The following is a 57,671-nucleotide window of genomic DNA, read 5'->3' on the forward strand; positions in this document are numbered from 1 at the left end:
CAATCGCCGGTTCAATACCGACAATTGGCTGCATAATAAGGTGTTTTTTACTTGTCTCAAAAAGGTTAGTCAGTGCCCATGCTAGCAGCTTTTTCATTCACTTCACTTTCACTAATGTAGAAAGAGAATAAGTCATCTCGATTTCCTCCGCGGAGAGAGGCTTGCTGAACAAATAGCCTTGTCCGAATTGACATCCGCATTCCGCAAGAAGCAGCGATTGGCCTTCTTCTTCAATTCCTTCTGCAATGAGCTCCATATCCAGGTTACGTCCCATATCGATGATCGTCTGTATGATCGATTGTATAGGTGCATGGATCAACATCTCCGTTATAAAGGAGCGATCGATCTTCAAATAATCGATCGGTAAAAATCCAAGTTTGCTTAAAGACGAGTAGCCCGTCCCAAAGTCGTCGATTGCTAATTTCACACCAAGCGTCCGGATTTCTTCGATTATCCGCACTGACTCTGAATCATCTTGCATCATCGACTCGGTAATTTCCAAAATGAGCAGATGAGCAGGGAATTGTGTAATTTCCAGCACGTCTTTCACTAAATTCGGGAAATGTGGATTCCTGAACTGGCGGATGGAAACGTTCACCGCGAGACCTATCTGTTCATTGGCGCTGTGCCATCTTCTTACTTGTCTGCATGACGACTCCAATACCCGTGTGCCGATATCGTTGATCAACCCTGAACGTTCAGCAACGGGGATGAATTCTCCAGGCGGGACGAGACCTAACTCCGGATGCTCCCAGCGTACGAGTGCCTCGAAACTTTTAAGGCGGCCAGTGGATAGATCGACGACAGGTTGGTAGTGGACAATAAGCTGTTCGGTCTCGAGCGCATTTCTGAGGTCATTCTCAAGCATGAGCTGTTTCTTTTCGTACTCATCAGTGCCATTCGAGAAGATGTTGAAAGTTCCGCCACCCTGGTCCTTTGCCCGGTACATTGCCCGATCTGCATTTTTTAACAAAGTCACTTCGTCTGTACCGTGTTCGGGCATGTGACTGATTCCGATGCTTACTGACGAGTAGAGAAGTGTTCCATTTATGGAAAATGGCTGTTGGAACGCATCACACACCGCATCCGCAATTTCGGTAGACCTGCAATTCGGAAGCTCAGATAAGATAACAAACTCATCTCCTCCATGACGGAAAACTTGCGCTCCTAAAGGAATCGCCTGCTTCAGACGGATACTCACCAGCTTGATGAACTGGTCTCCCGATAAATGACCCATCGAATCATTGATGGTCTTGAATCGGTCAAGATCGAGGAATAGCACGGCTAGCTCATGACGTTCTTTGACCATCCTGCTGAGTACTTGGAACAGCTTGTACCGGTTCGGAAGTCCTGTCAGAAAATCGTGAGTTGCATTATATTCCAATTCAATGTTGGACAATGTCAACTTTTGCTGAATTTTTTTCTTTTCCTGCAACTGCTGCTGCAAATGAACCGCCGTCCTGTCGTTCTCGCGAATCATGTGGATGAAGATGGGTGTTGCAAACAATAGCATGATGGATGTATCGATGACTTCATACCAGATGTCATTTTGAAAATCCAAGTCAAGGAACGAAGAGATGATCTCTTCAAAAACTGCCGGAAGAAAAACGATGAAGACGAGCAACATCCAGACTCGTTTGCGTTTGTAGTTATGTATATAGGATTCCATCATTTGCCCGCCATTTCGTAAGTGTTTTAGTAGATTGAAGTTAATGGGAAAAAAACCATCGGAAGGGTATATGTCATGTATCGACAAAATCCGTGAAATTTGAATAGGTTGAAGGGCATAAGAATGGATGGCGGAGAACCTATTGGAAGCGGCGTCCACTATCCATGCAAGCAACAAATTTGGATAGGATAGAGAATATTGGCAACCATTATGTTATAATTATTTTGAAAATTTAATCTTGTTCGTATTCCTGACTTAAAAGATGGAGAATGAGATCGGGTTTGTCAGTGAAGACGCCATCCACCCCCATTGAAATGAGTGCAGCAGCATGCTCGGGATCATTCACTGTAAAAGGGTGTATCGCTAGCCCTGACTGATGAACGGTTTTTACTAAGTGTTCTGTGACAGCCATTGAGTTTACTCCGATTCCGGATGCATAGCGGGTGACCCGTTTCAGTTTTGAAGTTGGCAAATCCGCTTTTTCCTTAAACGAATATAACTGAATCAGAGGAGTGGATGGACTCAATTCATGTACTTTTTTCAAACTATCGCTGCTGAAAGATTGAATGATCACTTTGGGAAGCGGATCTTCACGATTTAGCAGATGATGACCGTCCAATTGGTCAATTAGCTGCTGTTCGATGCCGGGATAACGTTCTGGGGATTTGATCTCAATATAGTAATTGGTTTGGTCTCCGAATTCACGGAGGACTTGTTCCAGGGAAGGTACCCGGAGACTCGCAAATCTCTGCGATGCGAATTGGTTAGAGGGCTGGTTGAATTCTTCGGCTGGCTTGAAGGCACCTAACGTATCAGAAGTAATCTCCTCAATCTCCATTTCGTTGCCATTCAACTCAATGGAATCATTGTGGAGAACGATCAGTTTCCCATCTTTCGTCCGCTGGAGATCGAGCTCAATATAATGGGCTCCCATATCTATCGCAAGCTCGTAGGAAGGAAACGTATGAGCGGGTGCATATGCCGAAGCTCCGCGATGTGCAATAACTAGAAATGGTTCTGATGGGAGGGAAACGGGCTGCTTGGAAGCGGGAGAGCAGCTGGAAAGAAAAAGTATGAGTAAAAAAGCAATCTGTTTAACCTTCAAGGTCGTAACCTCCGATCAGTTGAAGTTGTAAACCACGTGTAAAGATGATGTTAACTTATGTAAATAGTACGAAAACCCATTACTGAAAATGATACCATGACCTTGATAAGAACGACAGGACATCTAGGAAATGGCTGCCTGAAAGGATGGATTGGATGAAGAAAGTCGAACTGATTGACGTGTCGAAGTCTTATGATAAACAAGTCGATGTGATTTCGAATATCGACGTAACGATTGAAGCTGGAGAGTTTTTTGTTTTAGTCGGTCCTTCAGGGTGTGGAAAGAGTACGATGTTGCGGATGATTGCAGGACTGGAAGAAATTACAGGTGGGATATTGGAAATCGGCGGAAAGCGGGCAAATCATTTATCACCTGACAAGCGTGATCTATCAATGGTATTTCAAAACTATGCTTTGTATCCACATTTGACCGTGCAACAAAACATAACGTTCGGTCTAGACGTGAAGAAAGTGAAAAAAGCCGTTCAAATGGAAAGAGCGAACGAAGTGGCGGAGATGCTTGGGTTAACCGACTATTTGAAGCGGAAGCCACGCGAATTGTCAGGAGGTCAAAGACAGCGGGTTGCGCTTGCTCGTGCCATTGTAAGTGAAGCACCGATCTGCTTGATGGATGAACCCTTATCCAACTTGGATGCGAAATTACGTGCGCACATGCGGACGGAGATTCGTAGAATTCAGCGTAAGCTTGGCATTACGATGATCTACGTAACACACGATCAGGTGGAAGCAATGACGATGGGTGATCGGATCATGATTCTTCATGAAGGGAAGATCCAGCAAGTAGGTAAGCCGATCGATATCTACAATTATCCCGCGAATCCATTCGTCGCGACATTTATCGGTTCTCCGCCTATGAATCTTTGTTCAGCAAGAATGGAACCGACCAAGTCCGGTATTTTCATAGAAGACACGATCCATATCCCGATGAATGAGGTACAGCTGGCCGCGAGTTCCGCCAGGCCGCTCCTCGCAGGCATTCGACCAGAGCATATAAAGCCAGTAATATCTGGAACTGAGAGTGGAAATCGGATACAAGTAGAGGTGACCAATGTAGAGATCCTAGGCAATGAAACCGTATTTTCATTCCAAGTAGGTCAGCGTGAATGGATGGCGAAATGGAGCGGACAATGGGATATTGCAATCGGTGACCGGGTTCCGATTGGGCTAGATTCTGAACACTTCTGTGTATTCGATGAAGAGTCAGGAGAGCTGATTCGTAAACCAGAAGGACTTGAACATCTTTCGATTGTGAAAGAGGTGAGTACATGACTTCTGCGAAAGCTCCTAGTGGCTGGAAACGTTCAGCAAATTTACGTGTTGGTTTTTTGTATTTACTGCCCTCCATCATCTTATTTGCGGTGTTTCTCTTTTATCCGATGATCCGGACGATTTATTTAAGTTTTTATCTGACTGATCAAAATGGGAATGCAGCGGTTAACGTAGGATTTGAAAATTATAGCTACTTACTCACGTCACCTGCATTTTTGAATAGTATGAAGGCAACTGGGTTATTTGTCCTGTATACAGTGCCCGTCGGCATTATTCTTGCGTTATTTTTTGCATTACTCGCAAACGAAAAGCTGAAAGGGATCGGCTTTTTCAGAACGATGTATTCATCGACAATGGGAATTTCCGTTGCAGCATCGTCGGTAATTTGGCTTTTCTTGTTCCATCCAAGTGTCGGGGTCTTCAATCGGATACTGCTCGTTCTCGATCTCCCTCAGATCCAATGGCTACTGGATCCGGAGTGGGCGTTGTTGTCGATTGCCATCTCCACGATTTGGATGAACACAGGATTCTCGTTCCTGATTCTCCTTGGAGGATTGCAGAATATCGATGAGCATTTGTACGAAAGCTCACGGATTGATGGAGCTGGCTACTTTTACAGGCTTCGGCGCATTACGATTCCTATGCTGTCACCTACATTGTTTTTCATTGTCACGATTTCTCTTATCAATGCATTTCAAACTTTTGGTCAGATTGATATTCTGACCAAAGGAGGTCCCTCTCAGTCAACGAATTTGATCGTGTACTCGATCTATCGGGAAGCGTTCATTAATTATCAATTTGGTACTGCAAGTGCTCAAGCAGTCATTCTATTCGTCATTATTCTGGTGGTCACCCTCCTTCAATTCAAGCTTCTTGAAAGGAAGGTGCATTATCAGTGAGAGACTCGATGCTCAAGAAAGTCTGGATTTACTTTTTACTCATTGTTACATCCTTCTTGGTGTTCTTCCCTGTGTTGTATGCGTTCATGATTTCGTTTATGAGTGGACCTGAAATTTTACAAGGCCGATTTTTTCCGGAAGCTTTTAAGTTCGATAACTATGTGAAGGTGTTTGATAGACTCCCTTTGTTGAAATATCTTGTGAACAGTTTCATTGTTTCGTTGAGCGTGATGGCGGGGCAGCTAGCGGTGTGTAGTCTTGCGGCGTATGCCTTTGTATTCATACCATTTAAAGGAAGGGATTTTGTGTTTTTCCTGTTCATTTCCACGATGATGATTCCGTGGGAAGCGACGATGATCCCGAACTTCTTCACGATTCAAAAGCTAGATTGGTTGAATACGTACCAAGGAATGTCGTTGCCGTTTTTCGCACTCGCGTTCGGAACGTTCTTGTTGCGTCAGCATTTCAAGACAATTCCGAAAGAGTTGCAGGAGGCTTCGCAGATTGCAGGTCTCAGTCGGTTCGCGTTCTTTTGGAAAGTGATTTTGCCGATATCCAAAACGAGTCTCGTAACTCTTGGTGCTTACGGATTCCTGACAACGTGGAATATGTATTTGTGGCCGCTGCTGATCACGACGAACAGTTCGGTACGCACGGTTCAAATCGGATTGAAGCAGTTGCAATCCCAAGAGATGTCAACCGATTGGGGGGTGGTCATGGCTGGTGTCATCGTCGTCATCATTCCGACGTTATTGCTGCTGTTCATTGGACAGAAGCAACTACAGAAAGGCTTGTCGCAAGGGGCTTTGAAGTGATGGTGAAATAAGAATTCCTGATTTCAACAAGCTCCGTGTGAAATGTCAATCAACACCGTTTATTAGCCTGAGAAATCGATGTAAACTTTGAGAGATGGGGTGTAGAGGAATATGAGAAAAACTGTGAAGTTCATGTTTTTATTTTTAACGGTACTCAGCTTGGCAATCCTTACAGCTTGTACGAATAGTGATTCCAGCACGAAGGGTGGAGGGAATGAGGGAGACGACACAAAAGGCGAGGCGACGAAGACGGAAGATGGGAAAGTGTCCATCGAGTTTTGGCACGCAATGTCCGGGACTGGGCAAACCTCGCTGGATGAAATCGTCGCGAACTTCAATGAGTCTCAAGAACAATACGAAGTGAAAGCGGAATTTCAAGGGACGTATGAAGAGTCATTGACAAAACTGCGAAGTGTCGGTGGAACGAAGGACGCTCCTGCCATCACACAAGTCTTTGAAATCGGTACAAAGTATATGATCGATAGCGGTTATATCGAGCCGATCCAGAAGTTTATCGATAAAAATGATTTTAATGCCGATGAGCTCGAGCAGAATATCTTGAACTACTACAAAGTAGATGATGAGTTATACTCCATGCCGTTCAACTCTTCCACACCAGTGATGATCTACAACAAAGATGCTTTCAAAGAAGCTGGACTCGATCCGGAGAAAGCACCGGAAACGTTTTCGGAAGTCATCGATGCGGCAGCGAAGTTGAAAAAAGGGGAAATGTACGGATTCTCCATGCTGACGTACGGTTGGTTCTTTGAACAATTGCTCGCTACACAAGGCGGCGATTATGTGAATGAAAACAACGGCCGTACTGGAGACGCCACAGAAGCTGCGTTCAATAGTGACGAAGGGCGTCTTGTGTTTGAAACGCTCAATACGATGAACAAAGCAGGAACTTTCGGTAACTTCGGAACAAACTGGGATGATATCCGTGCGGCATTCGCTTCTGAAAAAGTCGCCATGTATTTGGATTCATCAGCAGGCGTTGCAGGAGCAATCGACACAGCTCCATTTGAAGTCGGTGTCGCATATATTCCCTATGCGGACGAAGTGAAGCGCAATGGCGTCGTCATTGGCGGAGCTTCACTTTGGATGTCAAAAGGGATTGCAGAAGAGGAGCAAGAAGCAGCTTGGGAGTTCATGCAATATTTAACGACTCCTGAAGTACAGGCAAAGTGGCATTTGGATACTGGCTATTTTGCAATCAACCCGAAGGCATACGAGGAAGAAAACGTGAAGGAGAAGTGGGCGGAGTTCCCTCAATATAAAGTGACAGTCGATCAGCTTCAAGATACGGTGCCAGGCTATGCCACTCAAGGGGCGCTTATCTCAGTGTTTCCGGAATCGCGTCAGCAAATTGTGACAGCACTTGAAGATATGTATCAAGGAAAGGATCCAGTGGAAGCGTTGAAACAAGCGTCTGAAGGAACAAATCGTGCCATTGAAGTTGCTAATAAAACGAAAAAATAAGGTGGAAGCGCTCCGTTACTGGGGCGTTTTTTTCATGTGGTTGGAAGGAGGGGGGGGCGTTCTCTGCCAGTAGTTGGGGGTTCTCCGACACATCGATTGACTTCTCGGACACTGGCGAGCCTTTCTCCATCACCCACAGCGATTTGTGCGACACGCACATCACTTTCTCCGACACATAGCGGAGTTTCTCGATAACGGGACACAATTCACGAGAAGGAAGGGATTAATTGGTAGCGCTTCGCTTGTTTCAGGAAGGGCTACTGCTTTGTCCCAGTGGAATCGGCCACTTCGAGCGAAGAATCGGTCAGAAAAGGGGTTCAATCGGCCAAATGCTCCCAACAATCGGCCAGACGGAGGAATTCATCGGCAACCAGGCACAATTCAAACGCCGCCAGGGATTAATTGGTGGAACCCCGCTTGCCTGGAACCAGTTATTCCGCTGCAAAAAGCAGGCATCGACGTAAAAAAGCCGCTTGCATCATGTATATGACAGGATGCAAACGGCAATTCTACTAATCCATCAGCCTAAAATTCTCAATTCACGTGGGAACGTCGAAAGGACTTCGACTTCACCATCTTCATTGATATAAACGGTGTCTTCAATACGGACGCCGCCTTCACCTGGGATATAGATGCCTGGCTCGATCGTGAACACGAGACCGGGCTCTGCGATCTCTTCGTTGTTCATGTGAATGGAAGGTTCTTCGTGCACTTCAATACCGAGACCATGACCGACGCGATTGTTGAAATACTCCCCGAAGCCGGCTTCTTGGATAACGCTGCGTGCAGCGATGTCGAACGTTTTCAATGGAATCCCGGCTTGGACGGCCTGAATCCCTGCTTGGTTCGATGCGAGCACAGTGTCGTAAATGAGATGTTGACGTTCCGTAGCTTCTCCGATCATGAAGGTCCGTGTTGTATCGGACATGTAGCCGTCTTTTGCGACTCCGAAGTCAATGAGCAAATAATCACCGACTTGGAGTTTGCGCTCTCCTGGTTCGCCGTGAGGCAATGCAGCTTTTTCGCCGGAGAGCACGATGGAGGAGAAGGAAGGTCCATCTGCTCCGAATTTACGCATCAAGTATTCGAGCTCAGCTGTCAGCTCGGATTCTGTCATGCCGACTTTTACGAGCTGGATCCCTTCTTCAAGAACGCGCTCGATAATTTCTATCGGCTTTTTCAATGCAGCGATTTCTTCACGCGTTTTACGTTTCCGTAACTTATTGATGTAGCTTTGGACATCCACGACGTCAGCATTTGGGAATGCAGTACGGAATTCGTTGTAACGGAAATAGCTAAAAGCTTTTGCTTCGATTCCGACACTTTCTTCGACCTGACCAACAGTGGAACGGATGACATCGAAGGGGAGCTGTTCATCTGAAATCGGGACAATCGTTTCGATATCTGAGCTCTCTGCCGCTGCGTCTTTGTCGAGAGCAGGTGTGAATAGGATGGTCTTCCCATCACTTGCTTCTATATATAACCCTAAGAACCGCTCGTGTGGGTCCGAGTTGAATCCTGTGAAATAGAATACGTTAGCAGGATCAGTTACAAGGACCGCAGATAGTGATTGGTCTTGAAGATGAGTTCGTAGCGCACGGCGCCGTTTTTCGTACATGTCAGTCATGATGAATTCCTCCCAGGTATACAGTATATAGCTTCATTATGGCGCATTTGGCAGAAGAACGATAGAGTTTTGCATAGGAAAACAAAAAACCGGCTGCCATGAGCCGGTTTACAAAGTTAGCTGAAGATATTTATTGTAGTAATGATGATAGGCATCGAAACGACGTCAATCAGGAACGCGCCGACTATCGGTACGATTAAGTAAGCTGTACGTGATGGACCGTATCGTGCGGTTACAGCAGCCATATTGGCCATCGCGTTTGGTGTAGCTCCCAGTCCGTGTCCTGCAAATCCTGCACACATTACAGCGGCATCATAGTTTTTGCCAAGAATGCGGAACAGAACAAATATCGCAAATAGGACGAGGAATACAACTTGTACAAACACGATCACGAGTAACGGCAGTGCGAGCCCAGCAACTTCCCAAAGCTTGATGCTCATAAGTGCCATTGAGAGGAAGATGCCGAGAGCAACGTCACCAATGAGAGTAATACTGCGCATATGCACAATATTTCCATTAATACGATCGACAATATTACGGATGATCACTGCGACAAACATCGCCCCTACATAGTTAGGCAAGACGATTCCGTTTTCCATGAAGTTGCTTGTGACTTTCGTGAATACGTCACCTAGTAATGATCCTCCAGCCATTGAAGCGACAATGAGGAAAGCTTGCATTGTGAAATTATCGACTGAAATTGCAGGTTCGTGTGCTTCTGCAGTGTATTCATACGACTCTTCCACTTCAGTGGATTTCAAGTCGTGTTTGTTTATCAAATACTTGACGAGTGGTCCGCCTACCAATCCACCTGCAACCAATCCGAAGGTTGCAGCGGCAATCCCGATAGAGAATGCGGAATCGATTCCTAGCGCTTCCACAGTTGTGCCGTATGCGGTCGCTCCGCCGTGTCCGCCTTCCATGGAAACAGCGCCCGCCATCATTCCGATGAGAGGGTGGATATCGAACAAGTAGGACATGGATACGCCGATGACATTCTGCATAATCGCAAGGAATCCACAAGCGACCCAGTAGATGATCAGAAGCTTTCCGCCCAGTTTAATGAGTGCGAAGCTTGCGCCAAGCCCCACTGTTGCGAAGAACGTGAGCATGAATAAGTTTTGTAAGGATGTGTCGAGCGTGAAATTCACAAGGCCAGTTGCTTTTAGAACGGTAGCGAGGATTGCAAAAAGCAAGCCGCCGACAACCGGCGCTGGTATGCAGAATTTTTGCAGAATCTTAGATTTATTGACGAGTGCTGTGCCGAGTAAAAACAGTGCCATAGCTAGGAAAAGCGTTGTTACCTGATTCATTTCAATTGTCATTCTGTATACCTCCAAGCAGTGAGACAATCGCTTCATTCGTTAAGTAAGCACCGAGTTTAACTGTACGGCCTCCCTCATCGAGTAAAGGATTGATTTCTGAGATGTCAAATGAAAGCGTTTTCTGTTCAGACGCAACGATACGGATCAGTTCCCGTACTTGCTTCGGAGAAAGTCCGAACGGAGAAGGTGCACTGACGCCAGGCGCTGCAGCAGCGTCCAGTACGTCGGAGCATAGCGTAAGCATAATATAGTCTTGCGTTGCGATGAACTGATGAAGTTGTGTATATATTTGTTCGACGGGAAGTTCATCTAGCTGAACTTCTGTTATATAGTGAACACCAAGACGATCCGCTTCGTCAAATAACAGTTGTGTGTTGCCGAACTCTTGAATTCCTAATACGTAATATGAGGTGTTCGCATTCATGTCAAGCATTTGTTTAAACATTGTCCCTGAAGACGGTTGTTCTGCATAACTGCGTAAATCGAAATGCGCATCGATGTTAATGACACCGATTTTTGCCTCAGGTCCTGCGAATTCCCGTACGCCCAAGTAATGACCGAAAGCGGTTTCATGACCACCCCCAAGAATTACGGGGATTGTGTTAGCGGTTAAACTCCGGTACACAACTTGACCGAGTTCGCGCTGTGCATCCTCCAGCTTGCCATCTTCACAGATGATCGTTCCTAAATCCACTATGTGATGGTTCTCTGGTTGTCTCCATGGAAGTTTTGCAAGTTCATAGCGGAGTGAATCAGGTCCAGTGGAAGCCCCGGTACGCCCGTTATTTCGTCGAACTCCTTCGTCAGATGAAAACCCGATCAATGCACAAGTGGGACTGGTAGCGCTTTCTTTCGGAGTATTCAGCTGCATCACTTGATGAAGACGAAATGCTGCCCGATTGGTAACGTCATCGATTCTGCCGCTCCAGATTCCTGGTTTCGTTGCGTTGATCATAAGAGTCACCCTTTCAAAGTTAAATGCAATACGCTTCATTATACGAGCTGCCATTTATTAATTCAAATAACTATAATTCATTTACTTATGCATTTAAGTTATAATAGACCAAAAGAAGGAGATGAGGACTATGGACGTAAAACAGCTCCGTTATTTTGTCGCAGTTGTGAATGAGAGAGGTTTTTCAGGCGCTGCCGCTAAATTGCATTTGTCCCAACCTTCACTCAGTAAGGCCATTCGTACATTGGAGGGGCAAATAGGATTCCAGCTTTTGGAACGGACAACGAAACGTGTGGATCTGACGGAATCCGGGCGAGTGTTTTACCAGCGGGCACTGCACATCCTTGCTGAAATGGATATATTTGAAAAAGAAGTGAATGAAGTGAAAGCGGCGGGCAGTGGTGAAGTAAGGCTCGGCATGATAGAATCTGTGAAAAATTGGATTCCTGATGTGTTGGGATGGTATAGAGAGGAATACCCGGATATGCATGTCGTTCTAAAGGAAGTCCTCGGGAGAACTGACATTGAGCAGGCGTTACGTGAATACGAGGTACATATTTGTTTGACGAATGAATTCATCGACACCCCGGATATTGTCACCGCTCCATTATATAAGGAGAACTTGGTCCTTGTCATGCATGCAGATCATCCTTTAGCGAATCGAATCGATGTGGAACTGAAGCATCTTGAAGGTGAACCGTTCATCATCACGAGTAAAGGATTTCAAACACGGGTGAACATAACGGAAGCATTTAAAAAAGCGGAGATAAGCATGAATGTCTGCTACGATGCGGATCGCTTTGAAACCATTTTGACATTAGTGGAAGCAGGGATCGGAATCTCCATCATTCCTAGAAATTATATTGGCGGAACGGTACCGGAAACGTTAGCCATTCGGGAACTTGATAGTCCAAGCCTTAAACGTACCGTGTATTTGGCATATGTGAAGAACCGTTATCGTCCGCCGGCAGTTGAAGCGTTGTTGCAAAAAATGCTTAGCATTTAAGAAGTGAAGTGTATAGTACTATCCTCCTCTTTTAGGAAAATTTTGTGTATTGCAAAATACCTAAACATGATATACGTTATATTGTATAAGGAATTATTGACCTTATCTATTTTAATACTAAGGAGTGGGTTGCATGAAGTTTTATAAAAGGAAATCTTCCTCTATGCAGAACATATCGTTGGGTAGTGCATTAACCAATGTCCACGAGTTAGACAGAGATTCGTTTATCCTTATATTAAATCGACAAGGGATCATTATAGATTTTAAAGGCAATGTATCTCAAGGAGAAGATATCATCAAAATTGGAGAAAGTTACAAGGGGTATCTCTCTCCAGGGGAACAGGGAAAGTATGCCCGGCATATGGAGAATGCACTTCAAGGGAATATCGAACACTTTTCTGCAAAAGGAATGCAGAACAATGTCGAATTTGAATTTAAAATTACGATGTTTCCTTTTAGGGATAGTTCTCAACAAATCGATGGACTCTACTGTATGCTTCAAAGTATCCTGCCGGTGAACGGTAAGGAAGATAGCGACGATTCAGAAATCAGGAATCATATTTACGTCAACTCCAAAGAACTTTCAGGGATATTAGATGAAAAGGGTACTGTGAAATTCATCAGCCCCGCCGTGAAGCCGTTGTTAGGATATGAAGAACATGAATGCATCGGTCGAAGTTTCTTGGATTTCTTGGCAAGTGAAAACGCCGAAAATATACGTGAACAATGGAATAAGCTCATGCACTTTCCCGGTTCGTCCCAAACCTTCGAAATGAAGATACTCTCAACAGATGGAGAGATAAAGGAGTTTCAGCTGAAGGTTACAAATTATTTGTCAGACCCTAAGTTAAAAGGTTTCTTCTTTAGCAGTGTAGATATCGGGGAGATAAAAAAGCGAGACGAAAGAATCCATTACCTTACAAATTATGATTACGTCACAGGCTTACCGAACCGGAAAGTATTCATAGAGAAAGCAGACATCGAGTTGAAGATTGCCGAACTGCTATCTAAAAAGTTTGCGGTTTTTGTTTTGAATATCCGTAATTACAAGTTGATCAATCGGGCATTCGGCCATGAATTCGGTGATCGTTATGTTGATAAAATCGCATCTAAGTTAAGAAAACAACTCGGTGAACAAATTGAAATGATAGGAAGAATCGGCTCTAATGAATTTGCAATATTAACAAAATTCTTAGAAAGTAAGGACATAACATCCCGTCTGGCAAGTAGTGTCCGTGCCATTTTTGACGAACCACTCTATATAGACGATTATGAACTGCTCATAACGACAAGTATGGGGATTGCCATGTATCCGACCGCGGGAACCACTTCAGGAGAATTGTTGATGAATGCGAGTGCGGCACTCCATTCTGCACCTAAACATTTGAAAAATAGTTATCATTACTACTCGGATACGACATCCGGTTTATTGAGAAAGGAGCTCATACTCACAAAAGACATCGCTAGCGCAATTGAGAATGAGCAGTTAGAAGTCTATTTTCAACCAATCTATAAGGCGCATACAAACCGGATTGCAGTTGTTGAAGCACTTGTACGATGGAATCATCCGACGTTAGGCTTGCTGACTCCTGCTGATTTTTTACAACTCGCTGAAGATACGGGAGAAATTATAAAAATCGGAGAATGGGTCATGGAATCCACCTGCCGTTCACTAGCGGAGTGGCATCAGAAAAATCTCAACATAAAAGCTGCTGTCAACGTTTCTGCGATGCAGTTCTATGCTGAGGATTTACCGACCACTTTTTTCAATATCGCGCAAAAGTACAGCATCGATCCAAAATGGATTGAAATTGAAATAACTGAATCTGTGTTGCTCATTGAAGAAGAAATCCCTGAAAGTCTCGAGCGGCTGAAAGAGTTTGGATTCGGTATCGTTCTGGACGACTTTGGAACCGGCTATAATTCATTGAAGGTTTTAAAAGACATGAAGCCGGAAAAAATCAAAGTGGACCGTTCGTTCGTGGATAAGGTATTGGAAGATGAGCGGTCAAAAACCATTACAACATCGATTATCGGAATGGCAAAAATGCTGTCTATAGAAGTAGTAGCTGAAGGCGTTGAAACGAAGGGACAAAAAGACTTCCTACTGGAGTTGGAATGTGATTTCTTCCAAGGATTCCTTTTCAGCCAACCAGTCTCCGAAGAGAACGTCACAAAACTATTAATACGGGAACAGGAAGTTCTAGACTCGAAAGAGAATGTTCTAAATCGAAGGAAGTACTTTAGGGTCAGTCCGGATCATCCCTTCAAGGCACAGATGACGATTGATGAAGTGAATGGTAAAAAGGCGAAGGTAGGAAATGTGTTTGTGTTGATAGTGAATATCGGGCCGGGCGGACTCTATTTCACCTCCACAGTCGACCTACCTCAAAGAGAGGACGTAATCCTCAAGTTTACGATCGAACTGTTCGACGAAACGCACTTTTTCTATGGAAAACTCATTCATAGCAGGGAAGAAAAGGATGTTTTTGGCTACGGGGTTGCTTTCCTCGCCGACGAGAAAACTAGAAATACCTACATTCAACTGTTTCATCGCGTAGAGGTGCGCTTGAAACAACCTAGTGCATATGATGACTTGCCACTGCTCGAAGGGGCCATGAGTTCGTTTTTCAAAAATGAAATAAACAAAAACCGTGCATGAACGCTATGCACGGTTTTTCCATATAAGTAGATATACGCGTTGTTCATCATTTGTAATCTTAAGAAAGTCTTCATGATTTTCGTAGTTATTTCAAAAGAAAGAGTTGTCATACTGAAGATGTTCATCTTCCAAAAGATTGGGTAAAACATAGTATAAGAGAGTTGTGAGAGGAGGGGGATCGATGAGGAAGCGGAGTCTGTTTTTTATAGCCGTACCATTGCTTCTATACAGTGTGTACACAGTTGTAACAACGTTCTTCATCCGCGTAACAAGCCTTGGAATCCGGAAAAAGGTTCGTAAGGGAAATGGAATCATGCTTACATTCGATGACGGACCGAATCCGCTTTACACACCCGTGCTGCTCGATTTGTTAGCGCGCCACCAAATCCAGGCTGTCTTTTTCGTCGTGGGGAAGCATGCCGAGCAAAACCCGGGAATCATACGAAGAATGCATGAAGAAGGGCATTCCATCGGCATCCATCATTACGAGCACATTTCAACTTGGCGGCTCACTCCTGAACAAACCCATCAACAAATCAGTCGTACAGCTGAAGTGATCAAAAGAATCACGGGAAGTGAACCTGTTTTTTATCGTCCGCCTTGGGGACGTTTCAATTTGGTGACTCCGTTTGTCTCACATCCATACACGACAATCATGTGGACACATATTATAGGGGATTGGAAGGTCCGGACGTGCAATGAAAAACTGGCCGAAAGGTTGCGTGATATCGGAGCAGATGGTTCGATCGTCGTACTCCATGATGATGGAAGCAACCCCGGAGCAGATGATGAAGCCCCTGCACATATGCTTCACGTATTGGAATCCTACATTCGGGAAGCCATAGCCGAAGGTATCCGTTTCATACCGCCGGATGAGCTGACGATGAAGGGACAGGAGCATGGTCATGTCCATTGAGACGCTGACAGACTATTTACTCCAGTATGGAAGCATCGTCATCTTCATTCTCTTGTTTTTTGGAATCGTTGGCATTCCCTCCCCGGAAGAATCGCTGATTTTTTTGATCGGCGTACTGATAGCGCAACATCAGCTTCACCCGATACCTACTGCGATTGCTGCAATCACTGGAGCATTGACGGGCATGTTGACAGCTTATGCAGGTGGTCGATTCTTAGGATACCCGCTGTTGCACAAAGTGGAGAAATTCATCGGTCTGACGAAAGAACGTTGGAAGAAAGCGGAGCAATCGTTCAAAAGGAGACGCAAGCGGACGGTCGTCTTCGGATTTTACATGCCGGGCATCCGGCAAATCAGTCCTTACTTTGCAGGATTGACAACGATGCCTTTCTATCAGTTTTTCGGGCTGGCCGTCTTTGGAACAGTCCTTTGGGTGATGCCATTTCTGGTAGCAGGATATGTGCTTGGCCGTTCGTTTCATGTCAATCCAAGTTACGCTCCCCTCGTTGGTGTGTTCTTCTTAGTCGTGATGATCGGCTGGTTTCTCTTGAAAAAAAAGACGTCAAAGAAAGTTGAAAATGGATAATCGTGTACATTGGAGGTGCAAAAAATGAAGAAAATCTTGTTTTTCCCGCATTTACAAATGCAGTCCGGCCATCATCAGGCTGCTGAAGCACTGATGGATCTGGTACAGCAGCGGTATCCTGACGCAGAAGTGAAAAAGGTCGACTTATTGTCGGAAACAAACAAATTGCTGGAAAGAGTCATTACAACAGGCTATCTGCAGTGGATTAAACTTGCACCTCGTCTGTATAGCAAAACTTATAAAAAACTCTATTTCAGTCAAGAACCATTGGATGAACAGTATATTTGGCATCAGCCGCTGTTTTTGCATAAATTGAAACGGATATTGAAAGAGGAGCAGCCTGACCTCATTTTCTGTACACACAGTCTACCTTCCTGCATGCTCAGTAAATTAAAACTGTCCGGTCAATGTCACGTACCTGTCGTGAATGTCTACACGGATTTTTTCGTTCATGATTACTGGGGGCATCGTGGAATCGATGCACATTTCCTTCCCACTTTGGAGTCCAAGAAACAGTTACAAGAAGATCCGAATGTACCAGGCCAGCTGATTGTCACTGGAATTCCGGTACACCGAAAAATCAGCCGTCCTGGCAACCATGCATCGTTACGGCAGCTGCATCGCAAACCAGTCATTCTTCTCGCAGGTGGAAACAGCGGATTGGGATGTCCAACGCGTATGTTTCAGGAACTGGAAGGAGTGAAGGATTTCCAGTTTATCGTGTTGTGCGGACATAACAACCGGCTGTACCGGAAAATCGAATCTTGGAATCTCCCCCATATCCAACCGCTATCCTACGTAATTTCCCGGGAAGAAATGGATGACCTTTATGAGACCGCAGATGCTCTCGTTACAAAACCAGGAGGAGTCACAGTCAGCGAAGCGTTGCGTAAAAGAATTCCGATGTTCATCCACTCCGCACTGCCTGGTCAGGAAGAGATGAACTTGGAAATACTCATTCCTAAAGGACTGGTTACACGGCTCTTATCCGATCGACCACTGGTTGAGCAGTTAAGGAAGACCCTAACAGATCAGCAACAGATGCAATCCTGGCATAATGCTATGGATGCATATGCAGACGAATTAGTGATTCAAAGCGAGGAACAGATGATGGATGTCATTGAAGAATTGCTCGCTCCAGTAGATGAGGAAATCCGAGGAAAAGTCCCATCCATAAAGCACCGATCGGTTACCGTGACGTGAATGGGAGTACCATTTCAATTCGACTGTATGAACTCATATGATGAAAATTTTTCAGCCTGCGCATAGGATTTCGACGCAGGCTTTTTGCTTTGTGTTCTACGAATTGAAATCGTCCACTCGGTGGTCCCTTATAGTTACCTAATTCATTATCTAAGGTTGGATTAAAAAAATAGTGATTCACTCTTGATGGAAACACTATCTTTTCTCTAAATCCGCTCTATTCGATACCGATATACCTATTGAAAAATCCAATGTCGAAAGAAGGAAGTTAGAGTGGGCAAGACATGTTTCCGTTTCCCTTTTGTCGCTGCAATCCTAGTGAGTACTGTCACTCTGTTATCTGGAAATCAGGTGTTTGCTGAGATGGAAACGTCGCCAGTACAAACAACTTTAGCGAAAGGAACACAGAGTGAACTCCTCGTCCAATATGTAGATGTTCCTAAATCGATTGCAACGGCGCCTTCAATTCCTGCCGAAACGGAAAGCGTTATGGACATTGCACCATCTGTTCAGCTTTATAGTTTTGAAACGATATCCGATATGAAAGAAGCGGCTGCACAATTGAAGCATCAGCCGTTAGTTGAACGGGTGGAACCGAACTATGAACGTACGTTATCCGTTGTCGCCAATGACCCATATTATCGCAATCAATGGGGGATTCCACATGTGAAAGCACCGATTCTGTGGAACCTTCCACGTGAACAAGCCGGGTCAGCAGTGGTCGCCGTCATAGATTCCGGTATCGACAGTTCCATTCCGGATTTCAAAGGACGGATTGCACCCGGTGGATATAATTTTGTAGACAAGTCCAACAATGTCAATGATTCTCTAGGTCACGGTACGAGTGTTTCAGGGATCATCGCTTCAGTCATGAATAATCAGTACGGCATCACTGGAATTAGCGGTCCATATAACGTCTCTGTTTTGCCGCTTAAAACGATACGTGATGATGGGACGGGTACCGTCTCTATGAACATACAGGCAATCGACTATGCAATCCAAAAGCACGTCGATGCCATTAATATAAGTCAGGGCGGAATCACGCCTTCTCAAATTGAAGAAGATGCAATTCACCGTGCAGCTGAAGCAGGAATTCTCATTGTAGCGTCTGCAGGGAATAATGCAGAAAAAGGGAATCCCATCATGTATCCAGCTGCATACGATGAAGTGCTTTCGGTCGCTTCAATAAATGAAATGAGCCAACATTCAGCTTTTTCTACGTACAATCCAGGAGTGGACATCAGTGCTCCGGGAGAGAGAATCGCAGCCAATCATCCAGGCGGAAGTATAGTTTCCGCCTCAGGTACATCATTTTCAGCGCCAATCGTCGCAGGTGCAGCCGCTATGGCTATTGCTAATATCCCTGATATAAGTCCCGCACAACTAACAGAACTGCTAACAACTACGGCGACCGACCTCGGGGTGCAAGGAAAAGATCCTTATTATGGAGCAGGTATGCTGAACCTTGAAAGTATGGCGACTATGATCAGTAAGGAAATCACGGAGAAACGAGTCATTCATCCAACAAGCATCCAGCTGAACCAAAGCATGCTCTCTTTAACCGTCGGCAATCCTGTTACTCGATCCAGCGCTTCACTAAAAGCAACGGTCCTCCCGGAAAATGCAACCAACAGTTTAGTCACTTGGACGTCTTCTGATCCAACTGTTGCTGCAGTAGATGAAACAGGTGCTGTCAGTGCGCTAAATGAGGGAAAGACAATTGTTACAGCGAAGACTGCAGATGGTGGATTAACTGCAACAGCCACCGTCACAGTTACAAGGATTCAACCGTTTACCGGGGATTTTCCGGATATGACAATCGATAATGCCAAGATTTTTTCTGTGAAATTCAATACACCGCTTAAAACGGATTGGAATTATGGAAAAGATATTACGATTTCCCGTAACGCAGATGGCTCAGATGTCACTAGTGGAGTAAGCGTTCAAGTGGACCCAAGTAATCCTCGTATTCTCTACATCGCGCCTGTAGGACACTGGGAAAAAGGTACTTTCTATCTAACCATCAAAAAAGGGCTGCCTGCAAGTTCGGGGAAAACACTAATCCGCGACACAAAACTGAAGTTTATTGTCAATGAATGAATCGAGTCCGATGAGTAAACCGTGTGATTTTTCTCGCACGGTTTTTTTGTACATGAATAGTAGGGAAGGAAGAATTCGTCAAGATGAAGTTGACGAATTTAAGTTCAATGAAGAGGCTACATATGGGTACTGTTATTCATCGAACAATAAAAGAATAGGAATGGAATCAGCAAAATATTTAATTTTCGTAAATATTATTAAATCAAGGAAGTAAGCGATTACAAAGGGAGTTAAAATGACAGAAAAGTCGAAAGTTGTAGAAAAAACTATTTACATATAGAATGTATGGTGATATATTGGATATCTCGTAACAATAGGTTCGAGAAATAATTAACAATAACCTTAAGGGGGATGAGCCGAATGCTTTCAAATCCACTCATTGCAACAGTCCTAATATTTTCATTAATCGCCCTCGGCGAATGGCTCTCCATTATTTCAAGAGCACGAATTCCGATGCTTCTGACAGCGATGGTCGGTTTTCTAGTCTTAACGTGGACTGGAATATTCCCTAAAGACATTTTAGAACTCTCTCAATTTGCTGCACTTGGTGCTATTTTGATTGGTCCGGCAATTGTCCATATGGGAACAATGATTCCTTTTTCACTCGTCAAAACGCAGTATAAAGCTGTTGTCATTGCACTCGGCGGTGTACTTGTTTCCGGAATATTAATATTACTTATCGTGCCGCTCCTATTCGATTATCCGACAGCAGTTGCCGGAGTAGGTCCTGTCAGTGGAGGGATCATTGCACTTCTCGTTACATCTGAGAAATTGAAGGAGCTCGGCCTGACTTCGATCGTGATTATTCCCGCTCTTGTCGTTGCTTTTCAAGGTGTTGTAGGTATGCCGCTCGCCATGCACTTCATGAAGAAATACGCTGGCGTCATCCAAGGACAAATTGATGACGGTTCCTTTGTAGCCATGTCTGGTGAGGATGCAGAGCAAGAGGAAGCCGCACAGAAAAAGAAGAAAAACCCGCTGCGTACAAGTGCTGTCCTAAAACTATTCTTCGTCTTTGCAGGAGCCTCTGTTGGAATAATGCTTGGCACGATCACACCGATCCACTACACGCTATGGTGCTTGCTGATCGGAGTCATCGGTCTGAAAATCGGCTTGTTTGAGTCGAGTGAACTAGAGCGTGCGAACTCATTCACGGTGACGATGATCGGAATTATTTTTGTAGTCATCGGCACGATGGCGGGAGTCACGCCAGGTCAAGTACTTGAAAACTTACCTGCGATTATAGCAATACTCGGAATCGGCAGTATTGGAATTTCAATCGGTGGGTATGTCACTGCGAAACTCGTCAAATGGCACCCGTATAAAGGGATGCCGGTAGCACTTACTGCATTGTTCGGTTTCCCTGGGGATTACATCCTTTGCGAAGAGGTGAGCCGGAGCTGTGCGAGAAACGAAAAAGAGGAGAAGCTCATTTTCAATGAATTGCTTGCGCCGATGATTATCGGAGGATTTACAACTGTGACGGTTGCATCAGTAATTATTGCTGGAATATTGATCAAAACATTATAAAACGGAGGGTTTTTCATGACACAAACTATTATTAAAAATGGACTGCTTATCGATGGAACTGGTGCTGAACCGACAAAAGGTCAAATTGTCGTCGTATCCGGAAAGCGGATTGACTATGTAGGGGATGAGGCTGGATATTCAGCAACTGGGGATGAAATCACAATCGACGCGCAAGGAGGCACAATTGTTCCAGGTTTCATCGACACGCATGTACATATGATGATGGAGTACTCACCTGTCGCAGAGCGTCTTGCTACACCATTTTCGTTCATGTATTATCAAGCGGCAGAATACTTGAAAACAACGCTGCATGCAGGCGTCACTTCCGTCCGGGATGCACTCGGTACCGATCTTGGCGTAAAGAAGGCGGTGGAAGAAGGGCTGATTTCAGGACCGCGGATGCAATTGAGCATTAACGCATTGACGACAACAGGCGGTCATGGGGATGGCTATACGGTTTCAGGGAATACAGTGGACTTGCTCGCATCCGAATATCCGGGTATGCCGAACGGAATGTGTGACGGCGTCGAAGAGGTGCGAAAGAAAACACGCGAAATGCTGCGTGCCGGGGCTGAAGTCATTAAAGTCCATGCAACGGGCGGCGTGTTGAGCGCAACAGATCATCCTGAATTCACCCAGTTTTCGTTGGAAGAACTGAAAGTCATCGTAGAAGAAGGGAAGTTCCGTAAAAACACACGCGTCATGGCGCATGCCCAAGGTGCAGAAGGTATCAAGAACGCAGTCCGTGCAGGCATCCACTCAATCGAGCATGGAATTTTCATTGACGATGAAGCCATTGAACTGATGATCGAAAATGGGACGTATCTAGTTCCTACATTACTCGCTCCTGTTGCGGTGCTTGAAACTGCAGATGCAACCGGGATGCCAGCAAGCGCGATTGAAAAGTCGAAAGAAGTGATCGATCACCACGTGGAGAGCTTCACGAAAGCCTACAAAGCCGGAGTGAAAATCGCGATGGGAACCGACGCGGGTGTCTTCAAACACGGTACGAATTTGCGCGAACTGGAACTGATGTGCAACGCAGGGATGACCCCGATGGATGCAATTGTAGCGTCTACGAAAACTGCAGCCGAATGCCTCGGCTGGGAAGAGAACGTCGGCACGATTGAAGCTGGCAAGCTCGCAGATATTGTGATCGTCAAAGGCAATCCTATAGAAGATATTAAGTCGTTAGCGAATCATGATACGATTCAAGTTGTGATGAAAGATGGCAAGATAGAAAAAGATATCCGATAATCCAGTCTCCTCCATATGTTTCCGTATGGAGGAGATTTTTTTATCCAGTCCTGGTATGGACACTTAGCCCTAAATACCTTTATTCACGAAATCGTCTGTCGAGTATTGACGAATCGTAGAAACCTATTTAGGATATAGTCATTCAATAAAAAATATTCAATATATTAAGGGGAGAGGCAAGTGAGTTTGCAGACATTCACAAAAGATTATTTAAAGCGGCACGCTGCTTATTTTGAACAAGTGAGCGAATACATCTTTCATCATCCGGAAACACGTTTTGAGGAATATGAATCTGCCAAGTATTTATCGGAGAAATGTGAAGAACAGGGATTTAAAGTGGAACGCGGCGTCGGGGGAATTGAAACCGCATTCACAGCGACTTATGGTCAAGGGCATCCCGTTATCGGATTTCTGGGGGAATTCGATGCGCTGCCTGAGCTGAGTCAGGAGCCGAACGCTATCGAAGAAAAACGCTGGGAGCGACATATTGGTCATGGGTGCGGACACAATCTACTCGGAACAGGAGCATTTGCGGCAGCTTGTGCAGCGAAAGCGTATTTGGAAGAACATAAGCTGCCTGGCACTGTGAAATTCTTCGGTTGTCCCGGGGAAGAAGGTGGATCAGGCAAGACGTTCATGGCACGTGAAGGCGTCTTTGATGGAACGGATCTGGCACTTACGTGGCATCCTTCACCGACAAACAGCATCATGAGCTTGAGCACCCTTGCAAACATTCAAGTGTTTTACCGTTTCAAGGGAGTGCCTTCTCACGCAGCGAACTCCCCTCATTTAGGACGCAGTGCACTGGATGCGTTGGAACTGATGAATACAGGGGTTCAATATTTGCGGGAGCACATGCCGGACCAAGCGCGGATCCATTATGCCATTACAAATACAGGCGGTCATGCTCCGAACGTCGTTCAAGCGAATGCAGAAGTGCTGTACTTAATTCGCGATGTGGATACTGAACGTGTGATGGAGCTGTTTAAGAGGGTCAATAAAGTGGCTGAAGGAGCTGCCCTCATGACAGAAACGACCGTAACTGTTGAAGTGGATAAAGCGTGTTCGAATTATATTCCGAACCGGGCACTCGAAGTGATTTTGTATGAGAGCCTTCAAGAAATTGGAATTGAGCCCCCTACGGAGGAAGAGAAAGAATACGCAAAAGGGATTTTTGAATCACTCTCTAAAGGAGAACAGAAAGATTATCTCGGTGTGATGAAAGGATTCGGTTATGTAGGGGACGGTTCTGAGTTCAAAGGTAAGTACGTTGCGGATTGTATTTCGCCTTACGAAGTACCAACCGAGATCTTGACTGCATCCACAGACGTTTCCGATGTGAGTTGGATCTTGCCGACAGCACAGTTGTCGACGTCTACGTCCGCACTCGGGACGCCGCTTCATACATGGCAAATGACGAGCCAAGGAATATCGACGAATGCACATAAAGGGATGTTGCGCGCAGGAGCATCCATGGCGCTCACTGCATTGAAAATCTTTGAAAATACAGATCTACTTGCACCGATTCGCGACGAATTTGTCGAGTTTGCCAAAGAAAATCCATACACATGTCCGATACCTGACGGCGTTCAGCCTTCACCACTCGGTAACTGAAAAGAATAGGGGGAATGGGAGTGGAAACAGCAAAGAAGGGGTTTTTTAACAAAGTATTGAACGGTATCGAACGATTCGGGAACCGTTTGCCGGATCCATTCATTCTGTTCGTAGGTATGGCGGTTGCAGTCATGATTGCATCATTCATCTTCAGTTTATTTAACGCACAAGTGAAGCACCCGGGTACTGGCGAGACATTGGCGATCAATAACTTATTGTCAGGCGAAGGGCTGCAATACATTCTGGAATCCATGATTACGAACTTTACAGGCTTTGCACCACTCGGTATCGTGCTTGCAATGATGCTTGGGATTGGATTGACAGAAAAGGTCGGCTTGTTCGATTACGCGATAAAGAAATCGATCATGAAGTCGCCCCCTTGGCTGCTTACTTATGCAGTCGCATTCGTAGGAATCATGGGGAACATTGCATCCGATGCAGCGATGCTTCTAGTTCCACCGCTTGCGGCGATGATTTTCTACAAAGTCGGACGTCATCCGCTCGCTGGTCTCGCGGTTGGTTACGCTTCAGCTGGAGCCGGATTTACAGCGAACTTATTCATCGTAGGAACAGACGCATTGCTTGCTGGAATTTCAACAGAAGCTGCGAAAATTGTTGACGATTCGATTACTGTTTCCCCAGTTGATAACTGGTACTTCAATATGGTCTCTGTATTCATGCTTACACTTCTAGCAGGTTTCATCACTTCCAAATTCATCGAACCCCGTCTAGGGAAATATGATGGGGATGCTGTTGAGTTGGAAGTGGATGAAGAAGATCCACGTTCTGGAAAAGCACTAAGGAACGCTGTGATTGCAGGTCTTCTATACATCGCCATCCTCATAATAGGAATCTTTTGGCCAAATAGTCCCCTGCGCGGTGAAGGCGGTACAATCATTCCATCGCCGTTCATCTCGGGGATTGTTCCAATCATTCTGTTCTTATTCTTAGTAGTAGGAATCACGTTCGGAATTACGGTCGGTAAGATAAAAAGCGGAAAAGATATTGTGGGATATATGGCGGAATCCATGAAAGACATGTCCGGCTATATCGTTCTCATCTTCGCGATTTCCCAGTTCATTGCGTACTTCAATTGGTCCAACATCGGTACTTGGATTGCAGTGAATGGTGCTGAATTCCTGGAATCTGTCAACTTCACAGGAATGGGTCTCATTATCGGATATATCATTTTTACAGCTCTCATGAACTTCCTGATTACATCAGGGTCTGCGAAGTGGGCATTGGAAGCACCGATTTTCGTGCCGCTCTTCATGCAACTAGGTTACCACCCGGCATTTACACAGGTCGCGTATCGCGTTGCCGATTCTTCGACGAACATTGTGACTCCATTAATGCCGTATATGGTTGTCGTACTGACATTCATGCAGAAGTATGATAAAAAAGCAGGGGTTGGAACACTCATTTCACTCATGCTTCCGTTCTCCATCTGTTTCTTGATTGCTTGGATTCTGCTCATTCTATTATTCTTCTATGCAGGCATCCCATTCGGACCAGGAATTACACCATTTTTGAAATAACTGATAGGGGGTAGCAAGATGGTTGTAAAGTTACACGAACAACTAACGGAATGGCGACGCGATTTGCATCGCCATCCCGAGCAAGGTTTTTTGGAAATGCGTACGGCTTCCATAGTCGCTGCTGAAGTCACTCGACTCGGCTTTGAAGTACGACTTGGAAAAGAAGTGATGGTCGAGGATGAAATTTTAGGCAAACCTTCCGATGAACAGACAGCTGCTCACGTACAATGGGCTGCTGAAAATGGGGCGGTCGAAGAGTTCTTGCCTTACTTTGAAGAAGGTTTCACAGGGGTTGTCGCAGATTGGGATTCAGGACGACCAGGACCAGTGACTGTATTCCGTGTCGATATGGATGCATTGCCGATTTTCGAATCACAAGATGACACACATGTCCCTGGCAAACTTGGTTTCCGCTCCATCGCGGAAGGTTCCATGCACGCATGTGGACATGACGCACATACGACGATAGGGCTCGGGCTTGCGACAATGATAGCGGAAGACCCGGACGCGTTGAATGGAAGGATCCATATCGTGTTCCAGCCAGCTGAAGAAGGTGCACGCGGTGCGAAATCGATGACGGAAGCAGGCGTTGTAGATGACGCTGATTTCTTCATTGCCATCCATATCGGTACAGGCGTCCCGCATGGTGAGTTTGTTTCAGCAGCGAACGGATTCATGGCGTCCACGAAAATGGACGTCACGTTCAAAGGTCGTGCATCCCACGCAGGAGCGCAGCCGGAAGAAGGGAAAAATGCATTACTCGCAGCCGCCAGCGCCACGTTGAATTTGCACGCGATTTCCCGCCATTCAGGCGGAGCGTCCCGTGTCAACGTCGGTGAGCTCCAAGGGGGCGGCGGCCGCAACGTTATCGCAGATACGGCATCCATGAAATTGGAAACTCGCGGTGAATCTTCCGCTGTGAATGAGTTCATCCGCAAGCAAGCAGAGAACGTGCTGCGTGGAGCGGCTGTCATGTATGATGTCGAGTGTTCAATCGACATTGTCGGTGAAGCCATCAGTTGCAAGTGCTCAGAAGGCCTCGCAGCAATGGTCGGGGCAGTTGCGAAGGAAACAATTGGGATTACGAAAGTCCACAATGCAGACAATGCATCTGCCGGTTCCGAGGACGCAACGTACTTCATGGAACGCGTGAAAAACAATCACGGTCAGGCGACGTACTGCATTTTCGGCACAGAGCTCGCAGCAGGTCATCACAATGAACGCTTCGACATTAAGGAAGAAACATTGCCAGTAGCGGTCGATGTATTGTATCGGACAGTATTGGCATTGAATGGAAGAGAGTAAAGATATCAAATCCCCGGTTGGGCCGTTTATGCAAACGGTTTGACCGGGGATTTTTGAAGTGAAGAAGTGCAACACCCTCTAATGAGTCCTTAAAGCAGTTGAATTGTGTCCCGTTATCGAGAAACTTCGCTAGGTGTCGGACAAATCATGCTACGTGATCGAGAAGTTGGCATGAGTGTCGGACAAACCTTCCGATGTGATGGAGAAACTTCCTTCGGTGTCGGACAACTTTGAAACAGCCTCGTAACGAGATAACCCACCTATGAAAATCTCGAAACGTATTCACATTCTAGCGTGTTATAGCATTCTTCGAGTACACTTAAAATACACTTATAGAAACAATCGGTTAAGGAGATGGGGCGAATGGATTTTTGGCTGGAAGCAGAAATGATTATGAAATTGAGCATATCGGCGGTTCTGGGTTTGATAATCGGTTTGGAACGGGAACTGAAAAGTAAACCGCTCGGTCTGAAAACGAGCCTTGTCATTAGCATCGTCAGTTGTTTGTTGACGATTGTTTCTATTGAGTCTGCGTACACGTTTCCCGATAGTACGAGCGGAGTCAAAATTCAGATGGATCCTCTCCGTTTAGCTGCGCAAATCGTATCAGGTATCGGTTTCTTAGGTGCAGGTGTAATTTTAAGACGAGGGAATGAAAGAATCTCCGGCTTGACAACGGCTGCGATGATTTGGGGGGCGGCTGGAATCGGGATTGCAGTAGGTGCGGGTTTTTATATGGAAGCCATTTTCGGTGTGCTACTCCTGATACTGAGCGTGGAATTAATTCCATACATTGTCACAAAATATGGACCGAAACGGCTGCGCTACCAGGAACTTACATTTCGGATCAAAGTTAATGAACAGTCGAGTATTGAAACGGTGATGCTCGAATTACAACGCCAACGCTTTAAAATATTCCAATCCCGTATTAAAGATCTTGACGATAATGAGATGCACTTGCTGGAAATCAAAGCAAGAGTGAATGCCAAACGTACGCTCCCGGAAATCTATAATATGATTAAACAAATTGAATTTGTTCAATCAGTGGAAGTGATCAGCTAGCAAATGCAGGAATCTGCACAACTAATCGCGTACAGTAAAGGTAGCTTCTATAAATAATACGGTCTAGAAAAAAGGAGACGATTTGCTCATGAAACCATTCTCGCACACGAATCGAACTCAAACTTTACACCAACTTTCGAACTGTCATTACGATGTAATTGTCGTCGGAGGCGGTATTACTGGAACCGGAATTGCATTGGATGCTGCATCGCGCGGGTTAAAAACACTTCTAATAGAAATGCAAGACTTTGCCGCCGGGACTTCAAGCCGTTCCACGAAACTGGTTCATGGCGGCCTTCGATACTTAAAACAACTGGAAGTGAAATTGGTTGCAGATGTTGGGAAAGAGCGAGCAATCGTCTATGAAAATGCACCTCACGTGACACACCCCGAATGGATGCTGCTCCCGTTTTACAAGAGCGGGACGTTCGGCAAATTCTCAACCTCTTTTGGACTGAAAGTGTACGATTTCTTGGCTGGCGTGAAAAGAGCGGAGCGAAGGAAAATGCTATCGAAAGAAGAAGTGCTCACACACGAACCCCTCCTGAATGAGGAAGGATTAATCGGAGGAGGCGAATATGTGGAGTATCGGACAGATGATGCCCGATTAACGATAGAAGTCGCAAAAAAAGCTCATGAGCAAGGCGCGGATTTGATTAATTACACAAAGGTTACTGAGTTTTTATATGATACTCAAGGTAACGTGAATGGCGTCCAGATGATCGATCAGTTCACAGGCGAATCGTATTATGCGCATGGCTCGATTGTGGTGAATGCGGGTGGGCCATGGGTGGAGCAAGTGATGGATCTTGATGAGAAAATGGAAGGCAAGAAATTGTTGTTGACGAAAGGCGTCCATTTAGTGTTCGATCGTTCCGTCTTGCCTCTTCATCAGCCGATTTACTTTGACACACCAGATGGCCGAATGATCTTTGCGATACCGCGCAATGAAAAAACGTACGTCGGCACGACAGACACCGTGCATGAAACAGATCTGAGAAATCCTGAAGTGACGGATGAGGATAAACAATACTTATTGCACGCGATCGCAACGATATTTCCGAACGCGGTTGTCGGCATGAATGACATTGAGTCCACATGGGCAGGGGTGCGACCGCTCATCCAAGAAGAGGGAAAAGGCCCCTCTGAAATTTCCCGCAAAGACGAAGTGTGGGAATCATCAACTGGCTTGTTGACCATTGCAGGTGGCAAGTTGACAGGATACCGGAAGATGGCAGAAGAGATTACCGATTTCATCAGCAAAAAATTGAAAACTCAAGGTGTTGCAGCAGGTCCATGCATGACGAAAACATTGCGGCTGTCAGGCGGTGAGTTCAATAGATCTACAGACTACCGAGCCTATGTGGAAGATCGGGCAAAGGAACTAACAAAGCTCGGTCTAACTTTCCAAGATGGACTCAATATTGCCTCCATGTATGGGACGAATACGAACCAGGTTGCAGAACTCGTGAGTCGTGTCGACCCATCCAGTGACCTGCCACGTGCTATCCAACTGACTCTGCTTTACGCAATCGAATATGAAATGGCGATGACACCGGTCGATTACTTTATGCGAAGAACAGGTGCCATCTTCTTCGATATTCATTGGGTCGAGAAATGGAAAAAGGCTGTCGTGGAATATATGAAGGAAGTTCTGAATTGGTCGGATGAACAAACGAAGCGATACAGTGCAGAACTCGAAGCGAGGCTGGCAGACGCGAAAAGCTGAGTTTATTCGCAAGTCGTTTAGGGAAAAATATGGACAGCCGTGAACCAGGGGAGGAATTATTCTGTGAGCACATATGTTAAGGAAACTGTCAAAACACGCAGCGAAGCGATTCAAGCGATTGAAGCATCCTTGCAACAAGCAAAATTCGGAGTGCTATGGAACTTCGACTTGAGTGCAAAACTTGAGGAGAAAGGCGTTCAACCACCAGCACCGTATACAATCCTTGAAGTATGCAACCCTTCCATCGCAGCAAATGTACTGAATGAAAATTTGCTAGTAGGTGCTTTCTTACCGTGTAAAATCGTTGTTTTTGAAGAAGATGAAACAGTTAAGATTGCCATGCCTTTGCCAACGAAACTGATGGAAGGCTTTGGTGACGAACGGATACTCGCCGCTGCCAAAGAAGTGGAGCAGCAACTGATCACGTGTATCGATGAAGCCGCTGAATAATGAAAGCAGCACCTGAAACGCCTCCAAGGATGGGGGCGTTTTGCATAATTGGATATCATGTAAGTCGATAGCCACGGATGAAGATGAAGATTGCCCGACAATTGCTCATTGTGCTCATAAATCACGGATCGCTCATAAAGTAGAGAATACGCTCATAAATCGCGGAGATCGCTCATAAAGCAGAGAATGTGCTCATAAATCACGGAGATCGCTCATAAAGCAGAGAATGCGCTCATAAACCACGGATATCGCTCATAAAGTAGAGAATACGCTCAGAAATCGCGGAGATCGCTCATAAAGTAGAGAATACGCTCATAAATCGCAGAGATCGCTCATAAAGTAGAGAATACGCTCATAAATCACGGAGATCGCTCATAAAGCAGAGAAAGCGCTCATAAATCACAGGGATCGCTCATAAAGCGCGGAAATCGCTCATAAACCACGGAAACCGCTCATAAAGTAGAAATCCCGCTCATACCCCAACAACCACAGTCAATAATCGCATCCCATCCCTTACAAAAATCTTCTTTTCACAATCCGCCAAAACTAGTTCGTTGACAATCCAGGATACGCTGTGTAATATACGGTGTAGGGTATATATCCCGCATATATTTTTTATTTAAAATTATACCCCTTAGGGTAAAGATGGAGGATTATGATGAAAGAAATTACACCGCAAGAAGTACAGCAGCTACTAGCTGAAAAACAACAGATTCATTTGATAGATGTGCGTGAAACCGATGAAGTTGAAAGTGGCAAGATTCCTGGAGTTACACATATTCCGTTGGGTCTGCTTGAATTCAAACTACAAGACTTGGATAAAGCAACACCCTACATCATGGTATGTCGCTCGGGCGGACGAAGCGGTCGTGCCGTACAACTTCTAGAAGATTACGGTTACCAAGCAACGAACATGGTAGGCGGAATGATGTCTTGGGATGGAGAAATCGAATAACGCCAGCTCGAAAACTAGCTGGAAATGGAGGCAGTAATGTGATTAAAACTGAACATATCCTCGATGCTAAAGGGCTAGCGTGCCCAATGCCAATCGTTCGTACTCGAAAAGCGATGAATGACTTATCGGCAGGAGACGTCTTGGAAGTTTTGGCGACGGACAAAGGCTCTACAGCAGACATAAAAGCATGGGCTGCGAGCTCGGGACACGCTTACTTAGGTACCGAGACGGAAGAGGATGTCTTGCATCACTTCCTGAAAAAAGACGGCGCAGCTGTTGAGGTGAAAGAAGAAATTCCTGTAATCGAACTTGAAGCGTTTAAGCAGAAGCTTGAACTGCCACAGTCTTTTACTCTTATCGATGTTCGCGAAGAAGACGAATATATCGAAGCGCATATACCAGGTGCCCGACACATCCCACTCGACGAAATAGGAACTCGAATGGATGAACTGAACAAAGATGAAACGATATATCTCATCTGCCAGACGGGAAGACGAAGTGGGATTGCAGGAATCCAGTTAGCGGAAAACGGCTTTAAACACGTATACAACGTAGTACCAGGTATGACCGAATGGAAAAAACAAACAGACAAAAGGGGATATTCATTATGACAACTCGTACAGCAATCATCGCAGCAAACGGCGGACTTTTCGACGCATACAAAGTATTCAACATCGCAACAGCGGCAGCAGCAAGTGAACACGAAGTAGCAGTATTCTTCACATTCGAAGGATTGAACTTAATCCATAAGGAAGCTTCTCAACAACTTCCATTACCTGAAGGCAAAGAACACTTTGCAGAAGGATTTAAAAATGCAAACGTTCCAGCAATTCCTGAACTGATTGCTATGTCTCAAGAACTCGGCGTGAAATTCATCGCATGCCAAATGACAATGGACGTCATGGGATTGGAAAAAGAAGCATTTGTCGATGGAATTGACGTCGGCGGGGCTGTAACATTCTTGGAATTTGCTAAAAATGCAGACGTGTCTCTTACGTTTTAATTGAAACTATAAAAGAAATGGATTGAAAGGAGAATATACATGACAGTTCGTATCATGAAGTCACAAGAAGTTGCGCGCTTCAGTATCGACAAGAAGCCGCTCTTCATCCTCGATGTGCGTAACGAAGACGCATTTACAGATTGGAAAATTGAAGGGGAATCGATCGAGTACTTAAATATTCCCTACTTCGATTTGTTAGACGGAGTCGATGAAATCAAAGGGAAGTTACCAACGGACCGTGATATTCTCGTCGTCTGTGCAAAAGAAGGTTCTTCACAAATGGTAGCGGAAATGCTCTCAGAAGAGGGGATGGACGTTTCGTATCTTGAAGGCGGTATGAAGGCATGGAGTGAATACTTGGAGCCTGTTAAAATTGCTGACTTGAAGCAGGGCGGCGAACTTTACCAATTTGTACGGCTAGGAAAAGGCTGTCTTTCTTACATGGTCATTGACCAAGGGAAAGCGGCAATCATCGACGCAACACGCATGACAGATATCTTCCTCGATTTTGCAAAAGCAAAGGAATCGAGGATCGAGCACGTATTCGACACGCATTTACACGCAGACCACATTTCTGGCGGACGTGTCATTGCTGAAGCAACAGGTGCGAACTATTATTTGCCGAGCCAAGACGCAGAAGAAGTGGTATTTGACTTCAATGTGTTGTCAGATGGTCTTCAAGTAACTGTAGGGAAAACACCAATTGAAGCTGTCTTTTCACCAGGACACACTAGTGGGTCGACATCATTCGTAATCGACAACGCTTACTTGTTGACTGGCGATATTCTGTTCATCGATTCGATTGGACGTCCGGATCTAGCGGGAATGGCAGAAGATTGGGTAGGTGACCTGCGCACAACGCTCTACAATCGCTATGAGCAATTGTCGGACGAACTTGTTGTTCTCCCTGCGCACTTCATGGAAATGACAGAAGTGAATGCAGACGGCAGCGTCGCTAAGCAACTAAGCGCACTCTTTTCGGAGAACCACGGCTTGCAAGTTGAGGATGAAAACGAATTCCGTTCGCTCGTAACAGAAAACTTGCCGCCCCAACCGAATGCATATCAGGAAATCCGTAAAACCAATATGGGAGTACTCACTCCTGACGCAGATACACAAAGAGAGATGGAAATCGGTCCAAACCGATGTGCCGTTCGATAACTAGGAGGAATTACAAATGAAAGCAGATCACTTTTTAGATGCAACGGGCTTATCATGTCCGATGCCGATTGTTAAAACGCGTAATGCCATGAAAGAAGTCAATTCAGGAGAAGTTCTGGAAGTGAAAACGACCGACAAAGGCGCGAAGGCAGATTTGACTGCTTGGACGAAGTCGGGCGGACACGAGTTGCTCGAACAACTTGAAGAGAACGACGTCTATACGTTCTTCATTAAAAAAGGATAAGGTTCAAAATAGAGGGAGGACATCAGTGTCTCCTTCTTTTTCTTGAAAGAAGGTTGGATCAATGAGTATCACTTTTATTCTCGTATTATTTCTAATCGGTGTGGTCGGATCGTTTTTGTCAGGAATGGCAGGGATCGGGGGAGCCATCGTTAAATATCCGATGCTTTTATACATTCCCCCGTTATTCGGACTTACGGCATTGACTGCACACGAAGTGAGTGGCATCAGTGCGATTGAAATCTTTTTTGCAACGATAGCTGGAGTTTGGGCATATCGCGGAACAGGCCTTCTGCACAAAACGCTTATCCTGTATATGGGTGGAGCGGTACTGATCGGAAGTTTCATCGGGGGACTCGGTTCTAGCCTGTTAACTGAGCAAACGGTCAATATGGTGTACGGTGTGCTTGCTATCGTAGCAGCCATCTTATTATTCATTCCACGTAAACAAGTGGAAGAGCGTCCTGCGAGTGAAGTGACGTTCAATAAGTGGCTCGCGGCTGCACTTGCTTTTGTCGTCGGGGTTGCGTCAGGAGTGGTTGGAGCAGGAGGAGCGTTTGTCCTAGTGCCGATCATGTTGACGGTGTTAGCTATACCGACCCGTATGACGATCGCATCGTCCCTTGCCATCACTTTCATCTCATCGATCGGTTCTGCAACGGGTAAAATCGCAACGGGCCAAGTGTTATGGGGACCTGCGATTGTCCTGATTGTCGCAGCGCTCATTGCAGCACCACTCGGCGCGAAGTTCGGGCAGAAAGTAAATCCGAACGTGTTGAAGTGGATTCTAGCGGTATTGATTTTAGCGACAGCCATCAATATTTGGAGCGATTTGTTATAACAGATTCAGTCGTCGGTGTATGATAGGATACGACTCTTATTGTTACTGAACCGGAGGCTGTTATGACAAATCGCAACAAAGGAATTTTATTATTATTAGCGTCGGCACTCGGATTTTCACTCATGACTGCATTCGTGAAATTATCCGGTGATGTCCCGACAATGCAGAAAACGATTTTCCGAAATGGCGTATCGATGATCATCGCATTTTTCTTTGTCGTTCACTTCAAAGAAAGATTGTTCGGCAAGCGTGAAAACCAGCGCTTGTTATTGTTGCGGTCGGCACTTGGCGCAATCGGCATCGTGTTGTTCTTCTATGCAATCGACCATCTGGTGTTGGCAGATGCGGATATGCTCAACAAAATGAGCCCGTTTTTCACGATTTTGTTTGCGGCCCTATTTTTGAAAGAGCATGTGAAACCGTTTCAACTGTATAGTATTTTACTCGCGTTTCTTGGAACGCTGTTCATCATCAAACCCTCGTTTTCGCTCGATGTGGTTCCCTATGCAGCAGGTATTTTATCGGCCGTATTCGCAGGGGGAGCGTACACCGTATTACGAGCGCTTGGTGGACGTGAGCAATATTACACCGTTGTATTTTACTTCTCGACATTCACGACCGTCGTGCTGTTGCCATGGGTCATCATCACCTATGAAGCAATGACGCTGAAGCAGACAGTGTATTTATTGGCTGCAGGAGTATTCGCTACTGTGGGCCAATTTGGAATTACGCTCGCGTACAATTATGCACCAGCAAAAGAAATTTCGGTGTTCAACTATTTCACCGTTGTATTTTCTGCAATTCTTGGTTTTGTGCTGCTTGGCCAAATTCCGGATATCTATAGCTTCATCGGCTATATTATTATATTCGGCGCGTCATTTTACATGTTTTTACGTAACCGAGGCGGGGAAGAAGTCCCTGCGGAATTGGCAAGAAAAAAGGAATAGTAGTATGAATAAAACCCTCATGCTCACGGATTATCGTGAGCATGAGGGTTTTTGCGTTACTTGAAAAGTAGCGATCCATCGGGACCGAATGTGTCTTCCAGCAGCTTCTGTTTGCGTCTGTGAATCTGCAGTGCAAGTTCGTCAGCCTGTCGTTGCAATTCTGCAATCTCTTGCAGTTCTTTCTGCAATGCTTTTTTAGAAAGTAAGTCACCTTGGTCGAAGTAATCGATTTCCTGCTGGACGCGCGCGAGCGTCCGATGCCGTTTCATAGCCCCCGCAGCGCTCCTTGGCTGTTCGCGCAAGACGTGTTCTCTTTGTGTTTGTAAGTGTTCAATCGTTTCCATGTGGATCACTCCTCAAAAATTTGCCAAACAAAAAACTCTTCCCCCGAGCAGAGAAGAGTTGCTAAAGCGCAAATTCCCCTCATCGGCCAGGTTGAAAATACCTGTTGGCAGCAGCACCTTGCGTGAGCAGGTTGCTGAGACGTCATCGGGCCAAGTCCCTCGGTCTCTCTGGATAAGAAAAGAGTCGTTCATTCAGTTAGGTATAGTCTAGCATATTTGTCGAGGGCGGGCAATGTGGCCCATGAATATCGGTTCTTGATCACTACGGGGAGGTTGTCCGACAGTTGTAGCAGATTGCCCGACACTTGGCACATCTTCTCCGACATGTGTGCCTGCTTTCCGATCACCCGGCCAGATTTCTCCGACACCTAACAAAGTTTCTCGATAATGGGACACAATTCACCAGCTTTAAGAGATTAATTAAGTGCGCTTCGCTCGTTGAAAGAGGGCTAGTCGTTCGGCTCTGGTGGATTCTGAGTTCCCCGACACATCCCACCGTTTGTCCATCCCCTGATGAAAGTTCTCGATCACCTAGTGCCCTTTACCAATCAGCTCTTCGCATTTCTCTGACACTTAGCGAAGTTTCTCGATAACGGGACACAATTCAACTGCTTTAAGGGATTAATTGGTAGCGCTTCGCTTGTTGAGGGATGGGCTACTCACTCGGCCCCAGCAGATTCTGCGTTCACCCGACATATCTACCGTTTGTCCATCACCTGATGAAAGTTCTCGTTCACTTAGTGCCCTTTGCCAATCAGCTCTTCTCATTTGTCCGACACCTAGCAAAGTTTCTCGATAACGTGAACCAATTCACTTCTATTAAGGGATTAATTGGTAGCGCTGCGCTTGTTGGGGGGTGCTACTCCGCTGAAAGCACCACTTTCATGTTGTCCGACAGCTGTAATGGTTTGCCCGACATCTAGCGCTTTTTCACCGACACTCATGCCAACTTCTCGATCACGCAGCAAGATTTCACCGACACCTAACGAAGTTTCCCGATAACGGGACCCAATTCAACAGCTTCAAGGGGTTAATTGGCCGCGCTTCGCTTATTTAAGAAAGAGCTATTCCCTCAATTGATGGAGTCGTCTGCACCCGGTTAGTCAACCAGACTAGAAATTTTCAAAAGTGAAATCTGTATCTCTACACTGCTTATTCACTATGATACAATATATTTATTCCGATATATTAGAATATTGAAAAGGGGAATTCTATGAAAATTTTCGACTTGCATTCTGATTTGTTTACTGACATCGCTTTCCGAAGAGCGCGCGGGGAAACGAATGTTTTTGACAGAATCCATTATCCTGCACTGAAAAAGGGGGGAGTGAGTTCAATCGTTTGCGTGTATTGGACAGAACCTATTTTTTCTGACAAACCGCTGGAACGCTTTCGCGATCTCATCATGCATGTTGAAACGGACTTACTGGAGTCGGAGCATGCGGTTGTTCAGCCTCTCAATGGGATTCATGAAGAGCCAGCTCCAGATGATAGGATAAAGATTTATCTAGGAATCGAAGGAATCACCTTTTTAGATCAGTGGATAACGGAGTCGGCAAACGAAACGATCGATACCACTATTGAATACATAGAAGAGAAAGGTATTCAACACATCATCATGGTCTGGAACGAACAAAATGCTTTTGCGAGTGGGACGGGTGCATCCTCTGTCACAAGGGAGCGAGGAGTTACTGCACTTGGAAGAGACCTATTGGCCAAGTCAGAAATGGCGGGTTTCATCATAGACGTGTCACATCTGGACGAACCTAGTTTCTGGGATGTGATCCACAATACGAACTCCCCGATTATCGCATCGCATAGTAACGCACGGACTGTTTGTGATCACGAACGAAATTTAACGGATGACCAAATCCGTATCATTTCTGAACGTAACGGATTAATCGGATTGAATGCTTATGGGGAGTTTGTGGACGAACGGCATCCGAACGTTGATCGATTTATCGACCACATCGACCATATCGTGTCTATTGCAGGAATCGACCACGTGGCGTTTGGATTCGACTTTCTTGATTATCTAAGTGACCATCCTCTGGGAGATGATCTGGATGTGTTAACAGAAGGGCTGGAAGATGTCACAAAAGTTCCTGCACTTCTTGAACAGATGAAACAGCGTGGATATTCCCAAAGTGAGATCGAGGCTATCAGTCACAAAAATGCGGAGCGGTTCATGACCAATTTAACAATAGAAAGAAGGCGTAAAGGATGACGAATACATTAATCCAGCCAGACGACACACTTACGTTGTGGGGAATCATTGTTGTAGTGGCATCTGTCAGTATCTATTTAGAGCAGCGTTTCAGTTGGGCTTCCAAGGTTTCAGGGGCAATCATTGCGCTGGTGGGCGCTATTTTTCTATCGAATACAGGGATTATCCCAACAGAATCTCCTGTGTATGATGCGGTGTGGGGCGTCATTATTCCCCTTGCGATTCCGCTTTTACTATTTCACGTCAACATTAAGAAAATATGGACGGAGAGTGGCAAGCTGCTGGCGTTATTCCTATTAAGTTCAATCGGAACAGTAGCGGGAACCATTATCAGCTTCTTTCTATTAAAAGATCACATTCCGTATCTGGATAAAATCGGTGGAATGATCAGCGCATCCTACATAGGAGGCGGTGTCAACTTTGCAGCTATGGCAGGAAAGTTTGAAGCGCCGGGTGACCTCGTATCCGCAACAGTTGTCGCAGATAATCTGATGATGGCCGTGTACTTCGTCATCTTAATGCTGATTCCGACGATCGGATTCTTTAGGAAACGTTATTCTACACCTCATATCGATCAGGTAGAAAATGGTGTATCCCAAGAAGATGGGAAAACGCTTGCAGAAAGTTTTTGGAAGAGAAAAGACATTTCGTTAAAAGATATTGCAATGGCAATCGGGACCGCTTTCCTTCTCGTCATTGTATCGTTCAAACTCGCGGACTTCATTGGCAGCCTGATTCCTTCGGGAGAGAACGTTTCTGGAATTGTCAACTTAGCAAATGCGATTTTTGGAGATAAATACCTTGTATTGACCACGGTCACGTTTATCGTATTAGCTCTGTTTCCTACTTATTTTGAAAAGATCAATGGAAGCCAAGAGTTCGGGACATTTTTAATTTATTTATTCTTTGTGGTCATCGGGATACCGGCATCGATTCCATTGATTGTGCAGAACGCACCACTACTCCTTGTTTTCGTATTCATCATCGTCATGGTCAATATGATTGTTTCGTTGGCTGCTGGAAAACTGCTGAATGCTAATTTAGAAGATACCCTTTTAGCAAGTAATGCCAACATTGGCGGGCCAACAACTGCCGCTGCCTTGGCGATTGCAAAAGGATGGAAGGATTTGATTGGCCCGATATTAGTGGTAGGAACACTAGGTTATATAATCGGGAATTACGTCGGTACCGTGCTTGGACTTTGGTTCTCTTCGATGATGTGAGCATGCAAAGAAAAATGGGATTCAGTAGGGTAAAGTAACTGAAACTTTCCGCAACCCTTTTCGTAAAATAGGGAGTAGATACGATGCGAAAAGGAAGTGATGAACATGCGAAAGCTAGCCCCTCATGTAGATACACACAAATCTAAGGGAGACCGGGTGTACGATCTGATTGCTATCCTGCTCTTTGTAGCGGTCATCATCTATACAATATTTCAATGGAATCAGTTGCCTGAGCAGGTCCCTATCCACTTTAACGGAGCGGGAGAGGTGGATAACTATGGATCGAAATGGTTTTTGTTTCTGTTGCCGATGATTAGTGCAGGATTGTTTGCATTCCTTGAGTTTCTCGAGCGACATCCGGAAACACATAACTATCCAAAACGTTTGAGTGAAACGAACGCACCAAAGTTTTATCAATATAGCAGGAAACTGTTGAATCGTGTGAAAAACCTTTCACTCCTGTTAATGGTTTATATCCAGTGGGAAGTCGTTCGTGTGGCTCTTGGCTATTCGACTGAAATGAGCAATATATTTTTCGGTGGTTTCCTGGCGTTGATGTTTGTCGTAATGTTTTTCGGCATGTATCAAATGAGGAAAATAAAGTGAAAAGAAGCATCTTCCAACCTATGTGCTGGAAGATGCTTCTTTTACTGTTCGGACTTCAATTGTCGTCTAGGACGAATGATATCAATATAGAGTGGATAGACCCCGAATAACAAAGTGAGCGTTAATATGGGAGCCAAGATGCTTTGTGGCTCGTCGATGAAATAAGCACAAGTTAGGGCAATGACGGAGGTCACATATCCAATTGAAAAGAGTTGTTTACTCGTCAATATATTCCCACGCCCGCGGTTCATTAACTTAACGCTCGCAAGCGATGCCGTCTTTGTCTCGATCCATTTTTGTATGAGCGTTATAAATTGCAGCGTTGACAGTTGGCGCATACTTCGTCTTGCCGCCAATATTGCGTACAATAGCATTCTTCGCTACTCCACCTTTGTAAGTCTGATTCAGCATGGTACAGTTTTTGAATTTTGAGGGGGCAGCATCAGCAGGTTGTGCAGGGATTGTGGCAACACCAAGTGCTAATACAGTTGCGGTGAGAACAGCTCCAATTTTTTTCATTATGAACGCTCCAATCTGGGGATAGTATTTTAAGAATATTATACAAGGTTTCCAGATGAGTGGAAAGACAAATTTTTGAATAAGTTGATGAAGTGTGTACGGATGCCGATTAATTTCTCCATCTGTCCGATTGTTCTCCCCAACTGGCCGATAATAGACCCGTTGCGGCCGCTTTCACCCGCTAGCCTGCCATTTGTGACAGCGACCCTCGCTATTTATTCACGAACCTTACAGAAAACGTAGTAACTTGCAATTCTACATTGTCAAAAGACTCTCGTTTCGGTCATAATGGAAAGAATAGCGTAGGAGGAGATCAGAGTGTTAGGACAAATTAAAAATCAATTGAACCGGTTTTCAAAAACTGAACTGAGAATTGCGGAATATATTCTGAATCATGCAGAACTGATTCCAACGATGACTACGAAAGAGTTGGCTGCAAAGACGGACGTCAGTGAAGCTTCAGTGGTACGATTCACCAAGTCAGTGGGAATTGCGAGTTTCAAAGCATTCAAAATTTTGTTGGCACAAGAGCTTGCGACCACGGAAGAATACATAACGGATTTTTCAATTACACAGAAGAAAGATTCTCCGTATGAGTTGTTTCAAAAAGTGGTTCATGTCAATCGTGGAGCCATCGATCTGTTACTGGCATCCATCGAAAAGAAAGAACTCGAGAAAGCGGTGAAAGCGTTTCAAAATGCGCACCGGATATTATTTTATGGAGTAGGCGGCTCGGCGATTGCAGCGATGGATGCTCAATTCAAGTTTGCCAAACTCGGGTACCAAGTGGAATATCACGCAGATTTCCATTACATGCTCTCAGTCATCCCTTTTTTAAGCGAAAATGATGTGTTTGTCGCAATCAGTATGTCAGGTGAAACAAAAGACGTCGTCGAACTCGCAAGGTTTGCGAAAAAACAAGGGGCGACTCTGATTAGTATTACGAACTTGAACAAATCCCCTTTGTCCAAAGAATCGGATATACAGCTGGCGACGCCAAATGTAGAAAAGGATTTTCGCGTGGGAAGTATTACGTCACGCATGACGCAGCTGACTGTGATCGACAGCTTGTACATCAGCTTAGTGAACCAAATGGGCGAGTCGATTATAGATCGATATCAGAACGCTCGGGAACAGGCGGTGAAATTGAGAAGATAATGAGTTTTGCATAAAATGAAATTACATTTCATATATTTCAATTAAACTATTGACTTGTAATTTCTCGAGAGCGTACAATAGAGCCAATGAAACAGATGAAAGGAGTGGGCGCATGCTTGAGAAATTGGGCACGGAACAACGCAATGCACAAACGATGTCTCTGGATACGATGAGTGTTGCAGACGTGCTGAGAGCAATGAATAAAGAGGACGGATCAGTAATAGAGGTGATTTACGCACAGCTGCCGACGATAGAAAAAACAGTCAATGCAGTAATAGACTCGTTTCAAAAAGGCGGCAGGCTCATTTACGTCGGTGCGGGGACGAGTGGACGATTAGGGATTTTAGACGCGGTCGAATGTGTGCCGACGTTTGGAGTGTCACCAGACATGGTAGTCGGCTTAATCGCCGGAGGATTGAAAGCGTTCACAAAGGCTGTGGAAGGTGCTGAAGACAATCCAGAGCTCGGAGTCCAAGATCTCAAGGACATCCAATTGAACGAAACCGATACGGTCATCGGGATTGCAGCAAGTGGCAGAACCCCTTACGTCATTGGAGCGCTGGACTATGCCAGCCAGACCGCTGCTCATACAATCAGTATTAGTTGTAATGAAGGTGCTGAAATGAGCAGTCATGCCGACATAGCAATTGAATTACCGACAGGTCCTGAAGTGTTAACGGGCTCAACGAGATTGAAAGCAGGAAGTGCACAGAAAATGGTGCTGAATATGATTTCGACTGCTGCAATGATCGGTATCGGAAAAGCGTACGGAAACTTGATGATCGATGTGCAAGCGACGAACTTGAAACTCCAAGAGCGCTCGAAACGCATCATAATGGAAGCAACTGGGGTGGATTTACATACGGCAGCGTCTTTCTACGAAGCTTCGGGGAAGCACGTGAAGACGGCGACTGTCATGATTTTACTCGATTGCACGAAAGAACAGGCACAGGAGAGAATTGAAGCGACAGGCGGATTTGTTCGAAAAGCGATACAAAAAGCATAAGGTAGTGTGTTGGGTCATTCATGGATGAGAAGAGAAAGGGAGGGTTCAGGATGAGAAAAGAGCAACAAATGGCAAATGGGATACTCGAGCATGTTGGCGGGAAAGACAACATCCGCAAGATTGCCCACTGTATGACACGACTTCGGTTAACACTGAAGGACGATAGTAAAGCGGATATTGCTGCTTTGAAAAAAGTGGAAGGTGTCATGGGGGTCGTTGTCGATGAAACCTTGCAAGTCGTCATCGGACCAGGAACGGTCAATCGGGTAGCGGATGAAATGAGTCAGCTAACGGGGCTTGGAATCGGGGAAGAATCTGAACCAGAGTACGACAGTCTCACATTTGAAGAACGCGCTGCGATTGATAACGAACGGAGAAAAGAGAAAAACCGTACCCCGCTAAAAAATTTCCTAAGACGTATTGGGAACATTTTCATCCCACTAATCCCAGGACTTGTCGCTTCAGGGATTATCAATGGAGCCGCAAACTTTGCGAAAAACGCAGATGTTGATCCGACTCAAACATGGATGCAGATTTTACTGCTTCTTGGATCGAGTGTCTTCACATACTTGGCGGTAATTGTAGGCTGGAACACAGCAAAAGAGTTCGGTGGCACGCCAGTACTTGGTGCAATCGCCGGAATGTTCTTATTCAATCCATTCCTTGCAGAGATTACAATTTATGGTGAACCTTTAGTTGTCGGGCGAGGTGGTTTATTCGGAGTTATCTTTGCCGCATTCCTCATGACATTTGTCGAGAAGAATGTGCGTAAGGTAATGCCGGCAGCAATCGATATCATCGTGACGCCGCTGATTACAGTGCTGACTGTCGGTTTCTTCTCGCTCTATGCAATCGTACCGGTTGCGGGACTGCTGGCAGACGGAATTACAAAAGGATTGACAGCTGTCCTTGACGTAGGTGGAGTTGTCGCAGGTGCTGTCCTTGCAGGATTCTTCCTCCCACTCGTTATGGTAGGCTTGCATCATGGACTCACACCGATTCACTTGGAATTGATCAACACATACGGAAACACGGCGCTGCTCACCATTCTCGCAATGGCGGGAGCTGGGCAAGTCGGTGCTGCAATGGCAATCTTCGTGAAAACGAAAAACCGTCGCCTCCGTAATATCATCAAAGGAGCATTACCAGTAGGCTTCCTAGGCATAGGGGAACCGTTGTTATACGGGGTTACGTTGCCGCTAGGTCGTCCGTTCATCACCGCATGTATGGGTGCCGCGCTCGGTGGTGCATTCCAGGCAGTGATGCATACAGCAGCAACAGGTATCGGGGTTTCAGGGATTTCGTTAATTCCTCTAATCGATGATGGTAAGTACTTGTATTACTTCCTTGGCTTGCTCATCGCCTATGGCGGCGGATTCCTATTCACGTACCTATTCGGATTCAAAGAAGAAATGGCACGCGATATTTAACACATCCCAGCATTCATTCCCATTGTGTAAGATGGGAATGAATGCCTTACTTTTTTTAATCGGGAAAAGGAGAGTGAACGGTATGATTGGCATGTCTGTCTATTTAGGAACGGTGCCCTTTGAAGAGCATGAACAACGTATACGTGAAATGAATGCAGTTGGCTTCCAATCCATTTTCACATCACTTCATATTCCTGAAAATGATGCCTCCGCGTACAAAGAGGAAGTACGACTGCTTGGGAAATTAGCACGGGAGCTCAAGATGGAACTGATGATAGACGTAAGTCCATCTGCATTGGATTCTCTAGGATTCACACTGGAGCAAGCGGAAGGCTTACTAGACTGGGGAATCAGCGGGTTGCGTCTGGACTATGGAATCTCACCGGAAGTCATTGCAAACCTGTCCCAAGTGATGCGCGTTGCATTGAACGCAAGTACGGTGACACACGAAGAACTGAGTGAGATGAAAGCGGCAGGGCTCAGACTGGAAGCGACTGAAGCATGGCATAACTTTTATCCGCGGCCTGAAACGGCATTAGGGCTGGATGATTTCATCAAGCGGAACCATTGGCTGCATGACGAAGGTGTACGTGTCATGGCATTTGCACCTGGCGATGGGCAACTCCGAGGACCGCTTTTTGAAACGCTGCCGACGCTTGAAAAACACCGTCATGCATCCCCTCTGGCATCCTGTTTGGAACTGATCCACGATGGATATGTCGATAAAGTGCTCATTGGAGATCCAGGGGTGAGTGCCGAGAGCTTATGTCAATTCGAAGCATATCAGCATGACAAAATCCTGCTCCGTGCCCAGGCTGCAGAACAGGCAGATGAACAAGCGATTGCAACAGCTGCGGCCCTGCATACGAACCGTCCGGACAGTGCGCGCGACGTCATCCGTTCCAGTGGATCCCGGCCAGCGGCTATGTCATCTGGAAAAACAGTTCCTGCACAGTATTGCGCCCCTCGGCCTGCTGGAACGATCACCGTCGATAATGAGCGCTACCTGCGCTATCAAGGTGAACTGCAAGTGACAAAAGTCGATCTGGCTGCTGACGAGAGAGTGAACGTTTTGGGACAAGTGATCGGAGAAGACGTAGCTTTACTGAACTATATCGGCGGCAATCAGCAATTTGAAATCATATGGATTTGAAAACAACTCCTCTGACAATTCGTCGAGGAGATGTTTTTTGGCGCAAAACTCTATAATCAGCCAATATTAATCCGATATGGTACTATTTTTCAATTTTATGAGTCTATGAACTCCGGACTATGTTACTATAATAGAAAAAGTGTTTTTAGTTTTTATTCCCACTGATATCCAGTGTGATGACGGAGGAAATTTGAATGACTGATGAATTGTTGACTCCCATGAGAGAAAAGGCGTTGCAATTACGGGTGGAAGGTCGTTATAAAGAGCTGATTGAGCATTGTGATGTATTACTGGAAAAAGGGCTGACACGACAAGATCATAAAGCGGTGTTATGCGCACATATTCACCATGCTGCTGCTTTTTATAGCATCGGTGCGATTGAGGAAGCTTTTCTAAGTGTCGATGCACATCTCCAATACTGTTCCCAATACGGGGATGAGAACGAACAATTGAACGGCATCAATATCCTCGTTATTTTGTACGATTACAATAAGGACTACACAAAAGCGAAGAGTGCGCTGATGCGTGGGATTGAAATGGGAACACGTCTTAAGCGTTGGAACATGGTTAGTAATGCCTACAGCAATTACAGCCACATTTGTGCAAGTGAAAAAGAGTTTGAGGGTGCTCTCGAAGCCGGGCTGATTGGCCTGGAAATGGCTGAACGATATAATCCGGATAGTGCGATTCTCAGTTTCAGAGTGAAGTTGAACATCGCAAATGCATATGTTGGGCTTGGTGATACGGATCGCGCAGGACAGATGATTGAGCAAATGCTTGCGGATCCCCTCCTGGACACCCATAAGCGGGAAAAAACACACTGCTATGATTTGTATGGTCGCTATTTAGTGAAGACCAGAGAATATGCAAGTGCTATGAAAGCTTTTGATGTAGCGAAGAAGGAAGCATTGGACATTAACGACCTCCTGTTATTGAAGGAAATTCAAGAAAGGCGTTGTGACCTATGTGAAATCCTGGATGATCGGCAGCTAGGTTTTGTCGTGCAACAGGAATATATTAAATTGTTAAAAATGCTGCAGCAACAGGAGTTGGCGAAAACTGCTCTGAAACTGGAAATGAAACATAATGTGGCTGCGATTGAACGAAACGCAAAAACAGACTTTCTGACTCGATTATTCAACCGCAGACATTTAGAAGAAACCGCTGCGAGTTGGCTGGCAAAGGCAACGGAAGCAGGCAGCCCGATTTCCTGCGTTGCTCTCGATCTCGATAATTTCAAGTCGATCAACGACACGTATGGTCACTTGGCGGGCGATGAGGCATTGAGAGTAATCTGTACGATATGCCGAACTGTATTGTGGAAATCGGATTCAACGGAATTGTTAGCACGTTATGGAGGAGATGAACTGGTTTTCCTCTTAAACGGAGCATCGCGAGCTGATGCAGCCGATCGAGTCCATCACCTTCTGGCTGAAATCCAGAAACAGGGGATTACCTACAATGATGAACTCATACCGGTCACTGTGAGTATTGGAATTGCTGACAATTCAAACGGGCTCTTCACACGGTTTTCAGAACTATTCTATAGAGCGGATCAAGCATTATATCAGTCAAAAGCGAATGGCAAAAACCAGCTAACTGTATATGAAAGTCCTGTATTGCAGTGAACTTGTATGGGTGAGCATCTTCTGAAAAGGAGATGCTTTTCTATTGGAATAAAAAAGGTGAACGGCTTCTGCATTCACCACGAATCTGTTTATAGAAAAAACGCCTCACCACTTGGGTGAAGCGTTTTCGATCATTGGTTTTCAAGCTCCATTTTCTTCAAATGGATTTTTGAAATCTTTCCTGCTGCGGTCATCGGGAACTGTTCAAGGAATTCAAGTTCTCGCACCTTGGAGTAATGGACGACACGCTCATTCGTATATGACATCAGTTCTTCTACACTGAGTGCAGTGCCCGGTTTCACGATGACGAACGCTTTCGGGATCTCCCCGACTCCTTCCACAGGCTTTCCGATTACAATCGCATTTTGAACGGCCGGGTGGGAGACAATCACTTCTTCAATACGACTTGGATACACGTTATATCCGTTGTATATGAGCATCTCTTTCTTACGATCCACGATCGCAAGGTAGCCATCCTCGTCGATAATCCCGATATCTCCGGTGTGCAGCCAGCCGCCGCGCAATGTCGCTGCAGTTTCTTCAGGTTTATTGAAATAACCTTTCATCACTTGCGGGCCTTTAATACAAATTTCGCCGCTTTCACCCACAGGTAGAGGCTCTTCACTGATTCCATCAAGGGAAACGACTTTGATTTCTGTATTATACGTAGGCAATCCAACGGTTCCGATTTTGTGGACTCCGCCTGAAATCATGACGCTTCCAGCCACTGACGCAGTGGCTTCAGTCAAGCCGTAACCTTCACCGACACGTGCATTCGGGAACATTTCTTTCAGCAAGCTCATCCCTTTTTGAGAAAGCGGGGCAGCTCCAGAGCTGACATTGCGAATGGCGGAAAAGTCATACGAATCGATTCCTGGCAGATTTAACAGCACGTTCCACATGGCAGGTGCTCCATTAATGGATGAAACTTTGTACTTCTCCATTAGTTCCAAGAATTGAGTCGGCACAAAGCGATCAGGTAGTAGCGTCGTCACTCCTTGGGCCATCGGAGAAACGATCATTCCTATGCCGCCCGTAATGTGAAACAGAGGAGAAGGGCTTAACCGGACTTCTTCCCCAAGGGGGATCAAATACTTCTCCTTGTAAGCTTCTGGATCTTGTTCCACTGCTACAAAACGAAGTGCGCCGTCTTCATCGACTACAGGCAATGCTCCAGCTGTCCACGCAGCAATTTGTGTAATGTTGCTGACCAGATTTTCATGAGTAATCATGACGCCTTTCGGACTGCCGGTCGTACCGCCTGTATATGCGATGTGAACGAGATCTTGCTGAGGATCGATTCCAGGATCGAATTCTTCATCGGATGCAGCGGATTTCAATGCAGCAAAACTGTGCCAGCCGTCAGTTGCAGACACGTCGACTGGGGACTCGTTTGTGAAGATCTCGGCTTCACCCGTCATAATGACGTGCTCGACACATGTGTCTGCGAGCACATCCCGAATGGAACTTGCAACGGATTCATGGGTGACGACCACTTTCGTTTTAGAATCATTCAGCTGATAGGTCAGATCGCCTGCAGGCAAATATGGATTCAGAGGTGAATAGGCAGCACCGGTTAAAATAATCCCGTAGTACGCCGCGACATATTGCGGACAGGTCGGCAGATGCGTGGAAACGGTCATTCCACGTCCTACGCCAAGTGTGCGAAGGGCATTTGCAAACTTTTTCGCTTCTGTATAGATTTGGCTATACGTAATCCGTGTGTCACGGTAGATGTATGCATCTTTGTCACCGTATTGTTTAACACTTCCTTTTAAAATGGCGCCTGCCGTGACGTTCGGGATAACGAGTGTTTCTGGCAAATCTTGATCGTAATTCATCCGATTCGAAAGTTTAACGTTCATTTGACCACCGCTTTCTCAAGAATTGACTCAACTCATGGATCGTACGCCGTCTACTATTTCTCGATCGACTGCAAACTCACCTGTGGGTAGGGGTTACATCTCAATAACACATGCTTTTTCACGTGAATAGTCTTCAATCGAGTCCGTTCCGAATCCACTGTTCTTCACTCCTCCGAACGGCAGATCCACACCAACTCGTGCATACGTATTGACCCAAACATTTCCAGCATCGAGTGCTGCTACCATTCGGTGCGCACGGCTCAAATCAGCTGTCCAAACACCCGCTGCGAGTCCGAATTCCGTATCGTTGGCCAAAGCAATCGCTTCTTCTTCCGTATCGAACGGAATCATAACCGCCACAGGACCAAAAATCTCTTCCTGACAAACCCTTAATGAATTGGTCTCTGATTTTAGCAGAGTGGGCTCGATCCAATAGCCGTCTGTTAAGTCGCTGCGATCTGGGAGGAGTTCAGTACCGCCTGAACGCCCGCCATATACGAGCTCAGCACCTTCATCCAATCCTAGCTGGATGTAAGACTGGATTTTTTCGAACTGTGATTTAGTTGCGATCGGACCGGTTGTCGTAGTTGGATCCAAAGTGGGGCCGAACTGTTTCAACTGAGGGTTTTGCAGGAATTGTTTAACTCCCGCGGAAACCTCGTCAATAATCGATCGATGGACAAGAATGCGAGAACCACCGACACAGAGCTGACCAGAGTTCCCCGTGAAAATGCTGTAGGTACAGATGGCTTCAACCGCTTTTTCAATGTTGGCATCTTCAAACAGGACGTTTGCAGACTTCCCACCGAGTTCGAAAATCAAAGGTTTTGGTTTCCCTGCAGTTGCTCTTGCGATGGAGCTAGCCGTGCCGCCTGATCCTGTTAAGCTCACTTTGTCAACAGCGGGGTGACTGACAAGGGTATCGCCAATTTCAGAACCAGGTCCGCAAATGACGTTCAGAACACCTTCCGGGAAGACATCTTTCAACAAGTGACCTAGATGAAGGGAAGAGACTGCCGCCTGTTCAGAAGGTTTGATGACTACTGTATTTCCGGCAGCGAGTGCATAAGCTGCTTTGATTGCAAAGGTGAACAGGGGAGCATTCCACGGCGTAATCCCGACAACCACTCCGTAGGGTTCACGTAATGTGTACCCAAGACTAGTCGGGCTCATCGGAACGGTCTGCCCACGATTCGCTTCCGTAGCTTTCCCGGCCGCATCCAGCCAAACTTGCTGCAAGACTGGAATGAGACCATACGTCGTTTCCCGGATCACCCAGCCATTATCTTGTGTTTCGAGTGCAGCAAGTTCGCCGCCGTTCGATGCAATGACTTCTGCAGCATCCCGTAAACACGCCGCCCGTTCGCTGGCAGATAGCGCTTTCCAAGCAGGGAAGGCTTTCTGTGCGGCTTCGATTGCAGTTACTGCGTCTTCTTTAGAACTTTTCGGAACGCGTGCCCATGCTTTCCCAGTAGATGGATCGATACTGTCGGTGAGGGTGCCGCCCGTTGCTGCACGCAGTTCTCCGCCAATCAAGTTCTGATACTCTTTCAAGTCTGTCGACACTGCCATAATCATTCTCCTCCTCGGTTTAGATGGTTATTGTTCTAATGGATTGTGGTATTTCTTGTGAATACGGGATAGTGCCAGTGAATGGTGGGAACCGCTCATAACCAAAGTCAAAGCGCTCATAAACGGTGGAAACCGCTCATAACCACTGTCAAAGCGCTCATAAACTGCGAAAAGTGATCATAACCGAAGTCAAAACGCTCATAAACGGTGGAAAGTGATCATAACCATTGTCCAAGCGCTCATAAACTGCGAAAAGTAATCATAACCGAAGTCAAAGTTCTCATAAACGGTGGAAATCGCTCATAACCACTGCCAAAGCACTCATAACACCTGCCAAACCACACCACTCCTATCAATGAATCCGTATATATCCTTCACCCAACTACAATCAATATTTTCAAGAAACCGGAACAACGTCACGCGCCGTCGCTGTTGAATGCCAGCCGAGAGACTGTGCAGTCGCTCTACGTGAATCGCGCACAGAACCGAAATAGTTTTCATAATAACGGGCACGCTTCAAATACAATTGGACATCCAGTTCCTCTGTGAAACCGATGCCACCATGAATTTGAATCGAATCTGCAGCCGCTTTGATGAACGCCTTGGAGATGAAAGACCGAGCGCTATGGACAGCGGCTTCTTTGTCCTCTGCATTATTTTCAACAGCCCACGCAGCATAGTAGGAGAGGGAACGGGCCGTCTCCAAATCGAGCTTCATATTCACGATCCCGTGCTTGATCGCTTGGAAACGTCCAATCGGCTGATTGAACTGAACGCGGATCTTCGCGTATTCCGCTGTCATTTTCACAAGCTCATCCATTCCGCCGACCATACTTGAACAAAGTGCTGCATTGAAATGAAGGAGCGCTTCATTCAGCATGTCGACAGCATGGCCAGGCTCGCCAAGTAACTCACCAGGTGCTCGGTCCAATGTGAGTTCAGCGAGATGCTGGGTTTCATCCATCACAGAAAGCACTCGTGAGGATGCAACATCACTCGCTTTCACGAGGAATAACGATTTGCCTTCAGCAGTCTGTGCACTCGTAATGAACGTATCCGGTTCACCGATGACAGGGACAAGCGTTTTCGTACCGGAAAGGGCATATCCACTTTCAGTTTTAGCTGCAACGCAACTGAAGGAATTCGGGAACAAGCTTCCGTCCTTTTCATACCATGCGAGGGAGAAGGAACTTTCTCCAGAAGCGACTTTAGGGAGACGAGCTGCTTTTTGTGCAGTCGTTCCGAACGCTTCAAGTAAAGGAACTGCGAGTGCAAGCGTCTCAAGTTGCAGTCCGGGCAATAGCACCCGTCCGGTCTCCTCGAAAACTGGAACGAGGTCAAGCGCTCCTAAGCCTAATCCATCCATCTCCTCTGAAACAGCGATAGCAGTCACACCCATTTCGGCAAGCCCCAAAGCAGCAGAAGTCACCACATCGGAGTTTCCGTTTATGACGGCACGTGCGGCGTCCGTCCGATCGAGATCATTCATATACTTCCGGATGGCTGTGCGGAACAGCTCCTGTTCTTCACTTAATGTAAAATCCATACTGGTCACCTCACCTTTATCGTTATCGTCCTAAGTCTTTAGGAAGCCCGAGAATCCGTTCACCAATCGTATTGCGCTGAACTTCGCTCGTCCCTCCGCCGATTGTCGCGCCAAATGAAGCAAGATATTGACCTTGCATTTCTGCGTCGAATAGCGAATCTTCTTTAGTTAATACGCCGGAATGACCTTGAATGGTCATCGCGAAGTCGAAGAGTTCTTTCGTTAACTCGCTCACTAGTAATTTATCCAACGAACTCTCTGGACCTGGACGGCCATTTTTTAACGTATGTGTGATATTCCGATAGTAATTCAGCTTGGCCCCATTAATGCGGGCATATAAATCAGCAAGTCCATCTTCCACGAATGGATCATCGATAAGAAGAGAGCCGTTTACACGGACGGTTTTCGCCATTTCAATAACCAGGTCGTATTGCTGTTCTAACGTAAATACTTGTGCCGCTATGCCCGAACGTTCGTGGAGCATGAGAGCGATTAAAACTGACCAGCCTTTGCCTTCTTCACCAACGATATCCTCATCGGTCGCAATCGCATCGGTCAAATAGACTTCGTTGAATTCCTGATGTCCATCCATTTGAACGATCGGACGCGTTTCGACGCCTTCTTGGTCCATATCGAGAAGAAACACCGTAATGCCTTCGTGTTTCTTTTCAGACTGACTCGTTTTCGTGAGCAGGAAACACCGGTCTGCCAGATGCGCAAAACTGGTCCACACTTTTTGACCGTTGATGACCCATTTGCCATCTTTTTTGACAGCCGTTGTCTGGAGAGCAGTCAGGTCGGAACCGGCCCCGGGTTCAGAGTAGCCTTGACTCCACACTTGTTCACCTGTCAGGATTTTCTCGATGTATTCCTCTTTTTGAGCATCGGTTCCCATTTGCATAAGCGTCGGTGCGACCATGTGAATCCCGATGTAGTTCACGAGAGGAGGGGACTGGACGCGAACCATTTCTTGGTGATAAATGATTTCTTCCATAAGCGTCGCGTCACGCCCGCCATATTCTTTCGGCCAGGAAATCGCCGCCCATCCGCCTTCATATAAGGTCCGCTGCCAATCGCGGAGGAATTTTGAATAGTGTTCATTGTCTTCAGGAAGTTTGCGATCCCCTTGTAGCCAGCCCTTAGGCAAATTCACCTCAAGCCAGCCACGCAGTTCCCCACGAAACTTCTCTTCCTTCTTGGTAAACGTAAAGTCCACAAAAGCACACCCTTTCTCATCTCTTTATCTCTTTCTTCTTCTCTTCCTTATATAGAGGAGATAGTTTTGCTAACCAGATACGTTGATTGTAGTGGCGGGTGGCGACTCCGAAGGGATCAGCGAAGTCCGAAGACCCCACAGTGAGCAAAGCGAGCGAGGAGGCTGAGGACAAGCCCCTCGGAAAGCGTCCACCCAAAACGGAAATCAACCCTGTCATCTATCCCCGAGCCAATACCCATTGCGGCAACGCCCGGTCATCTGTAATATCCACCCACGTCATCTTCAGGGGCATCCCGATCTCCACATCTGCCGGATCGCAATCCACGATATTCGCCATAATTTTCACATCAGGCGCAACATCCAGTGCAGCCACCGTAATCACAGTCGGTAAGTCATGCTGGAACCCCGGTAAAAATGGTCGGTACGACACGATATACGAATACACCGTCGCCGTAATATCCGAACCGAGCAACTCCCACTCCGTCTCCGGACTCCCGCAAGCCGGACAAGCTGGACCTGGCGGATGAATGAAGGAGCTGCACGCTGTACACTTTTGCAACTTGAGCTCATGTCGATCCGCAGCGTCCCAATACTCATGATTATCCATAGTTTTCAACGGAATCGGCTTTTCATATGCAGTCTGTTTAGTCATCAAGACGCCTCCTTTAATTTCGTAAGATCATCGCACCTGCGATGTCGGGACCTGCCCATCCAGTTGCGATTCCGAGCTCGCAATCCTTCACTTGGCGATCCGTCCCTTTATAGTCATGTCTCAATTGTCGAACGAGTTCCAATACGTTGTTCATGCCATGAGTGTATCCTTCTGAAAGCATGCCACCTGCAGTATTGGAAGGAAGGCTTCCTCCCATTTTCAAATTACCTGCTGCAACAAAATCGCCAACTTCACCGCGTTTAGCAAACCCATACGATTCCAGCTGCCGAAGCACGACCCAGCTGAAACAGTCGTAAATCGACGCGACTTGGATGTCTTCCGGTTTCACACCGGCGGATTTGTAGAGCTCCGCTGCCGCATGATCCGCTGCAACTTCATCGACTTGCGTCCAGTAATGAACATGGGAATGGGTCGTCCTAGGTGCCATCCCTGCAATGTAAACCGGCTTCGATCTACAGTTTTTTGCATTCGCAGCGGACGTCACGATGATTGCATTCGCTTCATCCAACTCCACGCAGCAGTCATGGATATTGAAGGGCATACTGATGTCAGGCGTTGCAAGATACGTCTCCATATCTAGCGGTTTACCATTCAGAAATGCATTCGGATTGCGCTGTGCATGCTCGTAAAAACTGATGCAAACGTGTCCAAGATGCTCTTTCGTGATGCCTGTTTCATGCATATGCCGGTTCGCGAACATCCCGAACCATTGAGTAGGGGAAGCAGAGCCGTATGGCATGATGAAACTTCCGCCTGGCAGCATTTCCTGGAGCATGTTCGGATCATATCCGCGTCCGACTTTTTCACCGGAACTGCCATTCATCGAACGATAGATGAGCACGGTTTCCAGCATACCTGCTTCAATTAATGCAACTGCATCTGCAATGAGCAGTTCCGTACTGCTGCCACCGCCGCTTATGTCTTTTACATACTTCGGATGACATCCAAGGTACGTTCCGAGTTCGTGTGAAGGACAAGAATCTCCACCAGTCGAATAGTTCATGATCCCATCAAGGTCTTTCGCTTCCAATCCTGCATCTGCGAGCGCATTACGAGCTGCAGTAAGTGCCATATGAAGGGGAGTAGTCCCCGATTTACGAGAGCGCTGGTTTTCGCCGACACCGACGATTGCGCATTGGTTTGAATACGTTGACATGTATGCTACCTCCTTAGTCAGTCGTTCTCGATGGTACAAGTAAGGCTTGCAGAACCCGTTCCAACCCGTTCTCCAGGGGCCTTCTCTGCACTCAATTCAAGCTCTGCTACACGTTTGCCATCGATTTCAGTGACACTTTTAACAATGCCGCTGCATGTAATCGAATCGCCGGGCTTCGTCATCGCCCCAAAACGCATATTGAATTTGCTGACGACTGCCTCCGATCCAGCGAGTTCTTGCACATACTGGCCCAGGAATCCCATGATGAGCATTCCGTGGGCGATGACCCCATCCATGCCGATACTTTTTGCAAATGCATCATCGGTATGGAGAGGGTTCAAATCGCCTGAAGCTTGCGCATAGTGAACCAGTTGTTCACGTGTTACAGCTGGTTTTGTGAGTGTTGGAAGCTGCATATCCGCATGCAGTTCAGAAAACGGAATATTTGTAATCGCTTTCATTTCAATTGGCCCCCTTATGTGCGGGTCTATAGATAATCGTGTTCCGCGATACTGCGGCAAGAACACCGTCCTCAGTTTTCATTTCCGTATCCAGCACGAGAAACTGCATCGTCCCGCTTTTTCCGACGCGGTCATACACATCCGTTACAGCCATCGTGCATTCAAGACGATCTCCAATCCTGACCGGTTGATGGTAGATGAACTCATGCTCACCGTGAAGCATCCTTTTAAAATCGAGCTTCAATGGAAACTCTGCATTGCTGCCGAGTGCAACTAAAAAAGTGGGTGGAACTGTCACACCTTCGTAAGCTGTTCCAGCCGCATAGGTTTCATCAAAATAGAGAGGATTCTCATCACCAATTGCTTGTGCGAATCGGGTGACGTGCTCTCGATCGATTTCTGCAATGTACGGCTTGCTGGCGATCCCGATCATGCTTTTATCTAAATCCATAAGGCACCTCCAAAATATCAATGTAAAAATTCTATCTACTTAAAATAGTATGTTAATTAAGTTGACAGTACAATGTATGAATCTCTATAGTTAGCAGTAGATAATTAGAGATTGTTCCACAAGGAGGAGCGGGATATGACGTCATCTATCGAAATTTTGCTAACACGAATCGGAATCACAGTTCCTTATTCACTCTGGATTGCAAAAGACGAGCAGCAACATGTCTATCCGCTCGTCAATCCGAATGGAATGACGCCTCCTAAAATGAAAAAATCGTCCGGGAAACCGATCCAAGTGATACAAGAGGAAGCAAGAAGTGTCGTGCAGTTCACGTACTCACAAGAATATCGAGTCATCTTACTACTAGAGGGCTCCGCTGTTTTGGATGAAATCGAACTCGGACTGATCTTTGACTTGTTGTACAAAGGGTATTCCGAATATGCCGATGAAACCGGACGTGCCAAACTAGCGCGTATAGTCGACAGTATTCACTACACGACGGCGTCACTCGACTTGGATGACGTATTTTCGAACATATTGACTCATACGCTCGACGTCATTACGAATGCTGATTACGGAACACTTTGGTTGTTTGATGAAGCGCGAGGGAAAATCATCTGTAAAGCATCAGAAGGATATCGATTTGAAGAGATTCAGCAGATGGAGTTCGATTTAGGGGAAGGACCGGTCGGACATGCATTCGCAGTCGGGCATCCTGTTTTGATAACAGATCCGAGAAATATCGAGAATGACAATGTGAAGCGGATTTCAAAGGAGAACAAACAGCGCTGGGGAAGACGGGTGGAAGACATTACGAATGTCCGGTCTGTTATCGCCTATCCGATCGGTGTCGATGGGCGGATTGAGTGTGTCATGTATTTGGGGCAGATGAATTCAGAACAAGTACTGACGGATCGTGATTTGTGGTTGTTGCAAATATTTACGGCACAGGTCGGGATTGCCATCCGCAATGCAAAACAGTTTGCCTACATACGGGACTTGAACGAAAAGCTAGTACAGCGGGACGCGATTCACGCGACACTGACAAATTTGTCAGTCCGCAACATGGGGACTGAGAAAATGGTTGAAGAACTGAGCCGTATGGCAGGACAGCCCCTAGTGTTCGCAGATTTATTAATGAATGAAATGATTCCTTCATCCGCAAGCTTGCCACAAGGGGTGTCATTTACCAATCTGCTTGAGAGGATTCAGCTGGAAGGGAAAGCAAAATCGTTTGAACTCACCTCAGCCGAGGACGTCATTTTGTATCCGATTCGTTCAGGATCAGTCGTACTCGGCTGCCTCATTGCGCATTCATCACAGAAGCTGGGACGACTAAGTGAACTGGCGATTGAACAAGGAAGCGTGCTGCTTGCACTGGAACGGGTGCAAAAACAGAATGTGCTGGCGTTTTACTATAAAAATCAGCGGGAACTGTTTGAAGAATTAGTCCATGCCAATGACCCGTCCATATTGAATGAAAAAGTGGAAGCCCTCGGCATTAGAAATGTGGGAGGATTTGCGGTTGCCATGCTGCAAGTGACCGACTGTTCGGACCCCCAGGAATTAGAAGCGCATATTTTCAGAGTGATAGCAGAATTGCGGTCCTCTGCAATCGGACTGATTCAAACGGTTTTCGGATGGCAAAACAAGGTGATCGTGTTGGCGGGGGTGACAGGACCTTCGGAGTTAACGTTGTTTGAAAGGAAGTTGGAGGAGTTACTCATCCATCGGTCTGATCTGAAAACAGACTCTAGGCTTCACGGCGGGATTGGCTCGCTTATACATGCGACAAGTCAAATCGAACAGACGTATCGAGAGGCAGAAATCGCGCTGACCAATCCTCTTGCAGGACATCGGAATAATCAGCTCGTGCGTTATACCGATATTGGAATCAGTCGGTTATTCACGAGCCGTAACACGGAAGAAGTGAGCAAGTTTCTGACGGACATCTTTGATCCGCTGCGTGAAGCGGACCGCTCGGACGGAACACTGGAACAGACGCTCCTTGCTTACTTTGCATGTAACCGGTCAACGGGAGAAGCGGCTAATATCCTGCATATCCACATTAATACGCTCTATCAACGTTTGAAGAAGATAGAAGAAACACTTGGGCTTTCGTTGAAAAATACCGATGATGCACTCCAGTTACAGCTCGCTTGCTA

Annotated in this window: 52 protein-coding genes and 1 riboswitch (1 of these 53 running past the window's edge); of the genes, 35 read left to right on the forward strand and 17 right to left on the reverse strand. The window is 46.0% G+C overall.

Annotation, left to right across the window (positions count from 1 at the left end):
- Nucleotides 1–97 precede the first annotated feature (97 nt).
- Both H9659_RS13365 and H9659_RS13370 read right to left on the reverse strand, forming a co-directional pair.
- The gene (locus tag H9659_RS13365) at nt 98–1,669 is read right to left on the reverse strand and encodes a putative bifunctional diguanylate cyclase/phosphodiesterase (protein WP_191691420.1); all 1,572 of its coding nucleotides are present in this window, start codon (nt 1,667–1,669) and stop codon (nt 98–100) included.
- A 232-nt stretch (nt 1,670–1,901) separates the two neighbouring features.
- Nucleotides 1,902–2,774, reverse strand: coding sequence for a glycerophosphodiester phosphodiesterase family protein (locus H9659_RS13370; RefSeq protein WP_191691422.1), 873 nt, complete (start codon nt 2,772–2,774; stop codon nt 1,902–1,904).
- A 155-nt stretch (nt 2,775–2,929) separates the two neighbouring features.
- On the opposite strand from H9659_RS13370, the gene H9659_RS13375 reads away from it, so the two are divergent.
- The 4 genes from H9659_RS13375 (at nt 2,930) to H9659_RS13390 (ending at nt 7,259) form a co-directional block, all read left to right on the forward strand.
- Nucleotides 2,930–4,063, forward strand: coding sequence for an ABC transporter ATP-binding protein (locus tag H9659_RS13375; protein WP_191691424.1), 1,134 nt, complete (start codon nt 2,930–2,932; stop codon nt 4,061–4,063).
- The gene (locus H9659_RS13380) at nt 4,060–4,962 is read left to right on the forward strand and encodes a carbohydrate ABC transporter permease (protein WP_191691426.1); all 903 of its coding nucleotides are present in this window, start codon (nt 4,060–4,062) and stop codon (nt 4,960–4,962) included. Before H9659_RS13375 ends, H9659_RS13380 begins: the two co-directional genes overlap by 4 nt.
- A gap of 8 nt (nt 4,963–4,970) precedes the next feature.
- Nucleotides 4,971–5,777, forward strand: a complete 807-nt coding sequence (locus H9659_RS13385; RefSeq protein ID WP_191691586.1) for a carbohydrate ABC transporter permease — start codon at nt 4,971–4,973, stop codon at nt 5,775–5,777.
- A 111-nt stretch (nt 5,778–5,888) separates the two neighbouring features.
- Complete coding sequence (locus tag H9659_RS13390; RefSeq protein ID WP_191691427.1) at nt 5,889–7,259, forward strand: ABC transporter substrate-binding protein; 1,371 nt, start codon at nt 5,889–5,891, stop codon at nt 7,257–7,259.
- A gap of 520 nt (nt 7,260–7,779) precedes the next feature.
- On the opposite strand, the gene H9659_RS13395 is transcribed toward H9659_RS13390, so the two are convergent.
- The 3 genes from H9659_RS13395 to hutG form a co-directional block, all read right to left on the reverse strand.
- Nucleotides 7,780–8,886, reverse strand: coding sequence for a M24 family metallopeptidase (locus H9659_RS13395; protein WP_191691428.1), 1,107 nt, complete (start codon nt 8,884–8,886; stop codon nt 7,780–7,782).
- Nucleotides 8,887–9,002: 116 nt separating this feature from the next.
- On the reverse strand, nt 9,003–10,211 hold the full coding sequence (gltS, locus tag H9659_RS13400) for a sodium/glutamate symporter (protein ID WP_191691429.1): 1,209 nt from the start codon (nt 10,209–10,211) through the stop codon (nt 9,003–9,005).
- Nucleotides 10,201–11,166 carry a formimidoylglutamase gene (gene hutG / locus H9659_RS13405; protein ID WP_191691430.1) on the reverse strand — a complete coding sequence of 322 codons (966 nt, stop codon included), beginning with the start codon at nt 11,164–11,166 and terminating at the stop codon, nt 10,201–10,203. Before hutG ends, gltS begins: the two co-directional genes overlap by 11 nt.
- A gap of 130 nt (nt 11,167–11,296) precedes the next feature.
- Between hutG and H9659_RS13410 the strand changes: the two genes are divergently transcribed.
- From H9659_RS13410 to H9659_RS13510, 22 genes are all read left to right on the forward strand, one after another.
- On the forward strand, nt 11,297–12,172 hold the full coding sequence (locus H9659_RS13410; RefSeq protein WP_191691431.1) for a LysR family transcriptional regulator: 876 nt from the start codon (nt 11,297–11,299) through the stop codon (nt 12,170–12,172).
- Between the two features lie 133 nt (nt 12,173–12,305).
- Complete coding sequence (locus H9659_RS13415; RefSeq protein ID WP_191691432.1) at nt 12,306–14,834, forward strand: EAL domain-containing protein; 2,529 nt, start codon at nt 12,306–12,308, stop codon at nt 14,832–14,834.
- A 181-nt stretch (nt 14,835–15,015) separates the two neighbouring features.
- The gene (locus tag H9659_RS13420) at nt 15,016–15,750 is read left to right on the forward strand and encodes a polysaccharide deacetylase family protein (protein WP_191691434.1); all 735 of its coding nucleotides are present in this window, start codon (nt 15,016–15,018) and stop codon (nt 15,748–15,750) included.
- The gene (locus H9659_RS13425) at nt 15,740–16,336 is read left to right on the forward strand and encodes a DedA family protein (protein ID WP_191691436.1); all 597 of its coding nucleotides are present in this window, start codon (nt 15,740–15,742) and stop codon (nt 16,334–16,336) included. Before H9659_RS13420 ends, H9659_RS13425 begins: the two co-directional genes overlap by 11 nt.
- 24 nt (nt 16,337–16,360) lie before the next feature.
- Complete coding sequence (locus H9659_RS13430) at nt 16,361–17,539, forward strand: MGDG synthase family glycosyltransferase (RefSeq protein ID WP_191691438.1); 1,179 nt, start codon at nt 16,361–16,363, stop codon at nt 17,537–17,539.
- 273 nt (nt 17,540–17,812) lie between these two features.
- Nucleotides 17,813–19,639, forward strand: a complete 1,827-nt coding sequence (locus tag H9659_RS13435; RefSeq protein ID WP_191691440.1) for a S8 family peptidase — start codon at nt 17,813–17,815, stop codon at nt 19,637–19,639.
- Nucleotides 19,640–19,999: 360 nt separating this feature from the next.
- On the forward strand, nt 20,000–21,169 hold the full coding sequence (locus tag H9659_RS13440) for a hypothetical protein (protein ID WP_191691442.1): 1,170 nt from the start codon (nt 20,000–20,002) through the stop codon (nt 21,167–21,169).
- Nucleotides 21,170–21,184: 15 nt separating this feature from the next.
- Nucleotides 21,185–22,426 carry a metal-dependent hydrolase family protein gene (locus H9659_RS13445; protein ID WP_191691444.1) on the forward strand — a complete coding sequence of 414 codons (1,242 nt, stop codon included), beginning with the start codon at nt 21,185–21,187 and terminating at the stop codon, nt 22,424–22,426.
- 186 nt (nt 22,427–22,612) lie between these two features.
- Nucleotides 22,613–24,040 (forward strand): M20 family metallopeptidase, encoded by a 1,428-nt coding sequence (locus H9659_RS13450; RefSeq protein WP_225217852.1) that lies wholly within the window; start codon nt 22,613–22,615, stop codon nt 24,038–24,040.
- A 14-nt stretch (nt 24,041–24,054) separates the two neighbouring features.
- Nucleotides 24,055–25,578 carry an AbgT family transporter gene (locus H9659_RS13455; RefSeq protein WP_191691448.1) on the forward strand — a complete coding sequence of 508 codons (1,524 nt, stop codon included), beginning with the start codon at nt 24,055–24,057 and terminating at the stop codon, nt 25,576–25,578.
- 18 nt (nt 25,579–25,596) lie between these two features.
- On the forward strand, nt 25,597–26,883 hold the full coding sequence (locus H9659_RS13460) for an amidohydrolase (RefSeq protein ID WP_191691451.1): 1,287 nt from the start codon (nt 25,597–25,599) through the stop codon (nt 26,881–26,883).
- Nucleotides 26,884–26,988: 105 nt separating this feature from the next.
- Nucleotides 26,989–27,117 (forward strand): hypothetical protein, encoded by a 129-nt coding sequence (locus H9659_RS15605; RefSeq protein WP_263618298.1) that lies wholly within the window; start codon nt 26,989–26,991, stop codon nt 27,115–27,117.
- 129 nt (nt 27,118–27,246) lie between these two features.
- Nucleotides 27,247–27,945 carry an MgtC/SapB family protein gene (locus H9659_RS13465; protein ID WP_191691452.1) on the forward strand — a complete coding sequence of 233 codons (699 nt, stop codon included), beginning with the start codon at nt 27,247–27,249 and terminating at the stop codon, nt 27,943–27,945.
- Between the two features lie 88 nt (nt 27,946–28,033).
- A complete protein-coding gene (locus H9659_RS13470) occupies nt 28,034–29,674 on the forward strand; it encodes a glycerol-3-phosphate dehydrogenase/oxidase (protein ID WP_191691453.1) in 1,641 nt (546 codons plus the stop codon).
- A 63-nt stretch (nt 29,675–29,737) separates the two neighbouring features.
- Nucleotides 29,738–30,124, forward strand: a complete 387-nt coding sequence (locus H9659_RS13475; RefSeq protein WP_191691455.1) for a DUF302 domain-containing protein — start codon at nt 29,738–29,740, stop codon at nt 30,122–30,124.
- Between the two features lie 658 nt (nt 30,125–30,782).
- Nucleotides 30,783–31,079: a rhodanese-like domain-containing protein gene (locus H9659_RS13480; protein ID WP_191691457.1), complete on the forward strand. Its 297-nt coding sequence runs from the start codon at nt 30,783–30,785 to the stop codon at nt 31,077–31,079.
- Nucleotides 31,080–31,117: 38 nt separating this feature from the next.
- On the forward strand, nt 31,118–31,690 hold the full coding sequence (locus H9659_RS13485) for a sulfurtransferase TusA family protein (RefSeq protein WP_191691459.1): 573 nt from the start codon (nt 31,118–31,120) through the stop codon (nt 31,688–31,690).
- Nucleotides 31,687–32,082, forward strand: coding sequence for a DsrE/DsrF/DrsH-like family protein (locus H9659_RS13490; RefSeq protein ID WP_191691461.1), 396 nt, complete (start codon nt 31,687–31,689; stop codon nt 32,080–32,082). Before H9659_RS13485 ends, H9659_RS13490 begins: the two co-directional genes overlap by 4 nt.
- A 39-nt stretch (nt 32,083–32,121) precedes the next feature.
- The gene (locus tag H9659_RS13495) at nt 32,122–33,243 is read left to right on the forward strand and encodes an MBL fold metallo-hydrolase (protein WP_191691463.1); all 1,122 of its coding nucleotides are present in this window, start codon (nt 32,122–32,124) and stop codon (nt 33,241–33,243) included.
- A 16-nt stretch (nt 33,244–33,259) separates the two neighbouring features.
- Nucleotides 33,260–33,487 (forward strand): sulfurtransferase TusA family protein, encoded by a 228-nt coding sequence (locus H9659_RS13500; RefSeq protein WP_191691465.1) that lies wholly within the window; start codon nt 33,260–33,262, stop codon nt 33,485–33,487.
- A gap of 61 nt (nt 33,488–33,548) precedes the next feature.
- The gene (locus tag H9659_RS13505) at nt 33,549–34,325 is read left to right on the forward strand and encodes a sulfite exporter TauE/SafE family protein (RefSeq protein ID WP_191691467.1); all 777 of its coding nucleotides are present in this window, start codon (nt 33,549–33,551) and stop codon (nt 34,323–34,325) included.
- A gap of 62 nt (nt 34,326–34,387) precedes the next feature.
- A complete protein-coding gene (locus tag H9659_RS13510) occupies nt 34,388–35,272 on the forward strand; it encodes a DMT family transporter (protein WP_191691469.1) in 885 nt (294 codons plus the stop codon).
- Between the two features lie 56 nt (nt 35,273–35,328).
- Here the strand turns inward: H9659_RS13510 and H9659_RS13515 are convergent, their stop codons facing one another.
- From H9659_RS13515 to H9659_RS13525, 3 genes are all read right to left on the reverse strand, one after another.
- Nucleotides 35,329–35,616, reverse strand: a complete 288-nt coding sequence (locus tag H9659_RS13515) for a hypothetical protein (RefSeq protein WP_191691471.1) — start codon at nt 35,614–35,616, stop codon at nt 35,329–35,331.
- Between the two features lie 76 nt (nt 35,617–35,692).
- Nucleotides 35,693–35,795, reverse strand: a riboswitch (SAM riboswitch).
- Nucleotides 35,796–35,823: 28 nt separating this feature from the next.
- Complete coding sequence (locus H9659_RS13520) at nt 35,824–36,012, reverse strand: hypothetical protein (RefSeq protein WP_191691473.1); 189 nt, start codon at nt 36,010–36,012, stop codon at nt 35,824–35,826.
- Between the two features lie 431 nt (nt 36,013–36,443).
- A complete protein-coding gene (locus H9659_RS13525; protein ID WP_191691475.1) occupies nt 36,444–36,584 on the reverse strand; it encodes a hypothetical protein in 141 nt (46 codons plus the stop codon).
- Between the two features lie 245 nt (nt 36,585–36,829).
- Here H9659_RS13525 and H9659_RS13530 point away from each other — a divergent pair, with 245 nt between their 5' ends.
- From H9659_RS13530 to H9659_RS13540, 3 genes are all read left to right on the forward strand, one after another.
- A complete protein-coding gene (locus H9659_RS13530; protein ID WP_191691477.1) occupies nt 36,830–37,843 on the forward strand; it encodes a dipeptidase in 1,014 nt (337 codons plus the stop codon).
- A complete protein-coding gene (locus tag H9659_RS13535) occupies nt 37,840–39,066 on the forward strand; it encodes a DUF819 family protein (RefSeq protein WP_191691479.1) in 1,227 nt (408 codons plus the stop codon). Before H9659_RS13530 ends, H9659_RS13535 begins: the two co-directional genes overlap by 4 nt.
- A 105-nt stretch (nt 39,067–39,171) precedes the next feature.
- Entirely contained in the window at nt 39,172–39,672 is a 501-nt protein-coding gene (locus H9659_RS13540) for a DUF1648 domain-containing protein (protein WP_191691481.1), read from the forward strand.
- A gap of 255 nt (nt 39,673–39,927) precedes the next feature.
- On the opposite strand, the gene H9659_RS13545 is transcribed toward H9659_RS13540, so the two are convergent.
- Entirely contained in the window at nt 39,928–40,191 is a 264-nt protein-coding gene (locus H9659_RS13545) for an excalibur calcium-binding domain-containing protein (protein WP_191691483.1), read from the reverse strand.
- Nucleotides 40,192–40,509: 318 nt separating this feature from the next.
- Here H9659_RS13545 and H9659_RS13550 point away from each other — a divergent pair, with 318 nt between their 5' ends.
- From H9659_RS13550 to H9659_RS13570, 5 genes are all read left to right on the forward strand, one after another.
- The gene (locus tag H9659_RS13550) at nt 40,510–41,349 is read left to right on the forward strand and encodes a MurR/RpiR family transcriptional regulator (RefSeq protein WP_318240735.1); all 840 of its coding nucleotides are present in this window, start codon (nt 40,510–40,512) and stop codon (nt 41,347–41,349) included.
- Between the two features lie 112 nt (nt 41,350–41,461).
- Nucleotides 41,462–42,355 (forward strand): N-acetylmuramic acid 6-phosphate etherase, encoded by an 894-nt coding sequence (gene murQ, locus H9659_RS13555; RefSeq protein ID WP_191691485.1) that lies wholly within the window; start codon nt 41,462–41,464, stop codon nt 42,353–42,355.
- A 50-nt stretch (nt 42,356–42,405) separates the two neighbouring features.
- The gene (locus H9659_RS13560) at nt 42,406–43,785 is read left to right on the forward strand and encodes a PTS transporter subunit EIIC (RefSeq protein ID WP_191691487.1); all 1,380 of its coding nucleotides are present in this window, start codon (nt 42,406–42,408) and stop codon (nt 43,783–43,785) included.
- A gap of 82 nt (nt 43,786–43,867) precedes the next feature.
- Nucleotides 43,868–44,938, forward strand: coding sequence for a DUF871 domain-containing protein (locus H9659_RS13565; RefSeq protein WP_191691489.1), 1,071 nt, complete (start codon nt 43,868–43,870; stop codon nt 44,936–44,938).
- A 194-nt stretch (nt 44,939–45,132) separates the two neighbouring features.
- Nucleotides 45,133–46,566: a GGDEF domain-containing protein gene (locus tag H9659_RS13570; RefSeq protein WP_191691491.1), complete on the forward strand. Its 1,434-nt coding sequence runs from the start codon at nt 45,133–45,135 to the stop codon at nt 46,564–46,566.
- 131 nt (nt 46,567–46,697) lie between these two features.
- Here H9659_RS13570 and H9659_RS13575 read toward each other — a convergent pair whose 3' ends face one another.
- From H9659_RS13575 to H9659_RS13610, 8 genes are all read right to left on the reverse strand, one after another.
- A complete protein-coding gene (locus H9659_RS13575; RefSeq protein WP_191691493.1) occupies nt 46,698–48,431 on the reverse strand; it encodes an AMP-binding protein in 1,734 nt (577 codons plus the stop codon).
- 93 nt (nt 48,432–48,524) lie between these two features.
- Nucleotides 48,525–50,003 carry an aldehyde dehydrogenase family protein gene (locus H9659_RS13580; RefSeq protein ID WP_191691495.1) on the reverse strand — a complete coding sequence of 493 codons (1,479 nt, stop codon included), beginning with the start codon at nt 50,001–50,003 and terminating at the stop codon, nt 48,525–48,527.
- 397 nt (nt 50,004–50,400) lie between these two features.
- The gene (locus H9659_RS13585; protein ID WP_191691497.1) at nt 50,401–51,549 is read right to left on the reverse strand and encodes an acyl-CoA dehydrogenase family protein; all 1,149 of its coding nucleotides are present in this window, start codon (nt 51,547–51,549) and stop codon (nt 50,401–50,403) included.
- A 22-nt stretch (nt 51,550–51,571) separates the two neighbouring features.
- Nucleotides 51,572–52,765 (reverse strand): acyl-CoA dehydrogenase family protein, encoded by a 1,194-nt coding sequence (locus H9659_RS15695; protein ID WP_191691499.1) that lies wholly within the window; start codon nt 52,763–52,765, stop codon nt 51,572–51,574.
- Nucleotides 52,766–52,982: 217 nt separating this feature from the next.
- Entirely contained in the window at nt 52,983–53,417 is a 435-nt protein-coding gene (locus H9659_RS13595) for a Zn-ribbon domain-containing OB-fold protein (protein WP_191691505.1), read from the reverse strand.
- Between the two features lie 13 nt (nt 53,418–53,430).
- Nucleotides 53,431–54,594: a thiolase C-terminal domain-containing protein gene (locus H9659_RS13600; protein ID WP_191691507.1), complete on the reverse strand. Its 1,164-nt coding sequence runs from the start codon at nt 54,592–54,594 to the stop codon at nt 53,431–53,433.
- A 17-nt stretch (nt 54,595–54,611) separates the two neighbouring features.
- A complete protein-coding gene (locus H9659_RS13605) occupies nt 54,612–55,055 on the reverse strand; it encodes a MaoC/PaaZ C-terminal domain-containing protein (RefSeq protein WP_191691508.1) in 444 nt (147 codons plus the stop codon).
- Between the two features lies 1 nt (nt 55,056).
- Nucleotides 55,057–55,506 carry a MaoC family dehydratase N-terminal domain-containing protein gene (locus tag H9659_RS13610; protein ID WP_191691510.1) on the reverse strand — a complete coding sequence of 150 codons (450 nt, stop codon included), beginning with the start codon at nt 55,504–55,506 and terminating at the stop codon, nt 55,057–55,059.
- Nucleotides 55,507–55,641: 135 nt separating this feature from the next.
- Between H9659_RS13610 and H9659_RS13615 the strand changes: the two genes are divergently transcribed.
- A protein-coding gene (locus H9659_RS13615; protein ID WP_191691512.1) for a helix-turn-helix domain-containing protein crosses the window boundary here: on the forward strand, nt 55,642–57,671 show its 5' portion. It continues 19 nt past the right edge of the window; only the first 2,030 of its 2,049 coding nucleotides appear in the window; it begins with the start codon at nt 55,642–55,644; its stop codon lies off the right edge, out of view.

It is taken from the genome of Sporosarcina gallistercoris (genome assembly GCF_014836415.1).
GTDB classification, from domain to species: Bacteria; Bacillota; Bacilli; order Bacillales_A; family Planococcaceae; genus Sporosarcina; species Sporosarcina gallistercoris.

Coding starts and splice junctions, on each gene's coding strand:
- H9659_RS13365 (WP_191691420.1), bottom strand. CDS start 1,669: ATGGAATCCTATATACATAACTACAAACGCAAACGAGTCTGGATGTTG.
- H9659_RS13375 (WP_191691424.1), top strand. CDS start 2,930: ATGAAGAAAGTCGAACTGATTGACGTGTCGAAGTCTTATGATAAACAA.
- H9659_RS13380 (WP_191691426.1), top strand. CDS start 4,060: ATGACTTCTGCGAAAGCTCCTAGTGGCTGGAAACGTTCAGCAAATTTA.
- H9659_RS13385 (WP_191691586.1), top strand. CDS start 4,971: ATGCTCAAGAAAGTCTGGATTTACTTTTTACTCATTGTTACATCCTTC.
- H9659_RS13390 (WP_191691427.1), top strand. CDS start 5,889: ATGAGAAAAACTGTGAAGTTCATGTTTTTATTTTTAACGGTACTCAGC.
- H9659_RS13395 (WP_191691428.1), bottom strand. CDS start 8,886: ATGACTGACATGTACGAAAAACGGCGCCGTGCGCTACGAACTCATCTT.
- gltS (WP_191691429.1), bottom strand. CDS start 10,211: ATGACAATTGAAATGAATCAGGTAACAACGCTTTTCCTAGCTATGGCA.
- hutG (WP_191691430.1), bottom strand. CDS start 11,166: ATGATCAACGCAACGAAACCAGGAATCTGGAGCGGCAGAATCGATGAC.
- H9659_RS13410 (WP_191691431.1), top strand. CDS start 11,297: ATGGACGTAAAACAGCTCCGTTATTTTGTCGCAGTTGTGAATGAGAGA.
- H9659_RS13415 (WP_191691432.1), top strand. CDS start 12,306: ATGAAGTTTTATAAAAGGAAATCTTCCTCTATGCAGAACATATCGTTG.
- H9659_RS13420 (WP_191691434.1), top strand. CDS start 15,016: ATGAGGAAGCGGAGTCTGTTTTTTATAGCCGTACCATTGCTTCTATAC.
- H9659_RS13425 (WP_191691436.1), top strand. CDS start 15,740: ATGTCCATTGAGACGCTGACAGACTATTTACTCCAGTATGGAAGCATC.
- H9659_RS13430 (WP_191691438.1), top strand. CDS start 16,361: ATGAAGAAAATCTTGTTTTTCCCGCATTTACAAATGCAGTCCGGCCAT.
- H9659_RS13440 (WP_191691442.1), top strand. CDS start 20,000: ATGCTTTCAAATCCACTCATTGCAACAGTCCTAATATTTTCATTAATC.
- H9659_RS13445 (WP_191691444.1), top strand. CDS start 21,185: ATGACACAAACTATTATTAAAAATGGACTGCTTATCGATGGAACTGGT.
- H9659_RS13455 (WP_191691448.1), top strand. CDS start 24,055: ATGGGAGTGGAAACAGCAAAGAAGGGGTTTTTTAACAAAGTATTGAAC.
- H9659_RS13460 (WP_191691451.1), top strand. CDS start 25,597: ATGGTTGTAAAGTTACACGAACAACTAACGGAATGGCGACGCGATTTG.
- H9659_RS13465 (WP_191691452.1), top strand. CDS start 27,247: ATGGATTTTTGGCTGGAAGCAGAAATGATTATGAAATTGAGCATATCG.
- H9659_RS13470 (WP_191691453.1), top strand. CDS start 28,034: ATGAAACCATTCTCGCACACGAATCGAACTCAAACTTTACACCAACTT.
- H9659_RS13480 (WP_191691457.1), top strand. CDS start 30,783: ATGAAAGAAATTACACCGCAAGAAGTACAGCAGCTACTAGCTGAAAAA.
- H9659_RS13490 (WP_191691461.1), top strand. CDS start 31,687: ATGACAACTCGTACAGCAATCATCGCAGCAAACGGCGGACTTTTCGAC.
- H9659_RS13495 (WP_191691463.1), top strand. CDS start 32,122: ATGACAGTTCGTATCATGAAGTCACAAGAAGTTGCGCGCTTCAGTATC.
- H9659_RS13500 (WP_191691465.1), top strand. CDS start 33,260: ATGAAAGCAGATCACTTTTTAGATGCAACGGGCTTATCATGTCCGATG.
- H9659_RS13505 (WP_191691467.1), top strand. CDS start 33,549: ATGAGTATCACTTTTATTCTCGTATTATTTCTAATCGGTGTGGTCGGA.
- H9659_RS13510 (WP_191691469.1), top strand. CDS start 34,388: ATGACAAATCGCAACAAAGGAATTTTATTATTATTAGCGTCGGCACTC.
- H9659_RS13515 (WP_191691471.1), bottom strand. CDS start 35,616: ATGGAAACGATTGAACACTTACAAACACAAAGAGAACACGTCTTGCGC.
- H9659_RS13530 (WP_191691477.1), top strand. CDS start 36,830: ATGAAAATTTTCGACTTGCATTCTGATTTGTTTACTGACATCGCTTTC.
- H9659_RS13535 (WP_191691479.1), top strand. CDS start 37,840: ATGACGAATACATTAATCCAGCCAGACGACACACTTACGTTGTGGGGA.
- H9659_RS13540 (WP_191691481.1), top strand. CDS start 39,172: ATGCGAAAGCTAGCCCCTCATGTAGATACACACAAATCTAAGGGAGAC.
- H9659_RS13545 (WP_191691483.1), bottom strand. CDS start 40,191: ATGAAAAAAATTGGAGCTGTTCTCACCGCAACTGTATTAGCACTTGGT.
- murQ (WP_191691485.1), top strand. CDS start 41,462: ATGCTTGAGAAATTGGGCACGGAACAACGCAATGCACAAACGATGTCT.
- H9659_RS13560 (WP_191691487.1), top strand. CDS start 42,406: ATGAGAAAAGAGCAACAAATGGCAAATGGGATACTCGAGCATGTTGGC.
- H9659_RS13565 (WP_191691489.1), top strand. CDS start 43,868: ATGATTGGCATGTCTGTCTATTTAGGAACGGTGCCCTTTGAAGAGCAT.
- H9659_RS13570 (WP_191691491.1), top strand. CDS start 45,133: ATGACTGATGAATTGTTGACTCCCATGAGAGAAAAGGCGTTGCAATTA.
- H9659_RS13575 (WP_191691493.1), bottom strand. CDS start 48,431: ATGAACGTTAAACTTTCGAATCGGATGAATTACGATCAAGATTTGCCA.
- H9659_RS13580 (WP_191691495.1), bottom strand. CDS start 50,003: ATGGCAGTGTCGACAGACTTGAAAGAGTATCAGAACTTGATTGGCGGA.
- H9659_RS13585 (WP_191691497.1), bottom strand. CDS start 51,549: ATGGATTTTACATTAAGTGAAGAACAGGAGCTGTTCCGCACAGCCATC.
- H9659_RS13595 (WP_191691505.1), bottom strand. CDS start 53,417: ATGACTAAACAGACTGCATATGAAAAGCCGATTCCGTTGAAAACTATG.
- H9659_RS13600 (WP_191691507.1), bottom strand. CDS start 54,594: ATGTCAACGTATTCAAACCAATGCGCAATCGTCGGTGTCGGCGAAAAC.
- H9659_RS13605 (WP_191691508.1), bottom strand. CDS start 55,055: ATGAAAGCGATTACAAATATTCCGTTTTCTGAACTGCATGCGGATATG.
- H9659_RS13610 (WP_191691510.1), bottom strand. CDS start 55,506: ATGGATTTAGATAAAAGCATGATCGGGATCGCCAGCAAGCCGTACATT.